This window comes from Bacillus australimaris, from assembly GCF_001307105.1.
GTDB classification, from domain to species: Bacteria; Bacillota; Bacilli; order Bacillales; family Bacillaceae; genus Bacillus; species Bacillus australimaris.
Genome location: NZ_LGYN01000001.1, coordinates 399,366 through 456,254 on the forward strand (window position 1 = coordinate 399,366; position 56,889 = coordinate 456,254).

The following is a 56,889-nucleotide window of genomic DNA, read 5'->3' on the forward strand; positions in this document are numbered from 1 at the left end:
TCTACTACATTCTCTAAAACATCCAAGGTGATCATGACATTGGTTACTTTCTTATTTAATGTCCCAATCTGGAGACCAATTTTATCACCTTCCATAGCAAATGCCTTTGGTGAAAATTGCTCAATTAATTGGATAATCTCATGCCCATTTACTGTTTTAGCCAACAGTCAAAACCTCCTTTAGCATCTTAATTTTCGCATTCAGTTCTTCAAGGCGCTCTTTGTTTTCTTCTGCCCGCGCTGCCTGCTGAATTTGATTTTCTATCTTCTCCATATGCTGAAGCTCTTGCATCCACTTGCGCCGGAAGACGTCATTTTGCTCTTTCGCAAGAAACGGGCCAACCAGCATGCCTGCTTCCATTGACATCCCTTCGTAAGCTTTATCTTTGTCGCCTTTTTCGGCGATCAGGATTTCGTATATTTTGCCGTCCTCTTCTAAAATGACTTCATCCTTCAATTCATACCCCTCTTGATAGAGCCATAAACGAATATGGTGAGCATGGATATTCGGCTGAAGAATGAGCCGCTCACGGCCTGTGAGCTTATGCTTGCCTTCATTTAGAATACTTGTGATGAGCGCCCCGCCCATACCTGCAATCGTCACTGCACTCACTTCGCCTTTTTCAATGACTTCAAGGCCATTTCCTTTTCTGACCGAAATTTGTTCATCTAATTCAAGTCTATGTACTTGCTGCTGTGCCGATTGAAGCGGGCCATCTGTAATTTCACCAGCAATGGCTTTCACTGCTTTTTGATGCAGGATCGCATAGCATGGCAAATAGGCATGGTCTGAGCCGATATCAGCAAAGACTGCCTCATGTGGTAAAAAGTCGGCGACTCTTTTTAATCGTTTGGATAAATTCATTTCATTCATACGTATCACTACTTTTCTTTAATGTTCATACTTGTCTATCTTATATAAATTATGGACTTTTTAAAAGTCGTTTTCAAATGAAAAAAGCTCTTCTTTTGAAAAAGAGCTTTTTGTGTGAGATTATTTAATTTTAGACACCCATTCCGCCATTTCATCTAGCTTTTCATTCGGAATCAACCCGCCTGGCATCCCGTTGCCGCCTTCTTGAATTTTCTTCTTGATGTCTGCTACTTCAAGCTTGTCTCCAACGCCCTTTAATGCAGGACCTGCGCCGCCTTCATAGTTTTCCCCGTGACAGCTTAGACAGTTCTGTTTATATAATTCTTCCGGCGTTGCATTTGCTGTCTCTTCTTGCTTTTGCTCTTCGCCCCCAGAGGCGATTTTGTCTTCATCTTTCAGCCCCTTCATTGATAAGAAAAAAGTGAGTCCAATACCTAAAATGGCAATCAATAAGAATGGTATAAGTGGATTCCGTTTCATTTCTTTCATCCTCCCCTTTGTGAAAAACCCCTTTGAGACTATGCAAACAATTCTAATTCTACTTTAATTTTACAAAAAGTAAACGAATTATGATACAAAACTTTGGTCAAGTTCACAGATTAGACAAAAATGAATCAAGAAGAGAAATGAAGCCTTCAGCACATTTTGATGTATTTTTTATACATCTTTTCTCTAAGAACGTTGCAAATTCATTTGTTATTCAGTAAAATATAATCAGATTGAAAAAAGCGTTTTCATTTTTGATAAGAAAGAACGGATCTCTTTCAAGATCCGTCCGGTTTCTACTCTAAGAAGTCTTTTAATCGTTTACTTCTGCTTGGGTGTCTTAATTTACGAAGAGCTTTCGCTTCAATTTGGCGGATACGCTCTCTTGTTACGCCGAACACCTTACCAACCTCTTCTAACGTGCGTGTTCTTCCGTCATCTAGTCCAAAACGTAGTCTCAGCACATTTTCTTCACGGTCCGTTAGCGTGTCTAATACATCTTCAAGCTGCTCTTTTAAGAGTTCGTAAGCAGCGTGATCAGATGGAGATGTCGCCTCTTGGTCTTCGATAAAATCACCAAGATGCGAGTCATCTTCTTCACCAATAGGTGTTTCTAAAGATACAGGCTCTTGCGCAATTTTAAGAATCTCTCTTACCTTTTCTGGAGTTAAGTCCATGTCTTCAGCAATTTCCTCAGGCGTTGGTTCTCTGCCTAGATCTTGCAGAAGCTGTCTTTGAACGCGGATCAATTTATTAATGGTTTCGACCATATGAACCGGAATCCGGATTGTTCTCGCCTGATCGGCAATTGCACGCGTGATCGCCTGTCTAATCCACCAAGTCGCATATGTTGAGAATTTATATCCTTTGCGGTAGTCAAACTTCTCAACTGCCTTCATCAGACCCATGTTTCCTTCTTGAATCAAGTCAAGGAACAGCATACCACGACCAACGTAGCGTTTTGCAATGCTGACAACGAGACGAAGGTTTGCTTCCGCTAATCTTCTTTTTGATTCCTCGTCACCTTCTTCGATCTTTTGAGCATACGTAATTTCTTCTTTAGCAGATAACAAATTGACGCGTCCGATTTCTTTTAAGTACATACGAACAGGATCATTAATTTTGACACCTGGAGGTACGCTTAAATCATTCAGGTCAAATTCTTCTTCTGCTTTAGCCAGCTGCTGAACATTTGGGTCTTCTGTCTCTTCGTTTTCACTAATGAGCTCCACACCCTGTTCGCCTAAGTATTCATAGTATTCATCCATTTGGTCTGATTCAATTTCAAAGCTAGACATACGCTCTGCAATTTCTTCGTATGTTAAAACGCCCCGTTTTTTACCCGTTTCAGTGAGCTTATCTCTCACCTGTTCAAAGGTTAATTCAGTTTCGGTTTCGTGGGCTTGTTTATCAGCCATTATGGATCCCTCCTTCCAAAGCTTGCAACGAATTCTAAAATAACTTGCGATTTGCTTCCGCTCTGCTTTTCTCTCTCTTTCAAACATGAGCCAAGCAAATAGGAATAAAATAAATAATGATGAAGGCAAGATGCTTGCGGTCTTATGCTCCTCCCGTAAAGGATTCATTGCCAGCCGTAAGTCCTGTCATTAATAATAGACGTATTACTTCAGCGAACGATTCAACTGAATAATTTCTTTTGCAAGTGTTGCCGCTTTGAAGAAATCTTTTTGCCTCTCCGCTTCTGCACGTTCTAGTTCTTTTTCCTTTATCATTGACAAATTCCGATGATTCAACACTTTTTTTACATAATCACTTAATTCAGCTTCACTTAACTCGTCTCCGACTTGAATCATCAATATATCCGTCAAAAGCTGATTCATAACATCATCTTCTATACGGTTCATCAAGTGCTGCGGCGTTGGTTCTCTTCCCTCTTCATACAAGGCATAAATGTACGTTGCCAGCGCCCTGTGAGAATCTATATTAAATTCAATCCCGACTCTGTCAAGCACTTTGCGGATCACATCATCGCTTTTTAACATATGAGCAAGCAGCATTCGCTCTGCATTTTCATATGCCGGTCGAAGACGCTTTCTTCTTACTTGTGTTGACAGATGTGCACGCCTTTTTTCAAGCCCGTTTTCTTCCTGCGTGCTTTTGGCTTCTTGCCTCTGCTGTTTTTCAAACAGCTCTAGTTGTTCTTTTAATGAATCAAGTGAGATCGAGAACTCTCCAGCAAGCTGTTTCATGTAAATCTCTTGCTCCAAAGAGCCGTTTAACCGGCTGATTTCTCGAAGAACCTGTTTCATATAAGCAAGGCGGTCTCCTTCGTCTGATAAATTCTTTCCTCTTCGGAAAAAATTCATCTTAAACGTCATTAATGTCACACTTGCATCTATGATGTCATTCCTAAATTTCTCGCCGCCATATTTACGAATGTAATCATCTGGATCAAGTCCATCTGGTATCATGGCAACGCGAACTTTACATCCTCTTTTCCCAAGCAAATCTGACGCTTTCATGGTCGCTTCATATCCGGCTGTGTCAGAGTCATAGCAAAGGATAATCTCTTCTACGTTCCGTCTGAGAAGCTTGACATGCTCTTCTGTAAGAGACGTACCCATTGTTGCAACACTTTCGCCGACACCTGATGTGACAGCTGAGATGACGTCTGCAAATCCTTCGAAAAGAACCGCACGTTCGCGTTTACGAATGTGCATACGCGCGTCATGAAAGTGATAAAGCAGCTTACTTTTATGAAAAAGTGGCGTTTCAGGACTATTCATATATTTAGGCTGCTGATCACCAAGGGATCTTCCGGAAAAAGCGATAACTGTCCCATGATGATCATGAATGGGAAACATGACACGATCTCTAAATCGGTCAAAAAAGCCTGTGCCGTTTTCACGTTGAATCAAAAGACCTGCCTTCTCCATCATCACAGGATCAAACCCTCGTTTTTCTAAAAACTTGGTCATAAAATCCCAAGAATCAAGAGCATAACCGATCTCAAACTTGGCAATTGTTTCGTCTGTAAAGCCTCTGGACCGTAAATAATCGAGTGCGCTTTGACCTTCCTTTGTATTTACCAGCAAATGGTGGTAAAATTTCTTAAGAAGCTCATGGGCCTCAATCATTTTATGATCTGCCGTGTCCTCTTGCTGAGAGGAACCAATCTGAGCAGTCGCTACATGATCAGGCAAATCAATATGGTACTTATCAGCAACATGTGAAACGGCCTCAATAAATGAGTAGCCTTCCATTTGTCTGAGGAACGAAAACACATTACCTCCTGCACCACAGCCAAAACAATGGAAGATTTGCTTATCTGCTGAAACAGAGAATGAAGGAGTATTTTCACCATGGAATGGACAAAGACCGAAGTAATTTCGACCTTGCTTTCTAAGCTGTACGTATTCTCCAATCACTTCGACAATGTCTGCGTTTTTTTGGATCTGCTCCAAAAGTTCATCTGGTATACGTTTGCTCATCCTATTAACACTCCGTCGTACATTATTCGCCTTTTAATTCAAAAATCCTTCATGATTCGACAGGATTTTTTGTAGTTGCGCCATAAATCGCTTCTTATCCTCTTCTAATAGCTTTTTGGGACCTTTTCCGTATACACCTTTTCTTCGCTGTTTGCTGGAAACATGCCTGCGTTCCAAATCAAAATCAATTGTTTCGTTTGTGTACATTCGTCCTCTTTCAGACAGAACAATGACCTGTCTCGGAAGCAGTAAGGAGGCAAGACCAATATCTTGTGTAACGACAATATCATGTGCGGCAGCTGAGTTCGCAATGACTAAATCCGCTGCTTCTTTATGTGTATCTACAAACCGCCAATCTTCAAGTGGAGATCTTTTGGTTTGAAAATGCTCATATGAAGCAATGAATGTCACTGGTACTTGAAATTGAGATGCGACAGAAAGGATTTCGTCTTTAACAGGACAAGCATCTGCATCGACATAAATCGTCCTCTCTTTTTTACGTTCATTCAGGTGACTAATTCTCCATCCCTCCACCTTATTCCTGCTTTAGAGAAGCAAAAAGACCATACTTTTCCCCCATAAAGCAATCAACAGTAAAACTCATTTTGTCGAAAAGTTATGTTCAGAATCACTTGACTTCTGCCAATATTAGTTTATTCGTTCTTGACTTAACTTAAACCTAAAATCAATCATTTTATCACAATTTTTTATTATAATACAAATGCAGCAAATATGCTATTGTTTTTGCTTACCCGTTTCCCACCATAGGAAAAACCCAGGAGGAGCATCCTGAGTTTATTCGGAACCTCTTTTGGTCAGCATTTGATGAATGACATTTGCCGTTTCCTCAACTGCTTTATTCGATACATCAACGACTTGGCAGTTAATGCGGTCAACCACTTTTTCGAAATACTCTAGTTCCTCTTTAATCCGCTCAATGTTCGCATAGATGGCACGATCATTTAAACCAAGAGATTTTAAACGCTCTTTACGAATATGATTTAGTTTGTCTGGACTAATTTTCAGACCAATACATTTCTTTGGATCAACTGAAAATAGCTCCTCTGGCGGATCTACTTCAGGAACGATTGGAACGTTTGCGACCTTCAATCGTTTATGCGCCAAATATTGAGAAAGTGGTGTCTTAGACGTACGTGATACACCAATGAGCACGATATCAGCCTTAAGAATGCCTCTTGGGTCTCTGCCGTCATCATACTTCACAGCGAATTCAATGGCTTCTACCTTTTTAAAATAGTCCTCATCTAATTGACGTACACGACCCGGTTCTTGTTTCGCTTCATTTCCATATGCGGTCTCCATTTTATCAATGAGTGGACCGATGATGTCATAATAAACGACGCCGTTTGCTTCTGCTTCTTCAATTAAGAATTGACGCATTTCTGGCACAACAAGAGTAAAGCAAACGATCCCGTTATCTGCTTTCGCCAGTGAAATGACTTCTTTAATCGTACCAACATCCTCTACATACGGGATTCTTCTAATATTTGAATGGTCTGATGAGCCGCCATCAAATTGGCTAAGTGCCGCTTTGACCACGAGCTCTGCCGTTTCTCCTACTGAATCTGATACCACAAAAATTACGCGATTACTCATAACATCCCCTCGCAGTCTTCTGTCATTAAATTATTTCATTCTCCGATAAGCTAACAAGTATTTTCGTCATGTTTGTTTTCGTAATTCTACCGACCACTTCAAAGCCTTTATCCGTATCTTTTATCACAGGAAGTGCATCTATTTGCTTTTCAATCAAGTGCTTCGCCACATCCATAATGAAATCTTCTTTGCGGCAAACGGTGATGTTCGGCATTCTTGTCATAATAATATGGACAGGGATAGATGGAAGTTCCTGTTTCCCTATACTTGCACGAAGGAGGTCTTTTCTTGATAACACACCTGTTAAAATAGAGTGATCGTCCACAACGAATAATGTGCCCACATCCTCTAGAAACATCGTACAAATCGCATCATAAACCGAAACATTCTCATGTATCACCACTGGAATGGATTGAAAATCTTTCACTTGAAGTTTTTTCAGCTTATCTGCGAGAAGCTGCGTGCCTGTTTTTCCTGTGAAAAAGTAGCCGACCCTTGGTCTTGCTTCTAAAAAGCCTGACATTGTTAAAATGGCTAAATCCGGTCTGAGGGTCGCCCTAGTTAAGTTCAGCCGATCGGCGATATGCTCTCCAGTGATCGGACCATTCTCTTTGACAATCTGTAAAATCTGCTCTTGCCGTTTATTTAACTCGATTGTACTCACCACCTTTAAATAGAGAGAGCGAATCTTTACTTTATGTATATCATTTTCATAACTCATCATATTATAGCGCATCTTTGTCCGAATGAAACAAAAATCCACTCAAAAACCGTGAATTAAATGAGTAAAAAACGATTGCCCTTCGAAAAAAGGCAACCGTTCTTAGGTATTTATTTTACAATTAAATTGTTCATATTCGCAAATGATTGAATGACTCTAGCTAATTTGACCATTTGTGCCAAACGATTTCGCTTCAGTTTTTCATCATCCGCATGAACCATTGTGTGATCGAAATAATGAACAATTGGTGCTTTTAACGTATCCAGCGCCTCAAGTGCTAAGTTGTATTGTCCTGCTGCTACATGTTCCTTGACAGCTGACTCTACTTGCTGATACGCCTCAAATAGCTTTTGCTCATGGTCATTTTCAAACAGTTCAGGCTGAATCTCTGCGTCTTCCCCTTTTTTACTGATTGAAATGACGCGTCCTAATGCTTCAGCAGTTTCTTTGAAGCTATCTTGTTTCACACTCTCTTCTAGAACTGCTGCTTTTTTGACGACTGCATATGGCTCAATATTTTCAACATCCAGCACTGCATCGACAACATCATGACGAATATGCTCTGCTTGAAGTACATATTTTAAACGCTGCGTCAAAAATTCAATGAGGGCAGCTTCATGTTCTGTCTCTACTTGAGCAAGTGCTAACAGCTCTTTAAATGAAATATTCCAATGACGGTCAAGTAGAATTTGCACGATACCGCTTGCTTGTCTTCTAAGTCCATAAGGGTCTTGAGAGCCCGTTGGAATCACATCAATTGAGAAGAATGAACAAATAGAATCGAGTTTATCCGCTACTGCCACAATCGCACCAATCAAAGTGGATGGCGCTTCGTCACCAGCAAAACGCGGCATATAGTGCTCGTTGATGCTTCTTGCCACTTCTTCATGTTCACCAAGTGCTCTTGCATATTTCTCACCCATGATCCCTTGTAATTCTGGGAATTCATAGACCATTTGCGTCACGAGGTCAAACTTCGAAATACTTGCTGCTCTTGCCACACGTTTTGTCGTTTCGTCATCTGCTCCGACATGCGCCGCTAAACGAGTTGCAATGTCTGTCACTCTCTTCAGCTTATCGCCAATTGTTCCAAGCTTCTCATGGAATACAACCTTATCAAGCTTTTTAATATTGTCTTCAATCACTAGTTTTTCGTCTTCTTTATAGAAGAAGGCAGCATCTGATAAACGCGCGCGAAGTACTTTTTCGTTTCCTCTTGCGACATTTTCCAGCGCCTCACTATTTCCATTTCTAACTGTTATAAAGTGCGGCAATAATTCCCCTTGCTCATTTTTCACAGGGAAATAGCGCTGATGCTCTTTCATTGTCGTCACCAATACTTCTTCCGGCAATGCAAGGAACTCTTCTTCAAAGGAACCAAATAACACAGTTGGGTATTCTACAAGATCGTTAACCTCATCTAATAGCTCAGGATCAACAGGAATGACCCAGCCCTTTTCTGAAGATAGCGCATTGAGCTGCTCAGTAATTAATTGCTTTCTTTTATCTGAATCTGCAATCACAAATTGATCGTTTAATGTTTGCTCATAAGAAGCAGGCGAATCAATGCTGGCTGTCGTACCAAGGAAGCGGTGCCCTCTTGTCTCACGTCCGCTTTTCACCCCAGCAATTTCAACAGGTACAATCTCTTGTCCAAATAAACAAACAATCCATTTAATCGGACGGATATAGCGTAAATCTTCGCTTCCCCATCTCATGTTCTTAGGAAAACTTAATGAAGCAGCGATCTCACCTAACGCTGGCAGAAGGTCTTTGACTTGCTTACCTTCTTGAAACTTTTGGACATGGACATAGTCCACTCCTTTGATCTCTTTGAAATAGAGATCATCTGTTGAAGCACCTTGGCCACGAGCAAAGCCTTCGGCTGCTTTAGTCCAATTACCTTCAGCATCTTGGGCAATCTTTTTAGCTGGGCCTTTTGCTTCTTCTTTGATGTCTTCTTGTTTTTCTGCGACACCTTTCACGAGTACAGCAAGACGTCTTGGTGAGTTGAATAAAACAGCCTCTTCGAATGAAATATTTTGCGCTTCAAACCATGCTTTTACTTTCTCACCTAACTGCTTCGTGCTTTCTGGCATGAAACGAGCGGGCATCTCTTCTAAGCCGATTTCGAGTAATACATCTTGTTTATTCATGAGAAGCCGCCTCCTCTTTTAGCATAGGGAATCCCAGTTTTTCGCGTTCTTCATAATATGTTTTGGCTACTTTTCTTGCTAGCTGACGGACTCTTCCGATATAGCCAGTTCGCTCAGTCACAGAAATAGCACCCTTTGCGTCGAGCAGGTTAAACGTATGAGAGCATTTGAGCACATAATCGTATGCCGGGTGCACAAGCCCTTTGTCCATTTGGCTGTGCGCTTCTTTCTCATAGGTCGTAAATAGCTCAAACAGCATGTCAGTATTAGATGTTTCAAATGTATAAACAGAGTGCTCATATTCAGCCATTAAGAATAAATCTCTAACCGTAAATCCGTCTGTCCACTCAAGATCAAAGACATTTTCTTTGTCCTGAATGTAAGAAGCAAGACGTTCAATACCGTATGTGATTTCAACGGAAACGGGCTTACATTCTAAGCCGCCGACTTGTTGGAAATACGTGAATTGCGTAATTTCCATTCCATCAAGCCATACTTCCCAGCCAAGTCCTGCACAGCCAAGAGATGGGTTTTCCCAGTTGTCTTCTACAAAACGAATATCATGTTTCAGCGGGTCAATGCCAAGCGCCTTCAATGATTCAAGATACAGTTCTTGAATATTGTCAGGTGATGGTTTAATGATCACTTGAAATTGATGATGCTGATACAATCTATTTGGGTTTTCTCCATATCTGCCATCAGCCGGGCGTCTTGAAGGCTCTACATACGCTACCTTCCACGGCTCTGGGCCGATGCTTCTGAGGAACGTGTATGGACTCATCGTTCCGGCACCTTTCTCTGTGTCATACGCCTGCATTAAAACGCAGCCTTCATTTGACCAATGCTTTTGCAGCGTCAAAATCATGTCTTGAATATTCAATGATCGCACCTCCATCTTTTCTACACCAACCGCTATGTATGGCGGATTGGGGTTAGAACCTCATGAGAGAACACAAAAACTCCCGTCTCTATGCTCGCAAGGTTCCTTGCAAACATAGGGACGAGAGTTTTTCCCGCGGTTCCACCCTATTTGCTGGTGTCGTAGCATCCAGCCGCTTTGTTTTACGTTGCTCAAGAATGCCTTTCGTTACGTGTCCATCCTTAGCTCACACCGCCCTAAGGTCGCTTTTATGGATTTTACGTAAGTACTTCTTTCTGTCAATGCAACATATTTTATCTTAGATGATCTTACAAAAAGTCATGGGAGATGTCAACTTTTGTTTTCGTCGCCCATTAGCTTTTTCATGGATTCCATCTGATTCATGAATTTTTTTGATTTTAAATAGAGGCCTGAATATTCGTCATAGTAGTGATCAAGCACTTGACGAATTTCTTGTTTCGTCTGCGGTTTCACATCAACCTGACCAAGCCTTGATAAATCAAAATAATGAAACAAACGGAGCAGCCTTGCAGCTGCTGGAGATAAGGGCAGTTTATATGGATCTTTTGAAAAACAATTTTGGCAAATGAATCCGTTATCTCTGATCGAGAAATGGAACTGCCCTTCTTTTTGCCCGCAGTGGACACATTGATCCAGTTCAGGCTTCATCCCCATCACTGATAACATTTTGACCTCTACGATAAATAAAATAATATCAGCATCTGTGCCTTCATTGAGATGACGCAGAGATTGAAGCAGAAGCTCAAACAAATAAGGATTTGGCTTTTTTTCTTCTGTTCCTTTATCAAGTAGTTCTGTCATATATGCGGCATATGCAGTCAGAAATAAATCTTCCCGAATGGCCCGCATACTTTCAATCATTTCGCCTTGCTGGAGCGTTCCAAGTCCTGTTGATGATTGGATCAGGAAAGTTCCGTATAAAAACGGCTGGCTTATGGCTGACAGGCGGCTGTTTGATTTCTTAGCGCCTCTTGCCATCACGCCAATTTTCCCATGTTCTCTAGTGAGCAGCGTGACAATTTTGTTTGTTTCGCCATAATCTGTTGTTCTAAGGACGATTCCTTCACTTTTAATGAGCATTTGTCTACACTCCGAGCGCTGGAGGGGGTCAAAAATTATAAGATTGGAAAATCAAATCGTGCTATTTCTTCTTCAAGTACATCGGGTCTTTCCAGGTTCTCCTTTTCTAACTCTTTGAAAAGCAGATACGTGTCAACGCTTCCTGTTTGTGAAAATACGTTCCATGTAAAATTCAACATAAAAACCCCACCTTTCTTTATTAGAAGCAGCAACGCTACATCCAACATATTAATTTTATCTTGACCAGGCTACCTCCATTTCATGATAAACAATTTTTACTAATCGAACCGCACCATTGTCAGATTTGCTGACAAATGCAGCGATTTTTTAATATTCGTCTTCTCTAAATCCGAAGTCACGCAGGTGAGTGGATTTATTACGCCAGTCCTTCTGAACTTTGACCCAAAGCTCTAAATACACTTTTGAGCCAAGAAGTGCTTCAATATCTCTACGCGCTTTTTGTCCCACTTCTTTCAATAGGCTGCCACGTTTACCAATGACGATCCCTTTTTGCGAATCACGTTCTACGACAATGGTTGCCGCGACATGGATCTTACCATTTTCATCTGGCTTAATCGATTCGATCGCAACAGCAATACTGTGCGGAATCTCTTCTCTCGTTAAATGCAGCACTTTTTCACGTATTAATTCAGAAATAATAAACCGCTCTGGATGATCTGTTACTTGATCTGCTGGATAAAATTGAGGGCCCTCTGGAAGATAACCTTCAATCTGCTGAAGAAGCGTGTCAATGTTGTTTCCTTCAAGAGCTGAAATTGGCACAATTTCCTTAAATGGATAACGTGTGCGGTATTCATCAATTAAAAGGAACAGTTCATCTGGATGAATTTGGTCAATCTTATTCACGACAAGGAACACTGGTGTAGATGTTTGCTTTAGTCGTTCAATGATGAATTCATCACCTTTGCCATAGCCTTCCTGTGCATTGATCATAAACAAAATCAGGTCGACTTCCTTCAGTGTATTTTGAGCCACCCTCATCATAAAATCACCAAGCTTATGCTTAGGTTTATGAATCCCTGGTGTATCTATAAAAATCGTTTGTGACGTGTTTGTTGTCAGGACACCTTGCACTTTGTTTCGTGTCGTTTGGGGCTTATCACTCATAATGGCGATCTTTTGTCCAATAACACGATTAAGAAAGGTTGATTTCCCTACGTTTGGTCTTCCAATAATTGATACAAATCCTGATTTGAAGCTTTCGTTAGTCATTTAAATCCTCCGGTGAAAATGCGCCTGGCAATAGTTCGTTTACTGTTGTTTCGTATATATGTCCTTTTAAGTTCGTTAGAATCACTGGCATATCAGGTGCACATAGCTCTGAAATGACCTGTCTGCATGCGCCGCACGGCGAAACAGGACGGTCTGTATCAGCCACTACTGCTAGCATTTGAAAGGATGTGATGCCTTCTGAGTAGGCTTTAAAAAGTGCTGTTCTTTCCGCACAATTACACATACCATATGCCGCATTTTCAATGTTGCAGCCGCCATACACTTTTCCATCGTTAGACAGTAATGCTGCACCGACTTTGAATTTAGAATAGGGTACATATGCAAAATCTCTTGCTTTGACTGCTTCTGAAATCAACTCTTGTTTGTTCATTCCTAGTTCCCACTTTCAGAAGAAATGGTACCACTGTCACATTTATATTTTACATAATTCATGTGACATTTTCACGCCCATTTCTAAAAATGTTAATAAATAGTAATATTGTTCTATTGCATGATCTTCGGTAAGAAGATCATCAACCCAATCATAACCGAAATTGCCGCGTAAACGCAAACAGCGCCTGCTGCTGCGTCCTTCGCTCTCTCTGCAAGCGGGTGCTTCTCTTCTGTCATGAGATCCACTGTATGTTCAATGGCTGTATTGACAAGTTCAAGCGCAAACATCCCACCGCATAGAAGAAGAACGATCAGCCATTCAAACGATTCAATGTGGAACCAAAAGCCGCAGATCACCACGATGATGGCTGCGACTGTGTGAAATCGAAAATTCCGTTCATTCAAGAAAGTTCGCCATATTCCTCTAAACGCATAATAAAAACTCCGAAAAAAACGAGCAAGCGGCCCTCTTTTCTTACGATGATCTCGAAAGACCATAATCATCCAAGATCTTTGTCTGTTTGGCGAACATTTCTTTTTCATCTTCCTCTGTCATATGATCAAACCCGAGCAAATGAAGGAAGCCATGAATCGTTAAGAATCCAAGCTCTCTCATAAAGGAATGTCCATATTCCTCTGCCTGCTCTTTCGTTCGGTCGACACTAATGATAATGTCACCGAGTACAGGCGGAATATCATCAGCACCAATGATTTCAATTTCCCCTTCTCCTTCTTCCTCAAGTGCAAAGGAAATCACATCCGTTGGTGCGTCTTTTCCGCGGTATTCTTTATTGATTTGATGAATCTCTTCATTTGAGACGATCGTCACTGATACTTCCGCTTGATCCTTGACCTCAAGTGCATCTGCAGCAAACTGAAGAAGCTTTTCCACTTCTTCAAGCTGCTCTTTTGATACTTGTCCTGTTTCATCTATTAAATCGATTAACAATGTCATTTACTTCACCTTCTGCTTCGGGGCATCTGGATATTCAATCCGAGAATGGAAAATCCCCTTTAATGTTGTACAAATTGTTTGGCTGATAATGTTTAATTCTTTAAATGTCAGATCACATTCACTGAACTGCCCGTCCTGCATTTTATCTGAAATAATGCCTTTGACAAGCTTTTCAATCCGCTCTGGATTTGGATTATGCATCGAACGAACCGCTGCTTCGACGCTGTCAGCTACAGAAATAATCGCTGCTTCTTTTGATTGCGGCTTTGGACCAGGGTAACGAAATTCTTCTTCTGTCACCTGATCATCGCGCTCTTTTGCCTTATAGTAAAAGAACTTTAAAAGTGACTTCCCATGATGCTGTTCGGCAATGTCGATCAGCTCTTCAGGAAACTTCTTTTCTCTCAGCATCTCAGCCCCATCTGTCGTATGGGCAATAATAATATTTTTACTCAGCTGAGGAGAAAGCTTGTCATGCGGATTATCAATGTTCATTTGGTTTTCGATAAAGTATTGTGGTCTTTTCGTTTTCCCAATGTCATGATAATAAGCGCCCACCCGTGCTAAAAGACCGTTTGCACCGACTGCTTCACAGGCAGCATCCGCTAAATTTGCCACCATGACACTATGATGATATGTACCTGGTGTTTCGGTTAGAATCTTTTTGAGAAGCGGATGATTTGGGTTGGATAATTCAATCAGTTTCATGGTTGAAAGAATGCCAAACATGCTCTCAAAGACAGGCATTAACCCAATGACTAAAATAGCCGATGCAAATCCTGACACAATCGCCATCATAAGATTTACACCGATTTCAAGACCTGATGGTGAGGAGTTTTGGATTAGTGTAATGGATAAAACCACAAGTACATTCACCAATGCCACCAAAAGCCCGGCCTGCAATATTTTTGATCTTGCATTATGTTTTCTCAAAAATAAAATACCCGCCATCCCGCTCATCAGATAATAAGCGCAGATCACATAGTTAAAGACGCCTGTTACTCCTTGATTAAACATCATACTGCCGCAAAGAGCAAATACAAGGCCAGAAAAGATCGCCAGCCGCTCATTGATGAGCAGTTTGATCAGCATCGTCCCAAGTGCCACTGGCACAACATAGCCTATCGTCGTATACTTCGTTTCCTGGAAGAGGCTGAACACTTCCATGATTATTAATATAATCGTGAAAATAAGCGAGTAGAGCAATAACGATTTATTCTTATGGACAAGCGATTTTTTTCTCGATTCAAGGGAATGAATAATCGCTGCTAAGAAAAGGCCAATTAATATGAAAAGACCGCTTACCGGCTTAAATAAATTTGAGCTGTTTAACAGGCCTGTCAGTTCTAATTTACGATAAACTTCTCGGTCGATGAGTTCTCCTTCTTCGACTAAAATTTGCCCTTGTTTGATTTGCACTGGCTGAATATTATCAGCGGCTTCCTGTCTTTTCTTCTCTGTTGCCACAGGGTCAAATACATAGTTTGGAATGATCGCAAATTCACCGATCTCTTTTGCTGCCTTTAAGTATTTTGATGGAATTGAATTGTTTTCAAGCTCTGTTTTCACTTGTTTTTTCTCATCTTGTAATTTTGCTGCTGTGATTTCTTTACTCATCAATGAATTGACCACTGTGATAATGGAATCCTTAGTGAAAGAGAGATTTTCCTCACTTGCCTGGAGCAATGCTTTGATGGATTGATCGGAAACAGCCTCCTGCATATCTGTTGTGAGTTTCTCTTTGACATGCTTGACCATTTCTTGATCTGATGGCGCATTCTCTTTTTCATCAGCTGCTTTCTCCTCTTCTTTAATGGCTTCAAAGAGGGATGAGATGAGGTCTACACGATTATCAGAATACGCTTTTTTGAGAGTATATTGATCCTCTACTTGATCTGTTGCTTCTTGCTTTTTTTCTTCTGTCGCTTCTTGATCATCAACGGTTGACGGAGAATAGATGGTCTGTTCACTCACTGCAAACAAATCTAAATCGAGCGATTCAGGCTTTACATGGAAGAAGAGCACTACGAATAAAATGGCTGCTAAACCAGCGTAAAGCAAAACATTTAAATAACGTGAGCGCTCCATTTTCTGAGGTTCTTTTTTAGACAGCATTCTTTTGCGTTTACTGCCTTTCTGATTCTTTCTCAAGGAAAGTACCTCCTTTTTTACTTTAACCACGATCGAAACAAAATGACCCGATGAAGACGATCGGGTCACTCAGTTCATTTTTGCTTTTCGTATGCGCCAATGATCTTCGCCACAAGCGGGTGTCTGACCACATCTGTCTGGTCTAATTCAATAAATGAGATGCCCTTGATCTCTGCAAGCATGTCCTTTGCAGCCGCAAGGCCTGACTGCATGCCCTTTGGCAGATCAATCTGTGTAATATCTCCTGTAATGACCATTTTAGAGCCAAACCCAAGTCTCGTCAAAAACATTTTCATTTGAGCAGGCGTTGTATTCTGCGCTTCATCTAAAATAACAAATGCATCATCAAGCGTCCGTCCCCTCATATAGGCAAGAGGCGCTATTTCAATCACACCGCGCTCGATTAATCGTTCCGTATGATCACTGCCAAGCACATCATGCAAGGCATCATATAGTGGTCTTAAATAAGGATCTACCTTTTCCTTTAGATCACCTGGTAAAAAGCCAAGGCTCTCTCCTGCTTCAACTGCTGGTCTTGTGAGAATAATCCGTTTCACATGTCCATTTTTCAAAGAATGAACCGCATTGACGACTGCCAAATATGTCTTCCCCGTACCAGCAGGTCCAATTCCAAATACTAAGTCATCTTTTTTCATCGCCGCAGCATATTCCCGCTGGCCGATTGTTTTCACCCTGATCGACTTGCCTTTGGCATTTTTCGTAATTTCATCTTCATACATATTTTCAAAATAATTCAGCTTGTCTTTTTGCGCCATTTTTATGGCATAGACGACATCTCGTTCGGAAATCTCAATTCCTTTACGGATAAGATGTAAAAGAGATGTGATCAAACGGCTTACTGTCTCTCTTGATGCTTCCTCTCCAGAAACATACACTTTTTCTCCACGCGTAATAATGGAGACGTTCAGCTCGTTTTCCATCAGTTTCAGATAAGAATCTTGATTGCCAAATAAAGCGATCGCTTCGTTTGGACTATCCAATTTTTGTTGAATCTCAAGTAAATGTTCTGTCATTCTCTAGTCTCCCTGAACAATAGGTGTTGGTTGAACAATATCTTCTATTACTTGGTAAAGGATGATTAACTTAACTTTACCATTCCCTGTTGTCTCGTGCAAAACTTTTTCACTTTTCACCTCTCCTGTTTGACCTAGCTTCTCTTCTAATTCTTTTTTACCCATTTTAATCCCTGCTTGAACGGCTTCTTTATTTGTGTATTCTCGATTTATTTTTTCACTTTCACGTGTGATTTCTTTTTCATAGGAGAATGGAAGCTGCATGTTTAAGAAATGAAGCGGGTGAACTTCTGTTTCCGTTTTTGGCTGCTTAAACTCATCCTTTTTAAAGGAAAAACCCCAAAATGGCAGTGAACCTCCAAATGCGGAGAGCTTGTGCTTTGTCTTCATTTTACCCGTAAAGACATCAAAAGATGTTCGAAGAGGGACAGAAACTTCAGAACGGTACCACGTTTCTCCATAGATTTTCGCTTTGGCTCCGACCGTTTTTTGCCGATCTTCGCTCCCGATGAGTCCAGAGACAAGCATCTGCCCCTTTTTCACATGTTCATCTACCGCAGCAAGCGGCTCCCCTTTTTCCACATACATTCTTGTGATAACAGCCTTTTTCTTGGCGACGATGTGCTGAGGACTTGTGTATTTCTCTTTTTCAGGTTCATTTTTTTCTACGACTTTCATTTGAAATGTTGTGCCGTTTAGTTCAACGCCGACCCATGTAATGCTTTGAATATTGGTTGTCAGGGATTTTTGAATTTTTTCAGGTGTTCCCATAAGAAATTGAAAACGGCCCTTTTGGACCCCAATGTCGTCTAAATGCTTTCTCATTTGATGTTCAGTTTCTGGGTTAGCTCCTTTAATATCAATTTTCCACACCATGTTTGAAAGCGCCAATATCGTCACTAGAAAGCATACTATCCCAAGCGTAAATCCAATATTCTTCCTTGACCAAAGGAGTAGAAACGGAAAGCCCTTCTTTTGATGAAATGAACATGTCACCTCATGATGTCTTCGTACTTTTCTGAAGGCATGTACATCTGATAAGCGAATAAATAAGCGCACACTGTCTTGACGGCGGCTCACTTGGAACATTGTGATCCCCTGTCTCGTGCACTCATTGATGAGCCGCTCAATGCCGTTTCCTTTGATCTCCACTTCCACTCTGCCAATAAAATAGGCGAACCATTTATTCTTCACGCTTCTCCCCTCCGTCAGTTAAGAATCAATATAACGGACCTCATCGATTTTCCCTTCTAATAAGATCTCTTCTGGCAAAATCGTTTTAATCACAAAGTCTTTCCCTGAAATAATGCATTGTCCTTGTTTGAGCATCAGCCTTACTTCTTGATCACTGAAAAGTAAAAGCCCTTTATGATTCTCTATGTAAATGTGGAGTCTGCCAACCATCGTAATACGGGGAAGATCCATCATCACGTCTGGAGGGATTTCAAGTGTTCTTGTCAGCCATGCTTTAAGTCGATTTTTTCTTTTACCCATTCAATAAGAACCCCTTCCCACCTCATGTGTATGAGATCAAACTGAAAGATGGTGAGACTGATGAGAAAGCCTCTATATCATCCTATTCCTCGGTGGTTCATATCATGCTAATGAATCCCGTAAAACAGCCGTTTCATCATTTTGCGTGTAAAAAGCCCCTTCAAACCAAAAAAAGCCCCCTTTTTATAAAGGGGACTTTCTTCTTTATCTTTTATACGGCCGTTTCATCGTTCTATGCGGCTTTTTGGCGCGCGGCTCTCCAAATACTTCTCCGAGGATCATTCCCTGAACAATTGTATCTTGGTTCAGCTTCTCAATGATTTTTGGCCTCACTTCAGCAGATGCAGCCTTTGGCCTTGTCAGCTCTCTTTCAAGCGATTGAAACTCTTTATTCAGCTCGCTTTTTCTTTCTTCCATTTCGGCAAGTGTAGCCGTATAGCGATCCTGTAAGGACTGAGATGTTTTTTTCTTCATCCCGCCATGATCATGTACATCACCGAAATCGTCCAGCTGATCCGTCACGACTGGATCTGGACTTGTTTGTTTTGTTTGCTTTTGGGGCACCGGCTTACGCTGAGGAGCGGGTTTCTTTTGTTGATTCTTTTGTTCGTTCTCCTCTTGTTTGCCGATTTTCCCAAACACGGCAGAGATGATACCGATGATAATCGCAATTAATAGCGGATTTTCAAATAGAATGTCCAATGGGCTCCCTCCTTAAAGCGTGAGAGGATGCTTATTTGTTTTCATTATCAGATGGACCTTTTGTCATTTTACCAAAGGAATCTCTCATATCTGTATCAGCATCGATATTCTTAATGTTCATATAGTCCATGACACCAATATTGCCTTCACGTAATGCTTCAGCCATAGCAAGTGGTACTTCAGCCTCTGCTTCTACAACTTTCGCGCGCATTTCTTCAACTTTCGCACGCATTTCTTGTTCCTGTGCTACAGCCATTGCGCGGCGTTCTTCTGCTTTCGCCTGTGCAATGTTTTTGTCTGCTTCTGCTTGGTCTGTTTGCAGAATCGCCCCGATGTTCTTACCGATATCAACATCTGCGATATCAATCGAGAGAATTTCAAACGCAGTACCTGAATCTAATCCTTTGCCAAGAACCGTTTGAGAAATCATATCAGGGTTCTCAAGAACCTTTTTATGATTATCTGATGAACCGATTGTAGAGACAATCCCTTCACCTACACGAGCAATAATTGTTTCTTCCCCTGCACCACCGACAAGTCGGTCGATGTTTGCACGAACTGTGATACGTGCTTTTGCTTTCACTTCAATCCCGTCCATCGCAACACCAGAAATAAATGGTGTTTCAATGACTTTAGGGTTTACACTCATTTGCACCGCTTCAAGCACGTCACGGCCTGCTAGGTCGATAGCTGCACAGCGTGCAAAGTTCAATTCAATATTCGCGCGTTGGGCTGCGATCAATGCATTCACAACTCGGTCCACGTTACCACCTGCAAGATAGTGGCTCTCTAGCTGGTTAATCGTCACATCAAGACCTGCTTTATGTGCTTTGATGAGCGGGTTTACCACTCGGTTTGGAATTACTCGGCGAAGTCTCATTCCTACAAGTGTAAAAATGCTCACTTTTACGCCAGCCGCTAGGGCAGAAATCCACAGCATCACCGGTACAAAGGTGAAAAAGATCGATAGAACAATCAAACCTGCTGCGATAATCACAAATAATAGTAAAGTAGATGGATCCATTTTATTCCTCCTCTAAAATCAGTATATCTATACTTTCCTCACGACAATGCGTGAGCCTTCCGCTTTCACAATTTTTACTTGTTCATCCTTATCGATAAATGCACCTTCTGACACAACATCAATGCGCTCATCTCCGAATACAATCGTACCAGATGGACGTAGTGCGGTTGCTGTCACTGCGATTTGTCCAACAAGATCCTCTCTTGTTTCATTTGAGACATAACCGCTTTCCTTATTGGTTGAATCGGTTAAAATGAACTTTTTAAAAAATTTCATACGTTTCCCCAACACCTTTGTCAATAATATAACTGCTATGATTGAAACAGCAGTGGCAATCAAGATGGAAATCGCCATTTCTGTAAAGCTTCCAGCTGCTAAAAATAAGCTGACAACGACACAGATCAGTCCAATGACACCTACGATTCCCCCTGGCAAAAACAATTCCAAAATGATGAGCGCAATCCCGGCTAAAAACAGGAACAACGTCTCATATCCTGCAAAACCTGCCACGAGATGACCATAAAAGAATAAAAGAAGCGCTGTCACTCCCATGGTGCCTGGAACGCCAAAGCCAGGAGAATAGAGCTCAACAATTAACCCTAAGCTTGCAATGGATAAAAGGATCGGAATGACAATTGGATGCGTTAGAAAACGCGCAACCTTTTCGGCAAAGCTCACTTCATCGTATTGAACAGAAGCGTTTGTTAATTTCAGCTTCTGAAGCAAGTCATCCATATTTTTTGCTTCCCCTTCTGCATAACCGAATTGAAGCGCCCGGTTTGTGTTGAAGGTGAGCAATTCTCCTTTTGGTGCACCAGCTTCTTTTGCGTCTATATCCACATCCGCCATTGCGAGAGCATACTTTGGATCACGCCCCTGCTTTTCGGCAGCATCACTCATTTCGGCAAGCCATAGAGATTCAGATTTTTGATCGGCAGCATTGCCTTCGCCATCAATGATCGCAGCAGCCCCCATTTTTCCGTTCGGGGTCATATAAATTTGATCGGCATTTAGCGCAATGAAGGCCCCTGCTGAAAGCGCTCTATGATTGACAAACGCTGTCACTGGGATATCGGAGGCACGAATGGTATCTGCAATCTCAAGGGCTGCATCGACAGCACCACCCGGAGTATTGATGTCGAGAATAATATGTTTCGCCCGTTCCGACTTTGCCTGCTCAAACGATCGTTCAATGAATTTAGAAAGTCCCTTTTCTACTGTATCTTCAATTGGGATAACATGAACTTTCTGGTCTGCTGATTTCGCGGTCAATTGAACCCCTAATAATAAGCATATTATAAAACAACTGAAGAGAGCAATAGAAATTTTTATTTTTTTCATCTATTTGGTGATCCCTCCTCTCTTTTTCCATTTTACCGTTCCTTTACATACGTTACAAATGTATCATAGGTTTCATTTTTATATGACAGATTTATAAGGGCATAAAAAAAGTACCCTTCTAGCAATAGAAGGATACTTTTTTATTGAGACAGCTGTTCGCTGACAAGTCTGTTAATGACAGATCCATCAGCTTTACCTTTTACTTTTGGCATAATAGCGCTCATCACTTTACCCATATCAGCCTTTGAGGAAGCACCTGTTTCAGCGATCGTTTCTTTCACGATCGTTTGCAGTTCTTCTTCAGAAAGCTGTTCAGGTAAATAAACGTCTAAAATGTCAATCTCTTTTTGAACTTTATCTACTAAATCTAAGCGATTAGCTTTCGAAAATTCATGGAGGGAGTCTTTACGTTGCTTAATCTCGCGGGAAAGGACGGTTAGTTCCTCATCGCCGGTCAAACTGTCTTTCTTAAGCTTAATTGCTTCATTTTGGAGCGAAGCCTTTACCATACGAATGACAACAAGCTTGTCTTTCTCACGGTTTTTCATCATAAGCTTCATATCAGAATTTAATTGCTCAAGAAGACTCATAAAATCCACCCTCTTTAGAATTTACGTTTTCTAGCTGCTTCAGACTTTTTCTTACGCTTTACGCTAGGCTTTTCATAAAATTCACGCTTTCTTGCTTCTTGCAATGTTCCAGTTTTGGATACACTGCGTTTAAAGCGACGAAGAGCATCTTCAAGCGATTCGTTTTTTCTAACGACCGTTTTTGACATTCTCTTTCCCTCCCTCCGAATACACCAATCGACTGCATTAAAAAAAGATATACATGCAAAACATGTACCTAGACATTATAATATAAGCCTTGTGTGAGGTCAACTAAGTGATTTGGAAATATATTTTCGTCATGAGCAGGTAGACAAGTCCATATATTCATTGATAAGAGGAGGACTTTTCTATGATGACGATCATTTATTTTTGTGCACTTATTTTCATTTTTTTATGGTCAATGGGTTTGCTGAGAAAAGGATTAATGGCGCTTACATCGTCTCGTATAGAGAAATCATTACTTCTCTTTACAGATCACCCGGTCAAAGCATTCTTAGTCAGTATTGTGTTTACAGGGGTTCTTCAAAGCAGTTCAGCATTTATGGTCATCGTCATCGGCTTTGTCAGTACAGGCATTCTCTCTTTTAGAAAATCAATCCCAATGATTCTTGGAACCAATATCGGCTCCACGTTTACGACAGAATTTATCGCCATTAAAATGGACGTTTTTATGTGGGTTTTGATCATAGCAGGTCTTCTATGCATCATATTTGGCAGAACATCTTTTAGGCATGCAGGAAAAAGTGTATTTGGACTCGGGATGATCTTTTTTTGCATTCAAGGCTTCTCAAAAATTGCAGGGATGATGACAAGCCAGCCTGAGACCTTGCGTTTTCTTGAAATGATGCAGCATTCAGACTGGACAGCACTGCTTTCTGGTACCATCTTCACAGCGATTGTTCATTCGAGCTCCGTCTGTATCGGCATTTTAATGGGATTTATGAATGAGGGAACTGTGGCACTTCAGGAAGGCATCAGCTTTGTGTTAGGATCCAATATTGGGACATGTATTACCGCTGTGATGGCTGCGATATCTGGCGGCTACGCAGCACGTCAAACGGCTTACGCACATGTCGTGTTTAATGTGCTCGGAGTTCTTTTATGCCTCCCGTTTCTCGCCATGATCACAGAGGTCGTCGCTCTTCTCGCAAGCTCTCCAGCCCAGCAGATTGCGCACTTCAGCCTACTGTTTAATGTGGCAAGCTCTCTTCTCTTCTTCCCATTCATACGCCCTTTTCACGCATTGATCTTATGTCTTTTACCAAATCAATCAACATAAAAAACCGACTTGCCCTTTTGGCTGCCGGTTTTTTATCTATTATGAGGTCATTCTCACTTTTTCTGGTTGCACATCATCGCTGATACGAACGAATTGTCCTTCGTTATAAGGATAACCCGCTTTCGTAATTTTCACTTTGACCAAGCGGCCGATCATGTCCTCTGTCCCTTCGAATACAACCTTCATATAATTATCGGTATAACCTACATAAAGATTGTGCTCTCCTTCTTGTTCTTTAAAGGATTCTTCCGGGATGATTTCTAGGACATCTCCTTCATATGCTGATGCATATTCCTTCGCAAGCTGGTCAGAAAGAGCAATTAAACGGTGGACGCGTTCGTTTTTCACATTTTCATCCACTTGATCTTCCATTCTTGCAGCTGGCGTGCCTGTACGTTTGCTGTAAGGGAATACGTGAAGCTCAGAGAATTGATGGTCTTTGACAAAATTGTACGTTTCCAAAAACTCTTCTTCTGTTTCCCCAGGGAACCCAACGATCACATCAGAGGTTACAGCAAGTCCTGGCAATGCTTTTTTCAGCTTTGTTAAACGCTCTGCAAAGAATTCCATCGTATATTTACGGCGCATTCTTTTTAGTACAGTATTTGAGCCAGATTGAAGCGGAATATGCAAGTGTCTGACAATTTTATCTGACTGATCAAGCACTTCAATGACTTCATCTGTAATTTGACTTGCTTCAATAGATGAAATACGGATTCGTTTTAAGCCAATGACACGTTCATCTAATTCTTTGAGAAGCTTCGCAAAGTTATAATCCTTTAAGTCTTCTCCGTATCCGCCTGTGTGAATGCCTGTAAGCACAATTTCTTTATAGCCGGCATCAACAAGCTGCTGCGCTTGATTGATGACCTCTTCAGGGTCACGAGAACGAAGAAGGCCGCGAGCCCAAGGAATAATGCAGAAAGTACAGAAATTGTTACAGCCTTCTTGGATTTTTAATGAAGCGCGCGTTCTGTCTGTAAAGGCAGGAACATCCAGCTCTTCAAACACACGTGCTTTCATAATGTTGCCAACCCCGTTAATCGGCTGTCTTTCTCTGCGGTATTCTTCAATATAACCTAGCAATTTATTTCTGTCCTGTGTTCCAACCACAATATCAACGCCAGGAATTGCCATGATTTCTGCTGGAGATGTTTGCGCATAACAGCCTGTTACACAAATGACACCATCCGGGTTATGACGAATGGCTCTTCTAATGACCTGGCGGCTTTTTTTATCGCCTGTATTTGTGACAGTACATGTATTAATGACATATACGTCTGCTTTTGATTCATAGTCTTTTCTTTCATAGCCAGCTTCTTTGAACAGCTGCCAGATCGCTTCTGTTTCATAGTGATTGACCTTACAGCCAAGTGTATGGAACGCTACTGTTCCCATAATGATTCACCTCTTAATAACTCTGTTTGATAGGAAATAGCAGAAAGCGCATAGAGAGGAGCGGTTTCCGTTCTTAAAATGCGTGGTCCGAGCCCGCAAATGACTGCACCAAGCGCTTCAAGCTCTTCAATCTCCTTTTCTGCCAAACCGCCTTCTGGGCCAAAAACCAGTAACAAGGTTTGTCCGCCTTTCATCTGTTGAAGCACAGTTTGAAAACGGCTTTGCTCTCCTTCTTTCGATGATTCTTCGTATGCAACGACACATTTATCGAATTCACCAGCTAATTGCGTCAGCTCTTTAAACGTTAATACGGGATCAACACGAGGAATGATATTCCGATAGGACTGCTCGGCTGCTTCTTTCGCAATTTTCTCCCAGCGCTCTCGTTTTTTATGTGACTTTTTTTGGTCTAGCTTTGTAATGGAACGAGCCGCTTGAAACGGGATAAAAGCACTTGCACCAAGCTCTGTGCCTTTTTGAATAATCAGCTCCAGCTTATCTCCCTTTGGAAGACCACTTGCAATCGTCACCTTGATTGGAAGTTCTCTGTCCTGATTTGTCCAGCTTTCAAGACGGCAAATCACTTCTTCCTTTGTTATTGTATCAATTTTACTGAGCGCTTCAAAGCCGTCTGTCGTTAAACAAAGGATTTCCTGTCCTGCTTTCATTCGCATGACATTGGAAAGGTGATGTACATCCTCACCCTTTATGACGATGGCTCCCTTTGCGATTACTTCTTCTTTCGTGAGGTCGATAAAATATCGTTGCATACGTGTCCTGACACCTACTCGCTTTATTTTTTCGCTATAATGCTGACCCAATCTTCCATTGACAGCACTTCAACAATGTCAAAACCTGCTTCTTCTAAAGCTGTTTTGACTTGTAATTTCTTTTGTCCAATGATGCCTGACGTAATGAAATAGCCATCTTTCTTCAATAAATCATAGGCTTGATCTGTAAAGCGCAAAATCACTTCTGCCAGAATGTTGGCGACGATCACATCACGCTCACCTGAAATTCCATCAAGTAAGTTATTTTGTTTAACCGTCACTATTTCACTTACACCATTTAGTTCGATATTTTGCTTCGCACTTTCTACCGCAACGGTGTCGAGATCAAAGGCATGAATATCTTTTGCACCAAGCATCGCTGCTGCCACACTTAAAATCCCAGATCCTGTTCCAACATCAATGACCGTATCGTTTTCCTTCACATAGCGCTCAAGCGCCTGAATGCAAAGGACGGTTGTTGGATGCGTACCTGTTCCAAATGCCATTCCAGGGTCCATTTCAATAATCAATTCATCAGAATGTACCGGTGTATATTCTTCCCACGTTGGTACGATGGTGAATTTTTCAGAGATTTTCACAGGATGATAGTATTTCTTCCATGCGGTGGCCCATTCTTCTTCGTTTACTTCACAGATTGACAGCGTATTTCGTCCAAGGTCAATATCGTATAGAAGAAGATTGTTGATGGCTTCTTTGATCTCATCTACCGTTTCCATTAAAAAGCTGTTCATCGGAAGATAGGCTTTGACAATGACTCCTTCATCCGGATAGTCATTCGGATCGAGCTGGTAGATCTCACCGTATACATTTTCACGTTCCTTGACTAAATCAAGCGGGTCCTCAATCACGACACCACTTGCACCTGCTTCATGCAAAATATTGGTGATCGGTTCCACCGCTTCATTTGTTGTATGGACGCTAATTTCTGACCACTTCAATACTACCAACTCCTTATCCGTCTTACTCGCCTTTAAATGCGCGTTTAACCTTATCGAAAAAGCTCATTTCTTGTTCGTCCGGTTTATTTCCGCTCACTTCAGCAAATTTTCTTATGATATCTTTTTGATTGTCCGTTAAATTTGTCGGTGTAACAACACGTACAACGATATGCTGATCGCCTTGGCCATAGCCGCGTACATTTTTCACACCTTTTCCTTTGAGTCTAAACTTCGTGCCAGTTTGAGTGCCAGCAGGAACTTTTAATTTTACTTTACCATGTAATGTCGGCACTTCAATTTCGTCGCCTAATGCAGCCTGAGCAAAGGTGAGCGGCATTTCGCAGTAAATGTCATCTCCATCACGTTCAAAGAATTCATGCGCCCTCACATGGAACACAACGAATAGATCGCCTGGAGGTCCTCCATTTACACCTGGTTCACCTTGACCAGACACTCTGAGCTGCTGACCATCATCAACACCTGCTGGGATCGTCACGTTAATTTTCTTGCGCTTACGTACTTTACCAGATCCGCCGCAAGTTGAACATTTATCGTCGATTTGTTTTCCTGTTCCGCTGCAGTAGTTACATACTCTGCGGTTCACCACTTTACCAAACGGAGTGGACTGCTCAACATTTAATTGACCAGACCCGCCGCAATGTGAACATGTCTTCGCCTGCGTCCCAGGCTTTGCACCTGATCCATGACATGTTTCACATGATTCCTCGCGGGGAATCTCGATCGTTGCTTCTTTCCCAAATGCCGCTTCTTCAAACGTAAGCGTCATTGTATATTGCAGGTCAGCCCCTTGGCGCGGTGCATTTGGATCTCTTCTTCTGGCTCCGCCGCCAAAAATACTAGAGAAGATGTCGTCAAAGCCGCCGAAGCCGCCAAAGTCTCCTCCACCGCCAAAACCGCCGCCGCCAAAGCCTTGGTTTGGATCGGTATGACCGAACTGGTCATAATGCGAACGTTTTTGATCGTCAGAAAGGGTTTCATAGGCTTCTTTTACTTCTTTGAATTTATCATCTGAGCCAGCTTCTTTATTAATATCAGGGTGATACTTTTTTGAAAGCTTGCGGTATGCCTTTTTGATCTCGTCCTTTGAGGCGCTCTTACCCACGCCAAGCACTTCATAGTAATCACGCTTACTCATCTCTTCACACTCCCGATTTTCTCACATAAATACGATTGTATCATTTTGATTTAACCTTTTTCAATTCCTTTCATCGTTGAAAAGAAAAAAAGTCAAAGCCAAGAGATCCTGACTTTGACTTTCTGACGGGTACGTTTCAGCAGTCTTTTTCAAAAGTAAAGGTGATTATTTTTTCTCTTGATCGTCGTTTACTTCTTCGTATTCTGCATCCACTACATTGTCATCTGCTTTTTGAGCACCTTCAGCGCCTTCTTGCTGAGCTTGTGCTTGTTTTGCAGCTTCTTCATACAGCTTTGTCGTTAATTCTTGAACGATTGTTTGCAGTTCATCTTTTTTCGCTTTGATGTCTTCAAACTCGCCTTTTTCGATCGCAGCTTTTAGTGCATCTTTCGCGTCATTTGCTTTTTTCACTTGCTCTTCATCGATTTTGCCTTCTAGATCTTTTAATGTTTTTTCAGTTGTAAACACTAATTGATCTGCTTCATTGCGCACTTCGATTTCTTCTTTTTTCTTCGCATCTGCTTCAGCATTTTCTTCTGCTTCTTTGACCATTTTTTCGATCTCATCATCAGAAAGACCTGAAGAAGATTTGATTGTGATGTTTTGCTCTTTGCCTGTACCCATATCTTTCGCACGTACGTTAACAATACCGTTTTTATCGATATCAAAAGATACTTCGATTTGTGGTACGCCGCGTGGTGCTGGCGGGATATCAGTCAATTGGAAGCGGCCTAATGTTTTGTTATCTGCAGCCATTGGGCGCTCACCTTGCAAGACATGGATATCTACAGCTGTTTGGTTGTCAGCAGCCGTTGAGAATACTTGAGATTTACTTGTTGGAATTGTTGTATTACGTTCAATCAGCTTCGTGAATACGCCGCCCATTGTTTCAATTCCTAAAGAAAGTGGTGTTACGTCAAGAAGAACAACGTCTTTCACATCTCCTGTGATGACTCCACCTTGGATCGCTGCACCAAGTGCAACCACTTCATCAGGGTTTACACCTTTATGTGGCTCTTTGCCTGTTTCTTTTTTGATTGCTTCTTGTACTGCAGGAATACGAGTTGATCCACCGACAAGGATGACTTTATCAATCTCGCTAGCAGATAAACCAGCATCTTTCAAAGATTGACGTACAGGTGTCATTGTACGCTCTACAAGCTCAGCAGAAAGTTCTTCGAATTTTGCACGCGTTAACGTTAATTCAAGGTGAAGAGGTCCTGCTTCTCCAGCTGTGATGAATGGCAGTGAGATTTGTGTAGAAGATACACCAGAAAGATCTTTTTTCGCTTTTTCAGCCGCATCTTTTAAACGCTGAAGCGCCATTTTATCTTTAGAAAGATCAATACCATTTTCTTTTTTGAATTCAGCCACTAGGTGATCGATGATGACTTGGTCAAAATCGTCTCCTCCTAGACGGTTGTCCCCAGCAGTTGAGCGCACTTCAAAGACGCCGTCTCCAAGTTCTAGAACTGACACGTCAAATGTACCGCCGCCAAGGTCGTATACAAGGATCGTTTGATCTTCGTCTGTTTTATCTAAACCATACGCAAGTGCAGCTGCTGTTGGTTCGTTGATGATACGTTCTACTTCAAGACCAGCAATTTTACCAGCATCTTTAGTTGCTTGACGTTCTGCATCGTTGAAGTAAGCAGGAACTGTGATAACAGCTTTTGTTACTTCTTCGCCAAGATAGCCTTCAGCGTAAGATTTAAGGTGTTGAAGAATGATTGCAGAGATTTCCTGCGGTGTATAGTTCTTGCCTTCAACTTCTACTTTATAATCTGTACCCATATGTCTTTTCACAGACATGATTGTGTTCGGGTTTGTAATTGATTGACGTTTTGCTACTTCACCCACTTGGCGCTCTCCGTTTTTGAAAGCGACAACTGATGGTGTTGTACGTGCTCCTTCAGCGTTTGCAATAACTTTTGGCTCGCCGCCTTCAAGTACTGCAACACATGAGTTTGTTGTTCCTAAGTCGATCCCAATGATTTTACTCATATTCGATGACCTCCCATTATGTAGTTATTGATTTACTTTTACCATTGATGGACGAATAACTCTGTCTTTGAGTTTATAGCCCTTTTGCAATTCTTCTACAACGATATTTGAATCGTAGTTTTCATCTTCAACTTGCATGACAGCTTGATGAAGGTTTGGATCGAACTCTTTGCCGACAGCTTCAATTGGTTCAACGCCTTCATTTTTCAACGCTTCTACCAGCTGGCGGTAAACCATTTGCATTCCTTCTAACAAACTTTTCGTCTGCTCATTGTCTGGATCAATTCCAAGCGCTCTTTCAAAGTTATCAAGAGCTGGGAGCAGATCACTGACAACATGTTGAGAACGATATTTTTGCACGGTCTCTACTTCAGTTCGAGCACGGCGTTTATAGTTTTCAAAATCTGCTTGAACACGCAGAATTTTGTTTTCTTTTTCATCTAGAAGCTGCTGCAATTCATCGATTTTCTCTTGGAAGGCAGACTGTTCATCATGCGTTACTTCCTCAGTATCTGCTTGAACTGCTTCTTCTTGTGCTTCAACCTCTGCTTCTTGCTCAGGTGTCTGTTTATCTTCTGACATTGTGTTCACCTCCCTCAAAAGATTCAAAATACAAAGGGGCTGTGCCCCTATCTTTTATCACCTTACTCATCATACAAATTGGAAAGTGCGTTTGACAAGTCTTTTGATACATGATGCAGGAGACTGACGACCCTGCCATAATCCATACGGGTTGGACCAATGACGGCAATGGAGCCGAGAGATTTTTGATCAATCGAATACGTAGCTGTAATTAAGCTGCAGTTCTCCATCGCTTCCAAATTGTTTTCTGAACCGATTTTAATGGTGATTCCTTGCTGGTTTGGATGAAACAGCTGCATGACATCATTCTTTTGCTCAATCAGCATCATAAGAGCACGAATACGGTCAATGTCATGAAACTCTGGCTGATTCAACATATTAATCTTCCCGCCAAAGAATAGTTTTGATTCATTTTGTGTCGATGTAAATGTATTGCCGAGCGCATCTAAAATATGATCGTAATCTTTTAAATGCGTGCGAAGAAGCATGACGACTTCTTTATACATTCTGTCCTTCAGTTGATCCATCGGGACGCCGGCTAGCCGGCTGTTTAAAATATTCATCAGCTTCTCAATATCGGAGACATCGAGATGCTCAGAGAAGGTAATGGTTTTGTTTTCAACATGACCGCTGTCTGTAATCATGATCGCCACTGCTTTGTTTGGCTGAACAGGGACAAGCTGAATTTGCTTTAACCGATTTTCACTTAGCTTTGGACCAAGCACAATCGATGTATAGTTTGTGAGATCTGATAAAATTTCCGCCGATTTTTGAACTGTCTTTTCCAGCTCAAAAATTTTCTCCTGAAAAGCCGACTGGATGAGCACAAGCTCTTTAGACGACAGTTTTCGCGGAGAGAGCAAATGATCTACATAATAACGATATCCTTTTTCGGAAGGAATTCTTCCTGATGAAGAATGGGTCTTTTCAATAAAACCAAGTTCCTCCAAATCAGCCATTTCGTTTCTAATCGTCGCAGAGCTGAATGTAATGTCTTCTTTTTTTGAAAGAGTCCTTGATCCAACTGGCTGCGCCGAACGAATAAAGTCATTAATGATGACTTGCAGAATCAAAAGCTGACGATTTGTTAACATCATCATCACCCCTGTTAGCACTCTCTTTCAACGAGTGCTAATTGTATAAACAAAATTACCAAACTCAAATTAAAATGTCAATTATAACTCATCGAGAAACGCTTGAAATACTTCATTCCCTAACAATTTTCCTTTTCTTGTTAAACGAATCCCAATATCATCTTTTTCGATGAGACCTTTTTCTTCTAATTCTTCAAGAACAGTGGAAAAAAGAGCTTCTGGTGCAGCACCATATTTCGCTTGGAAATCAGCGCTTTTCACCCCTTCGATCTTTCGTAGACCTAAAAACATTTCTTCTTCGATCTGTTCTGTTTTTGTGACCTTGTGTGTTTCCTTATACGGGAACCCTGTTTGGTCAATCAGCTCTAAATAATGTTTCACTGGCCCTGCGTTCACATTACGGATGCCATCTACATACCCGTGTGCTCCTGCACCAAAACCGAAGTAATCTTCATTGCTCCAATAGGTCAGGTTATGCCGGCTTTCAAAGCCAGGTTTGGCGTAATTGCTAATTTCATATTGCTTTAACCCATGGCGTTCCATCTCATCCATCACAAGCTCATACATTTCTGCCTCACGTTCTTGCGGCGGTAAATGAAGTTTTCCTTTTTGCATTAAGTTGTAAAAGACCGTTTTTGGCTCCACGATAAGTGAGTAAACCGAATAATGCTCTGCACCAAGCGAGAAAGCCGTCTTAAGTGAATCCATCACATGATGCTGTTCTTGATGCGGCAAACCAAACATGAGGTCGAGGCTAATGTTATCAAAACCAACCGCTCTTGCTCGCTCAAAAGATGTGAGGACATCTTTCTTTTGATGAACTCGTCCGATTTTTTTGAGCAAATCGTCTTCAAAGGTTTGGACGCCGAAGCTTAGCCGATTGACGCCGGCTGCTTTTAGCACTTGCAGTTTCTCAAGCGATAATTCGTCCGGATTTGCCTCTACCGCAAATTCAATGAGGTTTTTTGTCGGCTTTAATACGCGGTGAATACTGTTCATAAGCTGATCTAGCTGGCTGACGGTCAATGACGTTGGGGTTCCCCCGCCAATAAAAATCGTCTTTAGTTCCTGCTCACCTTTTTGATCGATTGTGTGCTGCATCTCTTTTTCAAGAGCTGCTAAATATTCATCGACTGGCTGCGTTTTAATGAAAAATTTATTGAAATCACAATAGTGACAAATGTGCTCACAAAATGGAATGTGAATGTATGCTGCTTTCATTTGATGACACCTTCTTTACAGGTAAAGAGCCGCAGTTTTATCGCTGCGGCACCTTTGTTTGTTTTCGACTATAAACGTCAAGGCAGACATTGTAAAGCAGGTTGCCTTGAGGATGTTATTTTTTCGGTGCGCTGTCGTCCATTTTTAGCACGGCCATAAATGCTTCTTGCGGGACTTCAACAGAGCCCACTTGCTTCATGCGCTTTTTCCCTTCTTTTTGCTTCTCAAGAAGCTTTCTTTTCCGGGAAATGTCTCCACCATAACATTTTGCAAGTACGTTTTTACGCATCGCTTTAATGGTAGAACGAGCAACGATTTTTTGACCGATTGCTGCTTGAATCGGTACTTCAAAATGCTGGCGTGGAATTAGTTCTTTTAGCTTTTCTACGATGATCTTACCTCGTTCATATGCGTAATCTCGGTGAACGATAAAGGAAAGGGCATCGATTTTTTCGCCATTCAGCATGATATCCATCTTCACTAGCGTCGATGGACGGTAGCCAATCAGCTCATAATCAAAGGACGCATAGCCTTTTGTGCTGGACTTTAGCTGATCAAAGAATTCATATACGATCTCTGCCAAAGGAATTTCGTACACAATGCTCACGCGGTTCGCATCAAGATATTGCATATCAATGAAATTACCGCGCTTTCCTTGGCAAAGCTCCATCACAGAGCCTACATAGTCATTCGGCACCATCATTGTTGCTTTCACGTATGGTTCTTCAATTCGCTCAATCTTTTGAGGATCAGGAAGATTGGACGGGTTATCTACAACGATTTTTTCTCCGTCTGTCATATACACATCGTAAATAACACTTGGCGCTGTTGTAATGAGATCAATTTTAAATTCACGTTCAATCCGTTCTTGGATGATTTCCATATGAAGCATTCCAAGGAACCCGCAACGGAAACCGAAGCCAAGTGCTTGGGATGTTTCTGCCTCATATTGAAGTGAAGAATCATTTAATTCAAGCTTTTCTAACGCTTCACGTAAGTCGTTGTATTTCGCTGTATCAATTGGATAAAGTCCGCAGTACACCATTGGGTTTAGCTTTCTGTATCCTGGCAGTGCTTCTTTCGCAGGGTTCTCTGCACTTGTGATCGTATCCCCTACTCGAGTATCACCGACATTTTTAATGGCAGCTGTTAAGTAGCCAACATCTCCAACGGTGAGTTCGTCTGTTGGCATGGCTTTTGGTGTGAATACGCCGACTTCAAGTACTTCAAATTCTTTACCTGTCGCCATCATTTTGATTTTCTGACCAGGCTTGACGGTTCCTTCAACAATTCGTATGTACGCGATGACGCCGCGATACGCATCGTAAAGAGAGTCAAAAATGAGGGCTTGAAGAGGTGCTTCTGGATCACCAGCGGGTGCCGGCACCTTTTCAACGATCTGTTCTAAAATATCCTCGATCCCGATACCCGCCTTAGCAGAGGTGAGAACAGCTTCAGACGCATCCAACCCGATGACATCTTCAATTTCTTCTCTTACGCGCTCAGGCTCTGCACTTGGCAGATCGATTTTATTGATAATCGGAAGAATTTCTAAGTTGTTATCAAGAGCTAAATAAACGTTCGCAAGTGTCTGTGCTTCAATTCCTTGTGCTGCATCTACTACGAGAATCGCACCCTCACAGGCAGCAAGGCTTCGAGATACCTCATAGGTGAAGTCGACATGCCCTGGTGTATCAATCAGGTGCATAATATATTCTTCTCCATCCTTCGCCTGATATTTCAGCTGGACAGAGTTTAATTTAATCGTTATGCCGCGTTCACGCTCTAAATCCATGGAATCAAGTAACTGTTCTTTCATTTCCCGTTGAGTAATCGCCGCTGTTTTTTCCAAAATACGGTCCGCCAATGTGGATTTCCCATGGTCAATATGGGCGATAATGGAGAAATTTCGAATTCTTGATTGCCGTTCTAATCGTTTTTCTTTATCTGTCACAATCTATCACTCCTACTATAAAACGCGGGTTGCGCTAGGTTAGATTATATCAATAGGGCTGTAAAGATTCAATCGAAATCAAGAAAAGCCGCTCAACGGTCAGCGGCTTTGATCAAAAGGGTGATATCTCATGAAATACAATTTATATCGTGTGTAATGGATTCGTTTATTTCCCATTCACCCAGTCATAAAGAGAACGGGCTGCATGTGTCATGCCATCAGACAGGGCTTTTCCTGCCTTGGAAAAGGCATTAAAGCTCTCTATTTCCTCAAGCTGCTTTTGTTTTTCAGCAAGATCCTTTTCTGTAACAGCCGTCCCTAAGATAGAAGCTTCTTTTTCTTCATCGTCGTTCATTTGAATGGAGAAAGCCCCTTTTAATTGGGGATCATGGTAACCCTTCATTTGCAGCATGCCATTATTCGCTTGCTGCATTCCTAAAAAGACGCCAAATAGCAAGACCAATCCTAAAACAATGGTTTTTCCAATAAATGAGCCCATTCCCGTCACCACCTTAAGAGCTTTTTTTCTCATCCTTTGCTTTGCCGTCCACCTTTTCTGCGTCCCAGAAAATGTCGCTGAATACATCAGCCGCTGCATTGGATGCATTTTTCAATTCTTCCATATTATTATCCACTCCGCCGAATTCTAAAAGAAGAGCTTTGTCGGATAAATCCTGATTATAGATTCCATTATCGCCAATTTCTCCTTTGGCAAACACACCGACACTGAGACCTTTATATTTTTTCTCCATCAAGTGGTGGAACTCTGTCGCAAGCTTTAGGTTTTTCTCATAACTTTGATTCTTCTTCCCTACAACAAACGCAATTCTCGCATATTTCTTCCCATTGATTTCGACAGTCGTATCTTTCTTTCTTCTTGAGTCCCGGTGAATATCAATTAAATAATCGAGATCATCATTTTTCGCTAAGGCTTCTTTCACGACCAATCTTGATTCATTATACGACTGCGGATACTTTAATCCTTTTTTCAGCAGCCTTTTTTCAATTTCCGTTTTGTCGACCGTATTACCGATTCCTTGCTGATCAAGCGCCTTTCCAAACATATCGCCGACAAGTGTGACATTGACTTTTGAGTGCCGTGCATTGTTTGGATTCGTTTCTCCTTTTAAAAATGGTAAGTATGATTCCGTATTATGTGTGTGATAAATGTACACAGCTTTTCGTTTTCCTGTTGACCGGTCCGGCTCTTTGGCAGGCTTTTCCGGCACATCTTCATCGAGCTTGTCCAGCTCAGCCAAATTGGCTTCTTTTTCATCTTGGATGACTTCACTTGGCGGAGGAGATTCCATTGGCATGTTGGTATAATCTGTACCTTCACCCGCTAAGATGATTTTTGTATCAAAGTGTTCAAAGCCTGGAAGTTCTCTTCCCAAAAAGCTGCGCGGGTCTTCTAAATTGATACTGGTTGCAAGCTTGAGTGACAGTCCAGAGAAATGAAATCCTTTTTGATCTTTCGGAACTGCTGAGGCGAAATATTGGTTTTCCATGCCCATTAATGTGGCAAAAAATGCTCCCGAGAGCTCATCTGCTACACCATATAACGAGGCTTGCGGCCTCAGCTCAGGTTTTAAAGATGTTAAAGCCCCTGACATCACAAACACTACAGCAAGAGAGGCAATAAATAAGAAAATGCTCTTTACTACTTTGGTTCCATTAATCGCAACGACCAACTGTCGAGGACGGCGGGGTCTTTTTTTCATGATTTACTCCCTCCAGCACGCTTTCTAGTAATTACACTATGAGCGAGCTAGAGAAAGTAGAACCGATTAATGATTATATGAACCCATGTTATCTTGAGAGATTTTTTGATGAAGCGCAGTGTTTAATCCATTGGCGAGTACGTTCGCCATGTCATCGATGAATGTATCTACTTCCTTTGGTGTGACCATTAAGTTTTGTCCAAGCGGCGCAAGCACTTCATGGATCAACTGTCTTTTCTCTTCTTCAGGAAGGGTTCCTACGATGCCTAAGAAGGATTGCCGCGTCTCTTCATCAGGCAAATCTTCTTCATTCAGCACTTTTTTCTTTCCAAATGTCAGACCAGCCGGCACAAGAGAGCGGGACGGTCTATCATCTTTTAGTTCTCTACCAAAATGCTTTAGCACATAGTCAATCGTGTCACTTGCAATTGTCACTGCATCAACCACTGTCGGGACACCAATTGCAATCACTGGAATCCCCAATGTTTCTTTGCTTAATTCTTTACGCTTATTCCCTACACCAGAACCAGGATGAATGCCTGTATCTGAGATTTGAATCGTTGTATTCACTCGTTCCACCGCACGAGCAGCAAGGGCATCGACAGCAATGACAAAATCAGGCTTGGACCGCTCAATCACGCCTTGTATGATGTCACTTGTTTCAATACCAGTCAGCCCCATTACACCAGGTGACAAAGAGGAAACTGGGCGATAGCCTTCCTGTACATTTTCCGGCTGCAATTCAAAGAGATGGCGGGTCACAAGAAGGTTTTCAACCGTGAGAGGACCTAATGCATCTGGCGTGACATTCCAGTTTCCCAGTCCTACTACAAGACAGCTCGCATCCGCCTGAATGCCTCGGTCTTTTAAAAACTGAGCAAAATGATGGGCAAAGACTTCGACGACTTTTTCTTGCATCTCAGAGTCTTTCTCCCGAATGCCCTGCGCCTCAAACGTCAAATAGGTTCCTGCCTTTTTGCCGGTCAGCTCCTCCCCTTCTTTTGTGATCTCCACCGTGCGTATACGAATGCCCTGCTCATCTTTTTCCTTTTCGACAATCCCTTGAATCCCATCCTTTTTGACGACATTCGGATCGTTCTCTTGTTCTAGTATCTCTTTTGTTTCAACAGCCAAGTCTGTCCTAATTTGATAAGCACTTAAATCGAGTTTCTGTTTCTCCATCAAAAGACTCCTTCCACCAAGTAATTAACAGTAGTCTTTCCATCTCTTTGAAGAAACATTCGAGCGCTTCATCAATGAAAAATACTTTACATTTATATTGCATTCTAAAGGTGTGTTTGGTAGAATACAATTTGTTCTATTGTGAAGATTTAACCTTAAGACAATTGTGTTTAGGTTGTATCTTAGGAGGTGAAACACATGCCAAATATTAAATCAGCGATCAAACGTACAAAAACGAATAACGAACGCCGTGCACACAACACTACAATCAAGTCTGCGATGCGTACTGCGATTAAACAAGTTGAAGTTTCTGTAGCTAACAACGATGCTGAGCAAGCAAAAGCTGCTCTTTCTTCTGCTGCAAAACGTATTGACAAAGCCGTGAAAACTGGTCTTGTACACAAAAACGCAGCTGCGCGTTACAAATCAAGACTTGCTAAACAAGTAAACGGACTTTCTGCATAATGATTGCAACGCCTCAGAGATGAGGCACTGTTTAACTGTACGTCCGTCCTGACCGGCTCAGCCTTAAGGACAGACTGGCAATTATACATCTAAACAAAAACGACCCTCTTTTTAGAAGGTCGTTTTTTTATGTTTAAGCACCTAATAGTCGAAGCAGGAACAATTCTAACAATAGCTGTTTGTCCTTTTTACCCGTTTTCATTTCATAATCAATCGTTGAGAGTTCTTTGACGATCTGTTTGAGCTCTTCTTCTGAAAACAGTCTTGCCTGATCCATAGCGAGTTTGACACGGAATGGGTGGACTTTTAGGTTTGAAGCAATTTGTTTTTGCCCATAGCCTTGCTGAGCGAAGTACTTCGTCTGTAAAATCAATCGAAATTGAGTTGAAATGAGTGCCAAAATTTTAATAGGTTCCTCATTTTGCTTCAGCAGGTCATAAAACATCTGCATGGCCTCAGAGCGGCGCCTGTTGACAATTTGATTAATCAGTTCGAAAATATTTTGTTCTAAGCTTCTTGCAACGAGCTGATTGACATCCGCTAACTCAATTTCATTCCTCTCTCCAATATATGTACTTAGCTTCCGAACCTCTTGGAACAGAGAGGATAGACTCCCTCCGCATAACATCACAAGCTGCTCAGCCGCCTGAGATGTGATCGCCTTTCCTTCAGTCTTCACCAGTGTGATGGTGAAATCAGTTGTTTCTTTTGGGTTTAACTCTTTCGCCTCAACGACAGCCGCTTTCTTTTTCAGCAATTTGGTTATTTTTTTACGCTCGTCCAGCTTTTCATATGGTGCTAATAACACAAGAATGGTATAGGGCGCTGGCTTTTCCAAATAAGCTTCTAACACAGATAGCTCGTGCTCAATCTTCTCCTTTTTCTTTTCGGCTGTAAGAAAATAAGGATTCTTGATCACCACGAGACGCCTTTCTCCCATAAACGGAAATGTTTCTGCATCCGTTACAGCCTGTTCAAGCGGCACCTCTTCCATATCGAAGACAGAGTAATTAAAATCCTTCGTTTCCTCGTCTACCACAGCTTGTCTTAACTTAGCAGCAGTTTCTTGCAGTAAATATGTTTCTTTCCCATATAAGCAATAAACGGGATGGATATCCCCTCGTTTTAAATTATTCCATACATCAAAGACCATAAATTGAATCCCTCTCTTTCACTTCCTCCTCTATCCTAAAGTGTGTGAAGACATTAGTAAAGAGGAAGCTGAAAGTGCCGCCTCCTCATTTATAGTAAACGTCCGGCGCAAGCTCCCGGGTCAGCCTGCAGTCAGACGATATTCATAAAATGATCATGAAAATGGAAAACGGTTACTTTACCTTCTAGCAATTCCAAATGAGTTCAAGTATACTAAAAATAGCCAGGAGGGATGAAAATGAATGAATTTGAAAAAAATGTTCAAAGCAAGCGGAATGATGTGACCGACTCAGCCGTTGGTTTTATTGTCACATTCGGATTTTTCGCCTCAATGTTTATTTTGGCAACTATTATACACCTCGTTGGATCTTAACTTCATGAATGTTACACGACTGCCATTTCGGCAGTTTTTTTATTGATTTTGTAAGATATCATATGGAGGATGAGTGTAAAACGTTCCATCCTCACCGAGAAATTCATAGGTCACACTTCCATTGATATCTGTACGATACAGCTTCGTTTGATGATCCTTTAATTTTTTCAAGACTTCCTGATGAGGGTGCTGATAACGATTGTGTTCACCTGCGGAAATGAGTGCATGTGACGGCTTCAGCTGCTGAAGCCATTCCTCACTTGTTGACCCTTTACTCCCATGATGTCCAACCTTTAAAACATCTGCTCGCAGATGAGGAAAGGCTTCTATGATGTCTCTCTCCCCTTCTTGTTCAAGATCTCCAGTGAGCATAAAACGCTTCCCTCCAAGAGTCAAGGTGAGAACAAGTGAATCATTATTCTTACTTGTCACCCGATCATGCGACGGATGAAGAACCTCAAATATTTGCTCTCCAACCTGAAGCTGATCTCCTCTTTCTAATTCATCAATTAGGATCCCTTGATCAGCTGCTTCTTTTAACAGCTCTCTATCCTCTGGACTCCTGGCAAAACCTTTTGGTATGACCAGACGCTTTATTTTATTTCGCTTGATTAAACGAACCGCTTCTCCCATATGGTCTTGATCTGCATGCGTCAGAATAAGGACATCAAGTTTGGCTATACCTTTAGAATGCAGAAATGGAATCAGCGTTTGATCACCGATCGTAGACACTTTACGTCTTTTTTTCCACGGTTCTTCTTCAAAAGAAAGTTTGCCCCCTGTATCTACAAGCAGGTGCCCCTCTCGATAGGGCAGCTGAATAAACAAACTATCTCCCTGACCTACATCCAGCATCGTAACCTCCCCTTTTTGGAGAAAATTCGGGGTGAAATAGTGGGCACTTAAGACACCAATAATAAGAAGAATTGGCAAAGCATACGATGTCACAGGAGTTTTGCACTCCATCACAAATAAAAGAAAAATAATAGCGATCACCTCAAGAAGAAGATGCCACCAAGTCGATTTCATAAAAATCAAATTGAATCCATCAAAAACAGCCAGATAAGCTGACAATTGATGACTAAGCTGGATCACCAAATCAAGCAGCTGAAACAGCGTTTGTCCAAGCGGAAGATAAACGATAGACAGAAGAAAAAAGAATAAGGACAGAGGCATCACTATTGTCGTATAAAAAGGGACAAATATCATGTTCAAAGGGACGCTCAGCAAAGAAAATTGATGAAAATGATATAAAAGAACAGGGAGCGAAGCAAGCTGCGCTATGAAGGAGATAAGGAATAACTGCATCACCGAACTTTTCGCTTTTGATAGAATCCTAGTCGATAACAAAATAAAAAACGTCACCACGAATGAAAGCTGAAATCCGATATCGAATAAATAAAGAGGATGAATCGCTAATAGAAGTAAAAACGTGACGCTTAATACCACCGCTGAAGGCTGTTTCATTTCTTTTGGCAGACTCGTAATCACTAAATAGATTCCTGCCATGAGACAAGCTCTTAAAACAGATGGTGCAGCACCTGTCAAACAAGCATAAACAGGGAGAAAGCATAATAAAAGAATACGTGCTGTCTCTCTTGTGACGCCGGCACGAAGAAGGCACCAAAATAAACACGCAAGAAGCGTTTGCACATGTAATCCTGAGATCGCTAGTAAATGAATAATGCCGAGCATTTGATAGTCTCTTAACGTATCAGGATCTATCAACTCACGCTCGCCAAAAATAAGTGCCTGTACAATCCCAACAGAGTGTTTTGGTACATGTTCCTCTAAGAATTGCAAGCCCTTTTGCCTCATCATTTGAAAGTAATAGGAAGAACCACCTTTTTTTGTACAGTTTTCGATTGACTGTGGCAGGAAAATAGCATCAATGCCCTTTGTTTTTAAAAATTGATCGTATTGAAATCCGTTAGGAATGCTGGCGTGTTTAGCTGGACGAACATCACCTGTCATGAGACAGCTCATACCAGGTTCTACCTCTTTTAACGCCTCTTTTTCTTGCTCTGTTTGAATTGTATAAAAAGTGGCTAGTTTTTCATGATATGTTGATACAGTCGCTGAAAAACGATTACCATCTATTTTCGGAATGCTTTCAATGACAACGGAACCGGAAAGGGGTTTTTCTATTGTGGGTTGATCCGCTTCAAGAGACTCATGAACCATAAAAATGAGTGTATAGACAGCCCCACAGAGGCTGACCATCAAAAAGAGCTGGGGCATTTTTTTCTGTAGGCTGAGAAGTAATATGATGAGAAAAAAGAGTAGGAAATACATATGAAGATGATATGCAGCCAGAGCAATTCCAACAGCTGCTGAAATTGCCCCAAACGGCAAATATTTAAACATAGGAAGTAAATAATTGATTCGCCTTCTCATGCATTTCACGAATTTCTGTTTCGCTAAGTCCTGATTCACTCAGCTTGCCGATTAAATCTGCAACAAAGGCCAATTTTTCTTGATTTTTTAAGTCAATAATCATTTCATCTAATTCAACTTGCTCCGTTTGAACACCCGCCTGCTCAAATAAATCAACAGCATATGGATGATTTTTATAATCCTTTGCATAATACACTGTTCGTATGCCCGCTTGAATGATGGCTTTACAGCACTGTAAACAAGGAAAATGTGTAACATATATTTCAGCATCAGCTGTAGGTGCTCCAAATTTGGCACATTGTAAAATAGCGTTCATCTCCGCATGTATGGTTCGAACGCAGTGATGATCAATGACATAGCACCCTACATCCGCACAATGAACATCACCGGCAATGGAGCCGTTGTATCCTCCTGCAATGATGCGCTTGTCTCTTACGATGGTCGCCCCAACAGCTAACCTCTCACACGTGCTTCGTAAAGCAAGCAAATGGCTTTGTGCCATAAAATATTGATTCCATGAAATTCTTTCCACGAGCTGATCCCTCCAGAATGATGGTTGGTATTAAGTGTACATGCCTTTCTTCTATACCGTCAATTCTACTTGACGGTCAATTGACTTTTCAGCCGTTCAATGGTCTTTTCCCCAAACCCAGAAATGTTCCGCAAATCTTCAATTTGCTGAAATTCTCCGTGTTCCTCTCGATACGCAATGATGGCTTCTGCTTTAGCCGGCCCTATGCCGTTAATGGTTTGCAATTCCGATGCATCGGCCTGATTGACATTGACACCCTGGCTCTTTTCAATACCCGATGACGCGTCAGCTGATGCTGTCTGCGTTTGTCTCTCCGCTTCTCCCTCGCTACGAACATAAATCATCATACTATCCTCTAATTTTGCTGCTTGATTGATGTCAAACGTGTCTGCTTTACTAGTAAAGCCCCCTGCCCTTTGAATCGCTTCTTCTACCCGTGCATCAGATTGAAACGTATAAACACCCGGCTCTCTTACAGCTCCTTTGACCTCTACAAAAATGGATGATGGTTCATTTTCCGCCTTTTCTTGTTTGTCTTCTAATGTGACTTGCGTGTCTTTATTTCCCTTCAATACACTTGGCTCTTTGCTGCCCTCCCTTTTTCCTGCGAAAAAGAAGAAACTGAAGATGATCACGACTATAAGTCCAGCTGTAATATAAAGACTGTATTTTTTTAATGGAAGGAGTCGTTTCACTTGCTCACGCTTCTTTCAATCATATTTTTCCACTGCTTAACATACTGTTTAGAAGATAACAGATCCTATGCGTCTAAGGAGGGAGAACGTTTGAATATAGGGTTAATCGGTACAGGAAACATGGGTACCATACTTACTGAGGCATTTATTGAATCAAAGGCAGTCAATCCCTCATCCATCACCATTACAAACCGAACCATTGAAAAAGCGTTCAATATAAAAAAGAACCATCCAGAGCTTGAAGTAACAAAACAGCTTTCAGGGGCTGTCACGAATAAAGATTTCATTTTTGTTTGTGTCAAACCACTTGATATTTATCCCCTCTTAAAAGAGCTGAGCCCTCTTTTAACGGAGCAGCAAACCATTGTCATCATTACAAGTCCGGTTCATCCTGAGCAGCTTCAGGATATCGTTCCTTGTCAAACAGCCAGGCTGATTCCAAGCATTACAAACCGCGCTTTATCAGGCGCATCACTTTTAACTTTTGGTTCATCTTGCAATGCCATGACGAAAACAGCGTTAAGACAGTTAGCTTCCTCTATTTCAACACCAATTGAGATCGATCATTCGATTACAAGAGCGGCATCCGATATTGTCAGCTGCGGACCTGCTTTTATCAGCTTTCTCGTTCAGAAAATGATTGAAGCAGCCGTCGAAGAAACAGATATATCTAAAGAAGAAGCCACCACCTTATCAGAAGATATGCTTGTTGGGCTTGGCCGTTTGATTGAAAAAAGAGTTTATACCCTTCCGACACTGCAAGATAAAGTGTGTGTGAAAGGCGGCGTCACTGGTGAAGGAATTAAAGCACTTGAAGCGGGTGTTCAAGATATGTTTCACCGCCTCTTTCAAAACACCCATGAAAAATTCGCTGAAGATCTTGAAGCGGTTGCGCATCAGTACCCACCAAGTGTGTTTACTGATGATCGCAGAAATTAATGACCTTTGCAACAAGCGAAAAAAGGGTTTTAAAAAACCATCGTTCTATTAAACGATGGTTTTTGGTTTCTTAGCTGAGATGAAATATCTTTCAGCGAATTCCCCGGGGGCTTCATTTGTAAAATCAGCGGTCACTTCTATATGTTCAAAGCCAGCGGACTCAAGGAACGCCGCATATGTCTCAAATGAAAATGTGCGCTGTTCATGTGTCTCATCATAACGCTGATACACGTCTCCGTCCTTTACAAAAAAGCTTAAATCATGAATGACAGAATACATGTCATCCCCTTTATCGCTCTGCCAAATGTAGCTGATCTCTTCATCTTGATCTGCATAAGTCGAGCCGGGGAATACCTCTTCCATTTTATAAGGCGTATGGACATCAAACAGTAAAACCCCATCTGCTTCTAAAAGCTGAAACATGTTTTTAAAGGTTTTTTTGACGTCATTTTCGTTTTTTAAGTAATTCAAGGAATCACAGCAAATAACGGCCGCTTGGAAGGCTTGCTCAAAGCCAGTAACCTCTCTCATATCTTGATGTAAAAATTGGACTGGCTGCTTTTTCGCCTGCGCTTTTTGCTGCGCAAAGGCGAGCATTTCTTCACTGAGGTCAATTCCTGTGACCATGTGGCCCTTTTCAGCTAACCGAAGAGAAATCTCTCCCGTTCCACAGCCTACATCGATAATGGCCGCATTCGGCTGAACATACTGCTGGATCCACTGAACCCATTCATCATAAGGAGCATGTGTCATGAGCTCGTCATACACACCTGCAAACCCTTGATAAATCATGAGTTAATGCCAAGTGAAAGCGTTTCTCTCGGCGCATCTCCCCATAGCTTTTCTAGATTGTAATATCCTCTTTCTTCTTTGTGGAACACATGGGCAATGACGTCACCTAAATCAATCAAGACCCATCTTGCTTCATCAAAGCCTTCCATCTTCTTCACTTCGATTCCACTTTCCTCTGCAAGATGCTTTACTTCTCTTGCAATAGCCTGGACTTGTTTATCAGAATTCCCGTGACAAATGAGAAAATAATCTGCAACAAGTGAGATGCCTTGCATATTCAGGGCGATAATATCCTCAGCCCGTTTATCATCGCATGCTCCTGCTGCGACGTTTAAAATTGATGATGAATCCATCCAAAATTCCTCCTTAGTTGTTCTTACGCACAAGCGAGTTGTAAGTAGCAAGCGTATCTGGAAAGACAGGCTGATTCTTTTTCATTAAGAAACTGATAGTGTTTTTTAATGATTGGATCAGTGCCCGATCCAAATCTTGCTCTGCTAGCTCTCTTACCTCTTCAACACCAGGGAAATGACGTCCTGGTTCAATATAATCAGCAACATAAATGACTTTTTCAAGTAAAGTCATGTCTGGTCTGCCGGAGGTATGAAATTCAATGGCTGTTAAAATATCTTGATCGTCAATTCCAGCTTCCTTTTTGACCAAATAGGCTCCAACCGGGGCGTGCCAAAGCTCGGGCGAATATTCAAGCAATAGAGGGTTCATTTGTTCTTGTTGAATAATCCCCTTCATTTCTTCCTTCGGTCTAAACTTCGCATAATCATGAAAAATAGCGGCGGTCTCAGCTTTTTTCGCATCTGCACCGAACCGTTCTGCTAAAGAAATGGCTGTTTCCATGACTCCAAGTGTATGTGTATATCTATGCTCTGTTAGCTGTTCTTTGACACAGTTCAATGCTTCTTCACGATTCATATAAATGATGCTCCTTTATATAACGCTCAACAGCTTTCGGAATCAAATAATCGACAGGTATTCCCTGCTCTATTCGCTGCCTAATCAATGTCGATGATACATCAAAAGCTGGAACATCTGCAAATAAAAGAGGATATGCCGTGCTTCCAACGTAGCCCGGTCTTTTCATCCCAATAAAGGTGATCATTTGAAGCAAATCATCGATCCGGTGCCATTTTGACAAATACTCGACCATGTCCGCTCCTATCATAAAAAAGAACTCATCCTCAGGATGACGCTTCTTTAACAAATCCACTGTATCTACCGTATAAGACGGACCCTCTCGCTCCATTTCAATGAGCTCAAGCCGAAAATGCGGATTAGACTGAATCGCCGCCTCCACCATTTTCACCCGGTGATGACTTTCAGCTCGTTTTCGGTCTGTTTTATGAGGAGGCTGATGATTTGGGATAAACCAAATTTCATCAAGCCCCACCTGAATCCGCACCTCATTCGCCATCAGCAAATGCCCATTATGGAGAGGGTCAAACGTACCGCCGAACAATCCTATTTTTTTCATATCACATCCACCTTTACGGCAGCTTAATTTGTTTATTTTCCTTCGATTCTTTGTAAAGGACAATCACATTTCCGATCGTTTGAACGAGTTCAGCCTTTGCACCTTTTACAAGTGCTTTTGCAACTTCCGTTTTGTCCTCGTCACAATTTTGCAATACGCTGACTTTTAACAGTTCTCTTGCTTCAAGCGCCTCGGAAATTTGCTTGACCATATTGTCATTTACCCCGCCTTTTCCCACTTGAAAAATAGGTGATAAATGATGTGCTTGTGCACGTAAAAAACGTTTTTGCTTACCTTTTAACATGGTGTTCCTCCTAATTTCTCTATGACAATTGACTTCATTTTTCCGGCGTCAGGCGTGATACCTGTCCACAGTTCAAAGGCTCTTACTGCTTGTCCAACAAACATGCCAACGCCATCTACTGTTTTCAAGCCTAACCCTGCTGCTTCACTAAGCAGTTTTGTTTCTATTGGATTATACACAATATCACAAACGACCGCTGTTTTTTTTGCGTTCGCTAAAGAAATCGGGGTCTCTTCAACATTCGGATACATGCCGATAGAGGTCGTATGGATGATGACATCATAATCCCCAAGCCGTTCTTCTGCTTTATCTAATGCAATAGCATGAGATGTGATTTTCCCATCTGCACTTTCAATTAAAGCCTCCGCTTTTTCAATGGTGCGGTTGGCGATATCAAACTTTTTCGGTGCATACTCAGCGATTGTCGTATAAATCGCTCTTGCTGCTCCTCCAGCACCAAGCAGGAGAAATGACAGCTCTGATAATGGCTGATCCAAAGCTTCAAGCAATGAATGAAGAAAGCCCTCTCCATCTGTGTTGTATCCAACGAGCTGATCTCCTTCAAGCCGCACCGTATTGACGGCACGCAGGCGTTCAGCTGTCACATCTATTTTGTCAAGGTACTGCATGATGTCTACCTTGTGCGGAACAGTGACGTTAAAGCCGCTGATTCCTAAAGCTTTCATACCGCTAATCGCATCTTTCAGGTCATCATTTTCTACTTGAAAGCCATGATAGTGTCCATCAATTCCAGCATCCTTTAATGCTGCATTATGAATATCCGGAGACATTGAGTGGCCAACAGGGTTTCCGATTACTCCGTATAAAGGTTTCAAGGTCTCTCCCCCTCTGAACATTTAAATTAACGAACGTCTCATAAACACATGCACGCCTTTTGGCGCATAGACTTTGATTTGCTTACCTGCATCATTTGCAGTGACCCAGCCTAAACCTGAAAAGACAATGTCCATTTTCGGCTGATCAATGGTAAAGGTATGCGGAACGAGCGGCGGAAAATCTTCCATTCCTTCTTTTGATGGCGGTGACAGCAGTTCTCCTGCATGTTTTTCATATAAATCATCTGCATTCTCCAGCTTTGTCCGGTGAATGTTCAGCTCATTTGGCATATAGCAGACAAATGACGTTCTGCCGCCTTTTACATAATCAAATCGAGCAAGCCCGCCAAAGTAAAGCGTTTGTGCTTCATTTAATTGGAACGTTCTCGGTTTCAATTCTTTTTTCGGCGTTAAAATCTTCAAGTCATTTTTGCTGACATAGTGCGCCATTTGATGGCGGTTGATGATGCCAGGTGTATCGAATAAAGCAGATCCGTCATCAAGCGGAATTTCAATGGCATCAAGTGTTGTACCTGGATATTGGGATGTAGTAATGACGTTCTCCTCGCCAGACACTTCTTTGATGATTCGATTGATAAATGTTGATTTTCCAACATTCGTACACCCGACGACATAGACATTTCTTCCCTCACGATAATGATCAATCGCTTCCATCACCTCAGGCACGCCCTGGCCTCTGCTTGCACTGATTAAGAAAACATCAATGGGGTTTAATCCGTTTTCTTTTGCTTCCCGTTTCATCCAATGGATCAAACGATCTTTTTTCACGGATTTCGGTAAAATATCCACTTTGTTGCCGACAAGTAAAATCGGATTCCCACCGACAATACGGCTTAATCCATTAATCCAGCTTCCGTTAAAGTCAAAAATATCAACGACCTTGACAATGAGAGAATCTGTCTCTCCGATGCTGTGCAGAATATTGAGAAAGTCGTCTTCTGTTAAAGAAACATCTTGCATTTCATTGTAGTTCTTTAACCTAAAACAGCGCTGACAGATCACATCTTCTTTCAATAGAGATGCTGCCGGCGCATATCCTAATTGATCTTTATCTTCCGTCTGAATGGCTACACCGCAGCCAATACAAACAACCTTTTCCATTATTACTCTTCCTCCCACTGAATGTGGCCCTTACGCTTTAAGGCTCCTAAAATTCTGCGTTCAATCTGCCTGTTAAACTTTGTGAAAAATCCGTCCGAGGCAGCAACAGGAACGACCAAAATCGTATGGAAGCCATGACGATTCCCGCCAAGAACATCTGTCATGAGTTGATCCCCAATGACAACCACATCTTCTTTTTTCAACTGCATATCAGCGACTGCCTTATTGAAGGCTCTTCCCATAGGCTTTCTCGCTTTATAAATAAACGGGATATGAACCGGTTCAGAAAAAAGCTTGACCCTTTTTTCATTATTGTTCGATACAATCGTCACCTGTATCCCGTGATCTTTCATTTCTTGAAACCATTCAATTAAGCGCGGTGTCGCACTTGGACGATCCCATTCTACTAGTGTGTTATCTAAATCGGTAATAATTCCTTTTACGTTTCGTTCTTTTAGTTTTTGCGGCGAAATGTGGAAAATACTTTTCACAAATTCATCCGGTAAGAAATACTTCTTTAGCACAATTTGCACCCTTTCTTCCATTGGTTTTCAGCGATTGTGTCGAATCAAATCACAATTTGTCTGTCTATCGAATACAATGAAAAAGTTTTCGACATATGATGAGTACCTTCAACAGGTGTGGATAATTTTACACACATTATCCACCTATATTTCATCACGCTTTCATTCAATTATAAACACTCTACCCACAAGTTATCCACGTAACCATGTGGATAACAGAACGATTGTTCTTGTTTCCCATTCATGGTAGATTAAAGGTACTTCAAAGACAGTCGATCAACCTATGATGATATGTCTTTTCCTCAAATTTTATGCCAACTTTTTCAGGGGAGGTGTTTTTCCCATCATATGGGTTTCTAGTATGAAAAAGCTGTCAGATGATTTACTTATAGAATCGTATTATAAAGCAAATGAAATGAACTTAAATCGCGACTTCATTGAATTAATTGAGACAGAAATGAAAAGACGTTCGCTCGGGCATATGCTCTCTGTTTCCTCTTAATTCCATATCACAGGAACCATGCCTCCCGAGCACTCTCCTTTTTTAAACTCAGGTGACTGATATTATATCACTTGCGCTATAGGCTTACTACTATTTTCCGTAAAAAACACCCCTTCTGATGAAAGAAGAGGTGTCTTATTTACAAGGCTGTTCATTCCAAAACCATAACCCTCCGCCTACGACCAAAATGACCACAAGGAACACAACAAGAAAAGCGTAACCGATTCCTGCTCCTTGAGCTGGATAAGGCGAACACGCAGGGTAAGGATAAGGGCATCCCCTCATATCAGTTACCTCCTTATAGGAAGATATACTGTTAGACTATGCTGAATGGATGGTCTTGTTTAGGCAGAAGGCCATCATTTATAAATGTTTAATGACATCACGCTCTTTGATTTCGTTATAAATAATTCGCGCACCTTTTGGCGTCATATGATTGCCAGAAGGGTCGATCAAACCTGACTGAATCAAAGCATTGTCACTATCTTCACCAGCTTCTCGGATGAAAGCTTTCCAGTTATCAACAAGTGGCACGTGCTGATCCTTCGCTACTTCTCTCGTGATGTCATTATAAGAGTTTTGCCAAGCTCTTGCCCCGCCTCTCTCAGCAAAATAAGATGACTTATATCTAGAGTAATAATACAGGCCCTTTTTCCCGCCTTCTACAACAGGAACACAGGTCATGAGAATCGGGGTAATACCTTCTTTTCTACTTTCAGAAATGAAGTAGTTTACATTTTCTCTAAACCGTTTCTTCGTCACCCGGGGATGTTTCCCGTCTAAAATCGCCGCATCATTCGTACCGAACATGATGAGGACGTAAGTTGGTTTCTGCTTTAAAATATCCTGCTCAAAACGAAGCTTCGCATCTTCAGTCGTCTGCCCGCCAATTCCTGCATTCTTTACTTGAATTTGGCCGCGCTCGACGTTTTTCATGAGATTCACCCATTTTTCAGATGTTGGATAATCTCGAAAGTCCCAGTTTGATCCTCTTGTATTGCTGTCACCAAATGCAATGACGCTTTCTTGTACTGGCTTTGAGCACCCAGCAGCAACACACATTAGGATGAAAAGGAAAACATATTTCTTCACAACATTCACCTCCAAAAGCCTTCTTCATATAGTAAACGACAAGACTTTTGGTTTCAATGAATGACTGCTTTTGACGAATGCTTTCTATTGCAGTTGAACTGGCCTATATGCATTGTGATGATGCAGCAACTCACTTACTTTCACAAATTCATAGCCTCTCTTCTTTAATTCAGGAATCACTTGTTTCAGTGCTTCTACCGTTTGCTTTCGGTTCCCCCCGCCATCATGTAAAAGGATGATATCGCCGCCCTGAATATGATCGATAATCCGGCTCGCAATTTTATGCGCGCCTGGTCTTGACCAGTCCTTCGGATCTTGTGTAAAGGACCACATGACCACATCATACCCTTGCTTTGACAAAATGCGGAAGGACTTCATTGTTAAGCGCCCACCAGGAGGGCGAAACAATAAGGGACCGCCAGGCTGAAGTGAAGCGATATGAGCCGCTGATTCTTTTAATTCCCGCTTGATTTCCTTTGATGATAACAGGTCAAAATACGTATGATTCATCGTATGATTGCCGAGTTCATTCCCTTCGTCCACCAACCGTTCTGCGATCTTTGGATATGCATGAATCCGGCTCCCTATAACAAAAAAGCTGGCATTCACTTGGTGCTCCTTCAGCACATCCAATATTTGATTCGTATACACTGGATGAGGTCCATCATCAAAGGTGATCGCAATCTTTTTCCGTTCCGCTCTTATATCCCAAAAGGCACGTCCCGTTTTTTCAAGATCCACTCGTTTTAATGTATGTGCCTCTATTTCATGAGGAACAAAAGCACATAGCAGCAATAGACACATCAAGATATGCAGCCCTCTCATTCGACCGACTCCTCCACAGAACATCATTACAGATTAAATTGCCCGCTTTCTCATCAATTCATGCAAGCTTCATGAGCATATCTGCTGCTTTCTGGTCTCTTTTTACATAAAAAAAGCCGGCCCTACTGGCCCGCTTTTTGTTTCACGTTTGGTTTCTCTCTTCAACTGTCGAACGTTGCTTAGAATTCATACAGACACTCTCCTTCTTGGATTTGATTTTGAGCCCATAATAATTTCTGATAATACTGGTTGGACTTCTTATATTGTTGAGAGGCTTCTAAGGCTGTTGCAATTTCTAGTGAGATGTCCTCTATATAAGAGTATAGGCTAAGTTTTTCCAAATAATCAATGGTTTTTTGCAGTTGGTCTTCATTGATACCCTGAACATATAAAGCATCCAGATACTCAAACATATGACAGAACAGCTGGTCTTCATGCTTCTTTGCGGCCAATTTTCCATCTTCTAATATGCGCAGCGCATCCGCCTGTTCATTCTGTCTAAAAAGCAGCTTCGCCAGTGTATAGAGCGTATGCGGAAGCGTTGGAAGTACCTCTTTGCGGGCAAGATCAGCGGATTCCGTTAAATATCGTTCCGCTTCCTCTCTATAGCCCAGCTCACCATAGCATTTTCCTAAATTATAGAGCGCTGAACTGTAAATGCGCGGGTGATCAATTTGAGAAGCGAGCTGTTTTGCCTTTTTTAAATGAGGCAGTGCCCGGTCTTTTCGTTTTAAATCTTGATAGTTTCCTGAGATGACAAAGAGACATTGAATGATGCGAATGGTATACGCATCACGCTGATCGTATATTTCCAGCGCCTTTAAAATATGGTGCATGGAGACATGTGTTTGTTTCATTATATAGTAGGCTTCTGCTACTTTAAAATGGAACTCCGCCTGCTCAATGTCATCAAATACCATAGATAGCTGTTTTTCTGCCACGCGATAATATTTGACGGCTTCTAAATATTCTTTTTGACTAAATTCATGCATGCCACGAAAAAATGCATGGTAATAATGCAGCATATCAGATAACTCATGATTGGAATTTTCGATTTTATCGACTAGATTAGATACTGAGAAAGGTTGATATTTTGAAGGGTGTATATAGTCAAGCATAATTTGGTGCCGAAAACACATGAGCTGATAATAAATCAGTAAATGCTGGTCCTCTTCCATCCGTTCAATTTCCGCTTCGACTTCCGCTTTCAAGATTTCCGCATCTGGTACACTGAACTGCCGTATCATTCGATACCATTCATTAATTTTCATACCTACATGTGAAGAAAGAACCTTCCCCATGTTCCGAAAAAACCCCTTCCTTTTCGGTCTAATATTACATATTTTAGCACGCTTCTTGACCGCCAAGCACCGCAAAGAAACCGCAAACATAAAAAAGAGACGAACAGAAGCACGAATTTTTGAAAAAGATGATTTTTTCATCGTACAGACACAGACAATCCCTCCTTCACATACATTTGAGGATATAGGCAGTAGCCTAAACATGGTGGAGGTGAAAATCGTGGCAGGAGTATTTACAGCGATGGGATTGATGGTCAAAGAATTGGTGTTTTTAGTGTCCTACGTCAAAAACAATGCCTTTCCACAGCCCCTTTCGGGAGATGATGAAAAAAAATACTTAGCCCTCATGGCAGAGGGCGATGAACACGCAAGAAACATGCTGATTGAACATAACCTTCGGCTCGTCGCCCATATTGTAAAGAAATTTGAAAATACCGGGGAAGACGCTGAAGACCTCATCTCCATCGGGACGATCGGACTCATTAAAGCCATCGAAAGCTATTCCTCTGGAAAAGGAACAAAGCTGGCAACGTATGCGGCGCGGTGTATTGAAAATGAAATTCTCATGCACTTACGCGCGCTCAAAAAAACGAAAAAAGATGTCTCCTTGCATGACCCCATCGGTCAGGATAAAGAAGGCAACGAAATTTCATTAATTGATGTCTTAAAATCCGAAAATGAAGATGTGATTGATACCATTCAGCTCAACATGGAGCTTGAAAAAGTAAAGGAGTATATCGACATTCTCGACGGCCGAGAAAAAGAAGTCATCGTCGGCCGGTTCGGCCTTGATTTAAAGAAAGAAAAAACGCAGCGAGAAATAGCCAAAGAGCTCGGGATATCGCGGAGCTATGTGTCACGTATTGAGAAGCGGGCGCTGATGAAAATGTTTCATGAGTTTTACCGGGCGGAGAAGGAGAAACGGAAGCGGGAGAAGGGGAAATAATGAAAAGAAGCCGGTCTAAACTTCCGGCTTCTTTTCATTGCTTTGCTGCCCATTAAACGTTTATAAAACGATGTATGAGCATTTTTACTTTCCTCAAAGTCACTACTTTTTCATTTCCAAAACCTATTTTTCACCACGGTATAACTTATAGTTATACCCTTATGAAAAACCATTATTTTTTTTATCAGATTCTTGTGTTTATAATTTTATGAAGATGGTTTTTCTAAATGATTATATACAAGTTCAAGATTATGCCGGCTATTCGCATAAAGATATAATTTTCTCATCAATTCTTTATTCTTAATATTGACAAACTCCAAATTGCGGTAGGAGTAATGCTGGACAAGAAGAGACGGTAAATAAGTGATACCGTAACCTTTCATCACATAATCGATGATCGCCTGATATGGGACAGAAATGATTTTATTATTAAGACTGCCTTCCTCTTTTAATTTAGAAAGAATGTTGTTGTATAAACGACTTTCGTTTGGTGGTAAAACTTGAGGGTATTTTAAACAATCTCTTAATTCAACTGTTTCTTTTACTGTTAAGGGATGCCCTTTTGGTGCAACTAATTGAAATTCTTCTTCATAAAGAAACCTTGAAAACAGATTTGGATGGTCAGGACAATCTTGAACGATAGCTGAGTCAATTTCGCCTAATTCCAGCATTTGAATAAATTCAAAACACTCCTCCCTTGTCACAGTAAGCTCTATCTTTATATTCGGTCCTTCTAATTCTGGGAGATAATACGTTGCTAAAAAAGGCGAAACACCAAAACGGATCATATTTGTTTTGATGTGCTCACTCATTTTACGCTTTAAAGCATACAAAAGCGGCTGGATATCCACCAATAAGTTTTTTCCTTTTTCCGTAAGGATCATACCGTTTGGTGAACGAACAAACAACTTATGACCAATCTCTATTTCAAATAACTTTATTTGTTTACTTAAAGCTGGTTGGGTTATGTAGAGATGATGAGCAGCCTGAGTAAGTGAACCATATTCCGCAACGGCAATAAAGTATTCAATAGATTTTAAATTCAATGATCGACACATCCTTACGAAGGAGTAATATTATGACTTATTATATCTTACTAATGATATCCATACTATTAGAAGTGATTGGCGTTTTTTGTTTAAATGCAGCAAATGGTTTTACTAACTTTGTACCGACAATCCTAGCCATTCTATTTTATTGTTCTTCTATAGCGATATATATATTATTAACAGCTCATCGAGAAGTCGGAACTGTAAATGCCGTTTTTGCAGGAACCGGTACTGTCTTAGTAACAATCATTGGAATTGTCTTTTTCAATGAAACAATCTCTACATTAAAGCTAATAGGGATTAGTCTTATCATAACCGGAGCCGTTTCAATAAACTTACGGTTAGAAAACAATAGAGACATGTGCAAGGAGAGTTGAATATGGGGTATGTCTTTCTTTTATTCAGTATTATATTGGGTGTTTCCGGTCAAATATGCGTAAAGTTGTCAAAAGGATTTAAAATCAAGGTTCCAACTTTATTGGCATTCACATTGTTTATTACTTGTATCTATTTTGTCTCTTTAGCAACAAGCTATTTCGAGGTTGCAATTGTATTTGCTATATGGTCTGGGTTAACAATCGTGTTAACAACAACATTAGGAATCATCTTGTTCAAAGAATCCAAAAGCAAATTAAAATTGATCTCTATTGTATCTATCCTATTAGGGACAATTTTATTAGAATTAATCCCTTGATTCATAGTTGAGTTTCATATTAAGTAAAAACATATTAAAGAATAAACCTAACCGGAACCAGTAAGCCTTCTAAACAAATGGGAGCTAACGATATTTCATTAATAGATATACTAAATTTTGAAAATGAAGATGTTTCATGAGATTTACCGGGCGGAGAAGTGAAAATAAATTTCCTAACTTCTAACAAAAACAGACCTAATTAGGCCTGTTTTTAATTTCAGCACTAAGCTACTGTCTCTCTGCATTTCTTTTCATAATAGCTGTCCTTTATTCATATCGGCTAATAAATCCAATTTACATCATTCCACTTTTCATGTTTTTTTAAAAACATAATCCCGTAACTTTCTTGATCAAAAAACAATAACCATCTTCCTATAAAAATCATCGAAACTATGAATTTTTTCACCTATATACCTTTTAATCATGCTGAAAATCAATATTCCTCAACTCGACCCATTCAACAAGATCAGGTGCTTTTTTGTCGTCCAAAAACTGTTGAACGATTTGATACGCCTGATTGCGATCGACAAAGCTGCACGATGGCACATTCAATGGTGATCCTGCGACGAAGTGCTCAATGGTTTCAATCTTTTCTACCATTTGAAAAGGAACTAAAAAATCTGGATATCTCATGATAAAGAATCCATATGGTTCAGTATAAAAGAAAACTAGACTTTCGCATTCCCAATCTTCCTCTATCTCAATAGAAGATTCTCCATTTCCTTGTTTCCAATACTCTTCACCCTCCTGAAAGAAAATTCTTTTCATGAATTCTTCTCCTGGATTTTTTACTGGAGCTCCTGTGGGGCCGTAGTACAAATACATCAATATCGCTCCTTCATGCCTCTATCAATTTAGATTTAACCGATTGTTCTATTTCCCTCAAAATCATAAAAAGCTTGTGTTTGTTGGTTTAATTTTAGCATGTGATATAGCTTTGGGTTTAGCTTTTGAAAGGTTTGAGTGCTGACCCATTTTACTTCTTCAATATCATGATCCGGATCTAGAATGTTCATCTCTCCCCCGATCATTTCCGCAAAGAACGTAATGATAAGCGCATGATGCTTTTTATCTTGAAAGAATGCTTCTCGAACCGAATGAAGTTCATTTACTTCGACAACATACCCTGTCTCTTCTTTCACTTCACGGATGACAGCCTGCTGCAGGTGTTCACCCTTTTCCACAGCACCGCCCGGAAGTTCCCAGTACCCCTTTACATTCTTGACCGTTAATATATTTTCTTCCTCATCAAAAATAAGAGCTGATACGACGTCTACTCGTTTCAAGTGAACCCCCCTCACTCATTCTCTGTTCAC

The 56,889-nt window shown here is 41.2% G+C and carries 64 protein-coding genes and 1 other annotated feature (1 of these 65 cut by a window edge); of the genes, 8 read left to right on the plus strand and 56 right to left on the minus strand.

The features are described 5' to 3' along the window. The 25 genes from AKG37_RS02150 to rpsU form a co-directional block, all read right to left on the minus strand. Window positions 1–164, minus strand: the 5' end (the start) of a protein-coding gene (locus tag AKG37_RS02150) for a Nif3-like dinuclear metal center hexameric protein (protein ID WP_060697372.1). 958 nt of this gene lie to the left of the window's left edge; 164 of the gene's 1,122 nt are visible here — the first part of the coding sequence; it begins with the start codon at window positions 162–164; its stop codon lies beyond the left edge, outside the window. Then, the gene (locus tag AKG37_RS02155; protein WP_060697373.1) at window positions 157–873 is read right to left on the minus strand and encodes a tRNA (adenine(22)-N(1))-methyltransferase; all 717 of its coding nucleotides are present in this window, start codon (window positions 871–873) and stop codon (window positions 157–159) included. The genes AKG37_RS02150 and AKG37_RS02155 overlap by 8 nt, the downstream gene beginning before the upstream one ends. 120 nt (window positions 874–993) lie before the next feature. Beyond that, window positions 994–1,353, minus strand: coding sequence for a cytochrome c550 (gene cccA, locus AKG37_RS02160; RefSeq protein ID WP_044139406.1), 360 nt, complete (start codon window positions 1,351–1,353; stop codon window positions 994–996). 302 nt (window positions 1,354–1,655) lie between these two features. Further along, on the minus strand, window positions 1,656–2,777 hold the full coding sequence (rpoD, locus tag AKG37_RS02165) for an RNA polymerase sigma factor RpoD (protein ID WP_008342392.1): 1,122 nt from the start codon (window positions 2,775–2,777) through the stop codon (window positions 1,656–1,658). 204 nt (window positions 2,778–2,981) lie between these two features. Next, complete coding sequence (gene dnaG, locus AKG37_RS02170) at window positions 2,982–4,811, minus strand: DNA primase (RefSeq protein WP_060697374.1); 1,830 nt, start codon at window positions 4,809–4,811, stop codon at window positions 2,982–2,984. Window positions 4,812–4,844: 33 nt separating this feature from the next. Further along, a complete protein-coding gene (locus AKG37_RS02175) occupies window positions 4,845–5,345 on the minus strand; it encodes a YaiI/YqxD family protein (RefSeq protein WP_024423016.1) in 501 nt (166 codons plus the stop codon). A 261-nt stretch (window positions 5,346–5,606) separates the two neighbouring features. Further along, window positions 5,607–6,428, minus strand: coding sequence for a pyruvate, water dikinase regulatory protein (locus tag AKG37_RS02180; protein WP_060697375.1), 822 nt, complete (start codon window positions 6,426–6,428; stop codon window positions 5,607–5,609). A gap of 25 nt (window positions 6,429–6,453) precedes the next feature. Next, window positions 6,454–7,092, minus strand: coding sequence for a transcriptional regulator CcpN (ccpN, locus tag AKG37_RS02185; RefSeq protein WP_024423017.1), 639 nt, complete (start codon window positions 7,090–7,092; stop codon window positions 6,454–6,456). Window positions 7,093–7,259: 167 nt separating this feature from the next. Beyond that, entirely contained in the window at window positions 7,260–9,305 is a 2,046-nt protein-coding gene (gene glyS, locus AKG37_RS02190; RefSeq protein ID WP_060697376.1) for a glycine--tRNA ligase subunit beta, read from the minus strand. Then, window positions 9,298–10,185 carry a glycine--tRNA ligase subunit alpha gene (gene glyQ / locus AKG37_RS02195; protein WP_012010611.1) on the minus strand — a complete coding sequence of 296 codons (888 nt, stop codon included), beginning with the start codon at window positions 10,183–10,185 and terminating at the stop codon, window positions 9,298–9,300. Before glyQ ends, glyS begins: the two co-directional genes overlap by 8 nt. A 113-nt stretch (window positions 10,186–10,298) precedes the next feature. Beyond that, window positions 10,299–10,476 (minus strand) — a binding site (T-box leader). 39 nt (window positions 10,477–10,515) lie between these two features. Continuing rightward, window positions 10,516–11,286: a DNA repair protein RecO gene (gene recO, locus AKG37_RS02200; RefSeq protein WP_060697377.1), complete on the minus strand. Its 771-nt coding sequence runs from the start codon at window positions 11,284–11,286 to the stop codon at window positions 10,516–10,518. 35 nt (window positions 11,287–11,321) lie between these two features. Continuing rightward, window positions 11,322–11,465 (minus strand): YqzL family protein, encoded by a 144-nt coding sequence (locus tag AKG37_RS18385; protein ID WP_003217288.1) that lies wholly within the window; start codon window positions 11,463–11,465, stop codon window positions 11,322–11,324. Window positions 11,466–11,613: 148 nt separating this feature from the next. Continuing rightward, window positions 11,614–12,519 carry a GTPase Era gene (gene era / locus AKG37_RS02205; protein WP_007501305.1) on the minus strand — a complete coding sequence of 302 codons (906 nt, stop codon included), beginning with the start codon at window positions 12,517–12,519 and terminating at the stop codon, window positions 11,614–11,616. Continuing rightward, the gene (locus AKG37_RS02210) at window positions 12,512–12,910 is read right to left on the minus strand and encodes a cytidine deaminase (protein ID WP_034661347.1); all 399 of its coding nucleotides are present in this window, start codon (window positions 12,908–12,910) and stop codon (window positions 12,512–12,514) included. The genes era and AKG37_RS02210 overlap by 8 nt, the downstream gene beginning before the upstream one ends. Window positions 12,911–13,023: 113 nt before the next feature. Continuing rightward, the gene (locus tag AKG37_RS02215; RefSeq protein WP_060697378.1) at window positions 13,024–13,410 is read right to left on the minus strand and encodes a diacylglycerol kinase family protein; all 387 of its coding nucleotides are present in this window, start codon (window positions 13,408–13,410) and stop codon (window positions 13,024–13,026) included. Further along, the gene (ybeY, locus tag AKG37_RS02220; protein WP_012010615.1) at window positions 13,388–13,867 is read right to left on the minus strand and encodes an rRNA maturation RNase YbeY; all 480 of its coding nucleotides are present in this window, start codon (window positions 13,865–13,867) and stop codon (window positions 13,388–13,390) included. The genes AKG37_RS02215 and ybeY overlap by 23 nt, the downstream gene beginning before the upstream one ends. Then, window positions 13,868–15,979 carry an HD family phosphohydrolase gene (locus tag AKG37_RS02225; protein WP_420805452.1) on the minus strand — a complete coding sequence of 704 codons (2,112 nt, stop codon included), beginning with the start codon at window positions 15,977–15,979 and terminating at the stop codon, window positions 13,868–13,870. A gap of 113 nt (window positions 15,980–16,092) precedes the next feature. Further along, entirely contained in the window at window positions 16,093–17,052 is a 960-nt protein-coding gene (locus tag AKG37_RS02230; protein ID WP_060697380.1) for a PhoH family protein, read from the minus strand. A 3-nt stretch (window positions 17,053–17,055) separates the two neighbouring features. Beyond that, window positions 17,056–18,246: a sporulation protein YqfD gene (yqfD, locus tag AKG37_RS02235; RefSeq protein ID WP_060697381.1), complete on the minus strand. Its 1,191-nt coding sequence runs from the start codon at window positions 18,244–18,246 to the stop codon at window positions 17,056–17,058. An 18-nt stretch (window positions 18,247–18,264) separates the two neighbouring features. Further along, complete coding sequence (yqfC, locus tag AKG37_RS02240) at window positions 18,265–18,546, minus strand: sporulation protein YqfC (protein ID WP_012010618.1); 282 nt, start codon at window positions 18,544–18,546, stop codon at window positions 18,265–18,267. A 204-nt stretch (window positions 18,547–18,750) separates the two neighbouring features. Further along, complete coding sequence (locus AKG37_RS02245; protein ID WP_060697382.1) at window positions 18,751–19,248, minus strand: hypothetical protein; 498 nt, start codon at window positions 19,246–19,248, stop codon at window positions 18,751–18,753. Window positions 19,249–19,279: 31 nt separating this feature from the next. Then, complete coding sequence (floA, locus tag AKG37_RS02250; RefSeq protein ID WP_024423026.1) at window positions 19,280–20,272, minus strand: flotillin-like protein FloA; 993 nt, start codon at window positions 20,270–20,272, stop codon at window positions 19,280–19,282. 27 nt (window positions 20,273–20,299) lie between these two features. Continuing rightward, window positions 20,300–21,613: an NfeD family protein gene (locus tag AKG37_RS02255; protein WP_060697383.1), complete on the minus strand. Its 1,314-nt coding sequence runs from the start codon at window positions 21,611–21,613 to the stop codon at window positions 20,300–20,302. A gap of 140 nt (window positions 21,614–21,753) precedes the next feature. After that, complete coding sequence (locus tag AKG37_RS02260) at window positions 21,754–22,203, minus strand: GatB/YqeY domain-containing protein (protein WP_060697384.1); 450 nt, start codon at window positions 22,201–22,203, stop codon at window positions 21,754–21,756. A 14-nt stretch (window positions 22,204–22,217) separates the two neighbouring features. Beyond that, window positions 22,218–22,391 carry a 30S ribosomal protein S21 gene (gene rpsU / locus AKG37_RS02265; protein ID WP_003152957.1) on the minus strand — a complete coding sequence of 58 codons (174 nt, stop codon included), beginning with the start codon at window positions 22,389–22,391 and terminating at the stop codon, window positions 22,218–22,220. A 182-nt stretch (window positions 22,392–22,573) separates the two neighbouring features. On the opposite strand from rpsU, the gene AKG37_RS02270 reads away from it, so the two are divergent. After that, complete coding sequence (locus AKG37_RS02270; protein WP_060697385.1) at window positions 22,574–23,503, plus strand: Na/Pi symporter; 930 nt, start codon at window positions 22,574–22,576, stop codon at window positions 23,501–23,503. A gap of 39 nt (window positions 23,504–23,542) precedes the next feature. Here the strand turns inward: AKG37_RS02270 and mtaB are convergent, their stop codons facing one another. The 12 genes from mtaB to gpr form a co-directional block, all read right to left on the minus strand. After that, window positions 23,543–24,901: a tRNA (N(6)-L-threonylcarbamoyladenosine(37)-C(2))-methylthiotransferase MtaB gene (mtaB, locus tag AKG37_RS02275; RefSeq protein WP_060697386.1), complete on the minus strand. Its 1,359-nt coding sequence runs from the start codon at window positions 24,899–24,901 to the stop codon at window positions 23,543–23,545. Next, the gene (locus AKG37_RS02280) at window positions 24,889–25,671 is read right to left on the minus strand and encodes a 16S rRNA (uracil(1498)-N(3))-methyltransferase (RefSeq protein WP_060697387.1); all 783 of its coding nucleotides are present in this window, start codon (window positions 25,669–25,671) and stop codon (window positions 24,889–24,891) included. Before AKG37_RS02280 ends, mtaB begins: the two co-directional genes overlap by 13 nt. Before the next feature lie 23 nt (window positions 25,672–25,694). After that, complete coding sequence (gene prmA / locus AKG37_RS02285; protein WP_060697388.1) at window positions 25,695–26,630, minus strand: 50S ribosomal protein L11 methyltransferase; 936 nt, start codon at window positions 26,628–26,630, stop codon at window positions 25,695–25,697. 22 nt (window positions 26,631–26,652) lie between these two features. Then, window positions 26,653–27,786: a molecular chaperone DnaJ gene (dnaJ, locus tag AKG37_RS02290; protein WP_060697389.1), complete on the minus strand. Its 1,134-nt coding sequence runs from the start codon at window positions 27,784–27,786 to the stop codon at window positions 26,653–26,655. Window positions 27,787–27,951: 165 nt separating this feature from the next. After that, window positions 27,952–29,790: a molecular chaperone DnaK gene (gene dnaK / locus AKG37_RS02295; protein ID WP_060697390.1), complete on the minus strand. Its 1,839-nt coding sequence runs from the start codon at window positions 29,788–29,790 to the stop codon at window positions 27,952–27,954. 24 nt (window positions 29,791–29,814) lie between these two features. Beyond that, window positions 29,815–30,372, minus strand: a complete 558-nt coding sequence (gene grpE / locus AKG37_RS02300) for a nucleotide exchange factor GrpE (protein WP_060697391.1) — start codon at window positions 30,370–30,372, stop codon at window positions 29,815–29,817. 62 nt (window positions 30,373–30,434) lie between these two features. Continuing rightward, the gene (hrcA, locus tag AKG37_RS02305) at window positions 30,435–31,466 is read right to left on the minus strand and encodes a heat-inducible transcriptional repressor HrcA (RefSeq protein ID WP_060697392.1); all 1,032 of its coding nucleotides are present in this window, start codon (window positions 31,464–31,466) and stop codon (window positions 30,435–30,437) included. A gap of 81 nt (window positions 31,467–31,547) precedes the next feature. Next, complete coding sequence (gene hemW, locus AKG37_RS02310; RefSeq protein ID WP_060697393.1) at window positions 31,548–32,687, minus strand: radical SAM family heme chaperone HemW; 1,140 nt, start codon at window positions 32,685–32,687, stop codon at window positions 31,548–31,550. A gap of 115 nt (window positions 32,688–32,802) precedes the next feature. Beyond that, complete coding sequence (lepA, locus tag AKG37_RS02315) at window positions 32,803–34,641, minus strand: translation elongation factor 4 (RefSeq protein ID WP_060697394.1); 1,839 nt, start codon at window positions 34,639–34,641, stop codon at window positions 32,803–32,805. 166 nt (window positions 34,642–34,807) lie between these two features. After that, window positions 34,808–35,140, minus strand: coding sequence for a YqxA family protein (locus tag AKG37_RS02320; protein WP_060697395.1), 333 nt, complete (start codon window positions 35,138–35,140; stop codon window positions 34,808–34,810). Between the two features lie 13 nt (window positions 35,141–35,153). Then, window positions 35,154–36,362 carry a stage II sporulation protein P gene (locus AKG37_RS02325; RefSeq protein ID WP_060697396.1) on the minus strand — a complete coding sequence of 403 codons (1,209 nt, stop codon included), beginning with the start codon at window positions 36,360–36,362 and terminating at the stop codon, window positions 35,154–35,156. Between the two features lie 66 nt (window positions 36,363–36,428). Beyond that, window positions 36,429–37,544: a GPR endopeptidase gene (gene gpr, locus AKG37_RS02330; protein ID WP_060697397.1), complete on the minus strand. Its 1,116-nt coding sequence runs from the start codon at window positions 37,542–37,544 to the stop codon at window positions 36,429–36,431. 198 nt (window positions 37,545–37,742) lie between these two features. Between gpr and rpsT the strand changes: the two genes are divergently transcribed. Next, the gene (gene rpsT / locus AKG37_RS02335) at window positions 37,743–38,009 is read left to right on the plus strand and encodes a 30S ribosomal protein S20 (protein WP_060697398.1); all 267 of its coding nucleotides are present in this window, start codon (window positions 37,743–37,745) and stop codon (window positions 38,007–38,009) included. 133 nt (window positions 38,010–38,142) lie between these two features. On the opposite strand, the gene holA is transcribed toward rpsT, so the two are convergent. Beyond that, complete coding sequence (gene holA / locus AKG37_RS02340) at window positions 38,143–39,162, minus strand: DNA polymerase III subunit delta (protein WP_060697399.1); 1,020 nt, start codon at window positions 39,160–39,162, stop codon at window positions 38,143–38,145. 237 nt (window positions 39,163–39,399) lie between these two features. Between holA and AKG37_RS18390 the strand changes: the two genes are divergently transcribed. Next, window positions 39,400–39,534 carry a YqzM family protein gene (locus AKG37_RS18390; protein WP_012010638.1) on the plus strand — a complete coding sequence of 45 codons (135 nt, stop codon included), beginning with the start codon at window positions 39,400–39,402 and terminating at the stop codon, window positions 39,532–39,534. 39 nt (window positions 39,535–39,573) lie between these two features. Here AKG37_RS18390 and AKG37_RS02345 read toward each other — a convergent pair whose 3' ends face one another. The 3 genes from AKG37_RS02345 to AKG37_RS02355 form a co-directional block, all read right to left on the minus strand. Beyond that, on the minus strand, window positions 39,574–41,901 hold the full coding sequence (locus AKG37_RS02345; protein WP_060697400.1) for a DNA internalization-related competence protein ComEC/Rec2: 2,328 nt from the start codon (window positions 41,899–41,901) through the stop codon (window positions 39,574–39,576). Further along, on the minus strand, window positions 41,894–42,463 hold the full coding sequence (locus AKG37_RS02350) for a ComE operon protein 2 (RefSeq protein ID WP_060697401.1): 570 nt from the start codon (window positions 42,461–42,463) through the stop codon (window positions 41,894–41,896). Before AKG37_RS02350 ends, AKG37_RS02345 begins: the two co-directional genes overlap by 8 nt. 65 nt (window positions 42,464–42,528) lie before the next feature. Continuing rightward, window positions 42,529–43,158, minus strand: a complete 630-nt coding sequence (locus tag AKG37_RS02355; protein ID WP_060697402.1) for a helix-hairpin-helix domain-containing protein — start codon at window positions 43,156–43,158, stop codon at window positions 42,529–42,531. A 90-nt stretch (window positions 43,159–43,248) separates the two neighbouring features. On the opposite strand from AKG37_RS02355, the gene comER reads away from it, so the two are divergent. Beyond that, on the plus strand, window positions 43,249–44,097 hold the full coding sequence (gene comER, locus AKG37_RS02360; protein WP_060697403.1) for a late competence protein ComER: 849 nt from the start codon (window positions 43,249–43,251) through the stop codon (window positions 44,095–44,097). 48 nt (window positions 44,098–44,145) lie between these two features. Here comER and AKG37_RS02365 read toward each other — a convergent pair whose 3' ends face one another. Genes AKG37_RS02365 through AKG37_RS02400 form a run of 8 tightly spaced genes read right to left on the minus strand, consistent with a single transcriptional unit; the run spans window position 44,146 to window position 49,164 of the window. After that, the gene (locus AKG37_RS02365; protein ID WP_060697404.1) at window positions 44,146–44,889 is read right to left on the minus strand and encodes a class I SAM-dependent DNA methyltransferase; all 744 of its coding nucleotides are present in this window, start codon (window positions 44,887–44,889) and stop codon (window positions 44,146–44,148) included. Then, a complete protein-coding gene (gene rsfS, locus AKG37_RS02370; RefSeq protein ID WP_003217467.1) occupies window positions 44,886–45,242 on the minus strand; it encodes a ribosome silencing factor in 357 nt (118 codons plus the stop codon). The genes AKG37_RS02365 and rsfS overlap by 4 nt, the downstream gene beginning before the upstream one ends. A 13-nt stretch (window positions 45,243–45,255) precedes the next feature. After that, window positions 45,256–45,819 carry a bis(5'-nucleosyl)-tetraphosphatase (symmetrical) YqeK gene (gene yqeK / locus AKG37_RS02375; protein ID WP_060697405.1) on the minus strand — a complete coding sequence of 188 codons (564 nt, stop codon included), beginning with the start codon at window positions 45,817–45,819 and terminating at the stop codon, window positions 45,256–45,258. After that, the gene (locus AKG37_RS02380) at window positions 45,809–46,378 is read right to left on the minus strand and encodes a nicotinate-nucleotide adenylyltransferase (protein ID WP_060697406.1); all 570 of its coding nucleotides are present in this window, start codon (window positions 46,376–46,378) and stop codon (window positions 45,809–45,811) included. The genes yqeK and AKG37_RS02380 overlap by 11 nt, the downstream gene beginning before the upstream one ends. A 13-nt stretch (window positions 46,379–46,391) precedes the next feature. Next, window positions 46,392–46,682, minus strand: a complete 291-nt coding sequence (gene yhbY, locus AKG37_RS02385) for a ribosome assembly RNA-binding protein YhbY (protein ID WP_008342507.1) — start codon at window positions 46,680–46,682, stop codon at window positions 46,392–46,394. Then, on the minus strand, window positions 46,676–47,518 hold the full coding sequence (gene aroE / locus AKG37_RS02390; protein WP_060697407.1) for a shikimate dehydrogenase: 843 nt from the start codon (window positions 47,516–47,518) through the stop codon (window positions 46,676–46,678). The genes yhbY and aroE overlap by 7 nt, the downstream gene beginning before the upstream one ends. Before the next feature lie 21 nt (window positions 47,519–47,539). After that, the gene (gene yqeH / locus AKG37_RS02395) at window positions 47,540–48,640 is read right to left on the minus strand and encodes a ribosome biogenesis GTPase YqeH (RefSeq protein ID WP_060697408.1); all 1,101 of its coding nucleotides are present in this window, start codon (window positions 48,638–48,640) and stop codon (window positions 47,540–47,542) included. A 2-nt stretch (window positions 48,641–48,642) separates the two neighbouring features. Next, the gene (locus tag AKG37_RS02400; RefSeq protein WP_008356191.1) at window positions 48,643–49,164 is read right to left on the minus strand and encodes a YqeG family HAD IIIA-type phosphatase; all 522 of its coding nucleotides are present in this window, start codon (window positions 49,162–49,164) and stop codon (window positions 48,643–48,645) included. A gap of 361 nt (window positions 49,165–49,525) precedes the next feature. On the opposite strand from AKG37_RS02400, the gene AKG37_RS02405 reads away from it, so the two are divergent. After that, complete coding sequence (locus AKG37_RS02405; protein WP_003217327.1) at window positions 49,526–49,666, plus strand: sporulation histidine kinase inhibitor Sda; 141 nt, start codon at window positions 49,526–49,528, stop codon at window positions 49,664–49,666. A gap of 135 nt (window positions 49,667–49,801) precedes the next feature. Here AKG37_RS02405 and AKG37_RS18965 read toward each other — a convergent pair whose 3' ends face one another. The 4 genes from AKG37_RS18965 to AKG37_RS02420 all read right to left on the minus strand — a co-directional run bounded on the left by AKG37_RS18965 (window position 49,802) and on the right by AKG37_RS02420 (window position 52,884). Next, complete coding sequence (locus AKG37_RS18965; protein ID WP_162838470.1) at window positions 49,802–49,951, minus strand: hypothetical protein; 150 nt, start codon at window positions 49,949–49,951, stop codon at window positions 49,802–49,804. 78 nt (window positions 49,952–50,029) lie between these two features. Beyond that, window positions 50,030–50,758 carry an SGNH/GDSL hydrolase family protein gene (locus tag AKG37_RS02410; RefSeq protein ID WP_060697409.1) on the minus strand — a complete coding sequence of 243 codons (729 nt, stop codon included), beginning with the start codon at window positions 50,756–50,758 and terminating at the stop codon, window positions 50,030–50,032. Between the two features lie 84 nt (window positions 50,759–50,842). Beyond that, complete coding sequence (locus AKG37_RS02415) at window positions 50,843–51,583, minus strand: polysaccharide deacetylase family protein (protein ID WP_060697410.1); 741 nt, start codon at window positions 51,581–51,583, stop codon at window positions 50,843–50,845. A gap of 179 nt (window positions 51,584–51,762) precedes the next feature. Continuing rightward, window positions 51,763–52,884 (minus strand): response regulator aspartate phosphatase, encoded by a 1,122-nt coding sequence (locus tag AKG37_RS02420; protein WP_060697411.1) that lies wholly within the window; start codon window positions 52,882–52,884, stop codon window positions 51,763–51,765. A 217-nt stretch (window positions 52,885–53,101) separates the two neighbouring features. On the opposite strand from AKG37_RS02420, the gene sigK reads away from it, so the two are divergent. Further along, complete coding sequence (gene sigK, locus AKG37_RS02425) at window positions 53,102–53,830, plus strand: RNA polymerase sporulation sigma factor SigK (protein WP_058014952.1); 729 nt, start codon at window positions 53,102–53,104, stop codon at window positions 53,828–53,830. A 206-nt stretch (window positions 53,831–54,036) separates the two neighbouring features. On the opposite strand, the gene AKG37_RS02430 is transcribed toward sigK, so the two are convergent. Further along, window positions 54,037–54,876, minus strand: coding sequence for a LysR family transcriptional regulator (locus AKG37_RS02430; protein WP_047201931.1), 840 nt, complete (start codon window positions 54,874–54,876; stop codon window positions 54,037–54,039). A 32-nt stretch (window positions 54,877–54,908) separates the two neighbouring features. Between AKG37_RS02430 and AKG37_RS02435 the strand changes: the two genes are divergently transcribed. Continuing rightward, window positions 54,909–55,256 carry a DMT family transporter gene (locus tag AKG37_RS02435; protein ID WP_060697412.1) on the plus strand — a complete coding sequence of 116 codons (348 nt, stop codon included), beginning with the start codon at window positions 54,909–54,911 and terminating at the stop codon, window positions 55,254–55,256. 2 nt (window positions 55,257–55,258) lie between these two features. Continuing rightward, entirely contained in the window at window positions 55,259–55,573 is a 315-nt protein-coding gene (locus AKG37_RS02440) for a DMT family transporter (protein WP_060697413.1), read from the plus strand. Between the two features lie 417 nt (window positions 55,574–55,990). On the opposite strand, the gene AKG37_RS02445 is transcribed toward AKG37_RS02440, so the two are convergent. Further along, window positions 55,991–56,398 (minus strand): hypothetical protein, encoded by a 408-nt coding sequence (locus tag AKG37_RS02445; protein WP_060697414.1) that lies wholly within the window; start codon window positions 56,396–56,398, stop codon window positions 55,991–55,993. Between the two features lie 35 nt (window positions 56,399–56,433). Then, window positions 56,434–56,859 (minus strand): NUDIX hydrolase, encoded by a 426-nt coding sequence (locus tag AKG37_RS02450; RefSeq protein ID WP_060697415.1) that lies wholly within the window; start codon window positions 56,857–56,859, stop codon window positions 56,434–56,436. Window positions 56,860–56,889 lie beyond the last annotated feature (30 nt).

Bases quoted from the DNA above. Each gene is read 5' to 3' on its own strand.
- era (WP_007501305.1), bottom strand. From the start codon at position 12,519: ATGACTAACGAAAGCTTCAAATCAGGATTTGTATCAATTATTGGAAGA.
- recO (WP_060697377.1), bottom strand. From the start codon at position 11,286: ATGCTCATTAAAAGTGAAGGAATCGTCCTTAGAACAACAGATTATGGC.
- yqeK (WP_060697405.1), bottom strand. From the start codon at position 45,819: ATGAATCGTGAAGAAGCATTGAACTGTGTCAAAGAACAGCTAACAGAG.
- AKG37_RS02405 (WP_003217327.1), top strand. From the start codon at position 49,526: ATGAAAAAGCTGTCAGATGATTTACTTATAGAATCGTATTATAAAGCA.
- AKG37_RS02445 (WP_060697414.1), bottom strand. From the start codon at position 56,398: ATGTATTTGTACTACGGCCCCACAGGAGCTCCAGTAAAAAATCCAGGA.
- mtaB (WP_060697386.1), bottom strand. From the start codon at position 24,901: ATGGGAACAGTAGCGTTCCATACACTTGGCTGTAAGGTCAATCACTAT.
- holA (WP_060697399.1), bottom strand. From the start codon at position 39,162: ATGGTCTTTGATGTATGGAATAATTTAAAACGAGGGGATATCCATCCC.
- AKG37_RS02210 (WP_034661347.1), bottom strand. From the start codon at position 12,910: ATGAACAAACAAGAGTTGATTTCAGAAGCAGTCAAAGCAAGAGATTTT.
- gpr (WP_060697397.1), bottom strand. From the start codon at position 37,544: ATGGAGAAACAGAAACTCGATTTAAGTGCTTATCAAATTAGGACAGAC.
- AKG37_RS02280 (WP_060697387.1), bottom strand. From the start codon at position 25,671: ATGCAACGATATTTTATCGACCTCACGAAAGAAGAAGTAATCGCAAAG.
- grpE (WP_060697391.1), bottom strand. From the start codon at position 30,372: ATGTCAGAAGATAAACAGACACCTGAGCAAGAAGCAGAGGTTGAAGCA.
- rpsU (WP_003152957.1), bottom strand. From the start codon at position 22,391: ATGTCAAAAACGGTCGTTAGAAAAAACGAATCGCTTGAAGATGCTCTT.
- AKG37_RS02230 (WP_060697380.1), bottom strand. From the start codon at position 17,052: ATGACAGAACATTTACTTGAGATTCAACAAAAATTGGATAGTCCAAAC.
- yqeH (WP_060697408.1), bottom strand. From the start codon at position 48,640: ATGGAAAAGGTTGTTTGTATTGGCTGCGGTGTAGCCATTCAGACGGAA.
- rpsT (WP_060697398.1), top strand. From the start codon at position 37,743: ATGCCAAATATTAAATCAGCGATCAAACGTACAAAAACGAATAACGAA.
- AKG37_RS18385 (WP_003217288.1), bottom strand. From the start codon at position 11,465: ATGTTGAATTTTACATGGAACGTATTTTCACAAACAGGAAGCGTTGAC.
- AKG37_RS02215 (WP_060697378.1), bottom strand. From the start codon at position 13,410: ATGGTCTTTCGAGATCATCGTAAGAAAAGAGGGCCGCTTGCTCGTTTT.
- AKG37_RS02325 (WP_060697396.1), bottom strand. From the start codon at position 36,362: ATGAAAAAAAGACCCCGCCGTCCTCGACAGTTGGTCGTTGCGATTAAT.
- AKG37_RS02270 (WP_060697385.1), top strand. From the start codon at position 22,574: ATGATGACGATCATTTATTTTTGTGCACTTATTTTCATTTTTTTATGG.
- ybeY (WP_012010615.1), bottom strand. From the start codon at position 13,867: ATGACATTGTTAATCGATTTAATAGATGAAACAGGACAAGTATCAAAA.
- cccA (WP_044139406.1), bottom strand. From the start codon at position 1,353: ATGAAACGGAATCCACTTATACCATTCTTATTGATTGCCATTTTAGGT.
- dnaK (WP_060697390.1), bottom strand. From the start codon at position 29,790: ATGAGTAAAATCATTGGGATCGACTTAGGAACAACAAACTCATGTGTT.
- AKG37_RS02435 (WP_060697412.1), top strand. From the start codon at position 54,909: ATGACTTATTATATCTTACTAATGATATCCATACTATTAGAAGTGATT.
- AKG37_RS18965 (WP_162838470.1), bottom strand. From the start codon at position 49,951: ATGAGGGGATGCCCTTATCCTTACCCTGCGTGTTCGCCTTATCCAGCT.
- AKG37_RS02320 (WP_060697395.1), bottom strand. From the start codon at position 35,140: ATGGGCTCATTTATTGGAAAAACCATTGTTTTAGGATTGGTCTTGCTA.
- AKG37_RS18390 (WP_012010638.1), top strand. From the start codon at position 39,400: ATGAATGAATTTGAAAAAAATGTTCAAAGCAAGCGGAATGATGTGACC.
- hemW (WP_060697393.1), bottom strand. From the start codon at position 32,687: ATGAAAGCAGCATACATTCACATTCCATTTTGTGAGCACATTTGTCAC.
- AKG37_RS02180 (WP_060697375.1), bottom strand. From the start codon at position 6,428: ATGAGTAATCGCGTAATTTTTGTGGTATCAGATTCAGTAGGAGAAACG.
- AKG37_RS02345 (WP_060697400.1), bottom strand. From the start codon at position 41,901: ATGTTTAAATATTTGCCGTTTGGGGCAATTTCAGCAGCTGTTGGAATT.
- AKG37_RS02255 (WP_060697383.1), bottom strand. From the start codon at position 21,613: ATGAAAAAAATAAAAATTTCTATTGCTCTCTTCAGTTGTTTTATAATA.
- AKG37_RS02440 (WP_060697413.1), top strand. From the start codon at position 55,259: ATGGGGTATGTCTTTCTTTTATTCAGTATTATATTGGGTGTTTCCGGT.
- AKG37_RS02365 (WP_060697404.1), bottom strand. From the start codon at position 44,889: ATGATTTATCAAGGGTTTGCAGGTGTGTATGACGAGCTCATGACACAT.
- rpoD (WP_008342392.1), bottom strand. From the start codon at position 2,777: ATGGCTGATAAACAAGCCCACGAAACCGAAACTGAATTAACCTTTGAA.
- yqfC (WP_012010618.1), bottom strand. From the start codon at position 18,546: ATGGGTAAAAGAAAAAATCGACTTAAAGCATGGCTGACAAGAACACTT.
- AKG37_RS02415 (WP_060697410.1), bottom strand. From the start codon at position 51,583: ATGAGAGGGCTGCATATCTTGATGTGTCTATTGCTGCTATGTGCTTTT.
- AKG37_RS02260 (WP_060697384.1), bottom strand. From the start codon at position 22,203: ATGAGTCTTCTTGAGCAATTAAATTCTGATATGAAGCTTATGATGAAA.
- dnaJ (WP_060697389.1), bottom strand. From the start codon at position 27,786: ATGAGTAAGCGTGATTACTATGAAGTGCTTGGCGTGGGTAAGAGCGCC.
- yhbY (WP_008342507.1), bottom strand. From the start codon at position 46,682: ATGTTAAAAGGTAAGCAAAAACGTTTTTTACGTGCACAAGCACATCAT.
- hrcA (WP_060697392.1), bottom strand. From the start codon at position 31,466: ATGTTAACAAATCGTCAGCTTTTGATTCTGCAAGTCATCATTAATGAC.
- AKG37_RS02420 (WP_060697411.1), bottom strand. From the start codon at position 52,884: ATGGGGAAGGTTCTTTCTTCACATGTAGGTATGAAAATTAATGAATGG.
- AKG37_RS02380 (WP_060697406.1), bottom strand. From the start codon at position 46,378: ATGAAAAAAATAGGATTGTTCGGCGGTACGTTTGACCCTCTCCATAAT.
- glyS (WP_060697376.1), bottom strand. From the start codon at position 9,305: ATGAATAAACAAGATGTATTACTCGAAATCGGCTTAGAAGAGATGCCC.
- dnaG (WP_060697374.1), bottom strand. From the start codon at position 4,811: ATGAGCAAACGTATACCAGATGAACTTTTGGAGCAGATCCAAAAAAAC.
- rsfS (WP_003217467.1), bottom strand. From the start codon at position 45,242: ATGGATTCATCATCAATTTTAAACGTCGCAGCAGGAGCATGCGATGAT.
- AKG37_RS02155 (WP_060697373.1), bottom strand. From the start codon at position 873: ATGAATGAAATGAATTTATCCAAACGATTAAAAAGAGTCGCCGACTTT.
- floA (WP_024423026.1), bottom strand. From the start codon at position 20,272: ATGGATCCATCTACTTTACTATTATTTGTGATTATCGCAGCAGGTTTG.